This is a genomic window from Streptomyces sodiiphilus, assembly GCF_039529215.1.
In the GTDB taxonomy this organism is placed as follows: domain Bacteria; phylum Actinomycetota; class Actinomycetes; order Streptomycetales; family Streptomycetaceae; genus Streptomyces; species Streptomyces sodiiphilus.
In genome coordinates this window covers 1-57,077 of the sequence record NZ_BAAAMJ010000024.1, presented here as the reverse complement: position 1 = coordinate 57,077, position 57,077 = coordinate 1, and the positions used below count along the sequence as shown (strand labels likewise).

Below are 57,077 nucleotides of genomic sequence, written 5' to 3'. Positions count from 1 at the left end.
GTAGGTGAGGTCCGCGCCGATCGACTGGCTGTCCATCACGATGTACGCGCCGCCGTACGCCTTGCGCAGCACCACCGAGATCCGCGGCACCGTGGCGTTGCAGTAGGCGTACAGCAGCTTCGCTCCGTGCCGGATGATGCCGCCGTGCTCCTGGTCGACGCCCGGCAGGAAGCCCGGGACGTCGAGCAGAGTGAGGATCGGGATGTTGAAGGCGTCACACATCTGGACGAAGCGGGCGCCCTTCTCCGACGCCTCGATGTCCAGCACCCCGGCCATCGACTGCGGCTGGTTGGCGACGATGCCCACCACGTCGCCGTCCATCCGGGTCAGCGCACAGATGAGGTTGGTCGCCCAGCGCTCATGGACCTCAAGGTACTCGCCGTCGTCGACGATTTCCTCGATCACCTTGCGCATGTCGTAGGGACGGTTGCCATCGGCGGGAACGAGGTCGAGCAGCGCCTCCGAGCGCCGGCCGGCCGGGTCCTCCGTGGCGTGCCTGGGCGGGTTCTCCCGGTTGTTCTGCGGGAGCATCGACAGCAGGAAGCGGACCTCCTCCAGGCAGCTCTCCTCGTCGTCGTAGGCGAAGTGCGCCACGCCCGACGTCTGCGCGTGGACGTCCGCGCCTCCGAGCCCGTTCTGGGAGACCTCGGCCCCGGTGACCGCCTGGACCACGTCCGGGCCGGTGATGAACATCTGCGAGGTCTCTCGGACCATGAAGACGAAGTCGGTCAGTGCGGGGCTGTACGCGGCGCCCCCGGCGCACGGACCGAGCATCACCGAGATCTGCGGGATCACCCCCGAGGCCCTGGTGTTCCGCTGGAAGATCCCGCCGTACCCGGCGAGGGCGGAGACCCCCTCCTGGATGCGCGCGCCGGCACCGTCGTTGAGCGACACCAGCGGGGCACCTGCCGAGATGGCCATGTCCATGATCTTGTGGATCTTGGTGGCGTGAGCCTCTCCGAGCGCGCCGCCGAAGATCCGGAAGTCGTGCGCGTAGACGAACACCGTGCGCCCGTGCACCGTGCCCCAGCCCGTCACCACGCCGTCGGTGTAGGGCTTCTTCGCCTCCAGCCCGAACCCGGTCGCCCGGTGCCGCCGCAGCGGCTCCACCTCGGTGAACGAGTCCTCGTCCAGCAGCAGCGCGATCCGCTCCCGGGCCGTCAGCTTCCCCTTGGCGTGCTGTGCCTGCGTCGCACGCTCACCCGGGCCGCGCCGCGCCTCCTCGCGGATGGCGCGCAGCTCGGCGACCCGGCTCCGGGTGTCGGGCACCGGGGAGGACACCGCCGCGGAGGGCTCCTCCACGGACACCCCCGCAGTCGAAGGCACCGCCGGGGAGGAAGTCAGGGACTTATCGGCCATGTACAGACCCTACGAAACGCCACGGCGCCACGCCGTCGTCAGATTCGCACAGTCTCCGCCGCAATTTCATGGCCGCGCTGCACAGAACCCCTGTGCCTGATGCAGAGAGTACAGCGATCTCACACAGTGGACACGCGGGGCGCTGTGGATTTCCTACAGCGCCCCGCGCCTCCCGTCACCCGGCCCCGTGCTCGCCCGCCCGGGCGGCACCGGACCGCGGCATCAGTCGTCCGGCTGCAGCCCGGCCCGCAGCAGTCCGTAGGTGTAGGCGTCGCAGAGGGCCTGCCACGAAGCGGCGATGACGTTGTCCGCCACCCCGACCGTGGACCACTCCGCACTGCCGTCGCTGGTGGTGACGAGGACCCGGGTCGTGGACTGGGACCCCTGTGTGCCCTCCAGAATGCGGACCTTGTAGTCGACGAGCTGAAGCCTGGCCAGCTCCGGGAAAGTGCTCTCCAGGCCGTGGCGCAGCGCCCGGTCCAGGGCGTTCACCGGGCCGTTCCCCTCGCCGGTGGCGATGATCCGCTCGCCCTTGGTCCAGAGCTTCACCGTGGCCTCGTTCTCCAGCGAGCCGTCGGCCGGCTGGGCGGTGATCGTCCGCCACGACTCCGCCCGGAAGAAGCGCCTGGCCCGGCCCTCCACCTCGTCCCGCAGCAGGAGCTCGAAGGAGGCGTCGGCGGCCTCGTAGGTGTATCCCTCCAACTCCCTCTCCTTGATCCGCCGGACGACGCGGCCGACCAGTTCGCGGTCGCCCGCCAGGTCGTAGCCCAGCTCCTTTCCCTTGAGCTCCACCGAGGCGCGGCCGGCCATGTCGGAGACCAGCATCCGCATGGAGTTGCCGACCAGCTCGGGATCGGTGTGCTGGTACAGGTCGGGATCAACCTTGATCGCCGATGCGTGCAGGCCGGCCTTGTGGGCGAACGCCGAGACCCCCACATAGGGCTGGTGGGTGGAGGGCGTGAGATTGACGACCTCGGCGATGGCGTGCGAGATGCGGGTCATCTCGCGCAGCGCGCCGGCGGGCAGTACCCGTCTGTCGTACTTGAGCTCCAGCGCCGCGACCACCGGGAACAGGTTGGCGTTGCCCACACGTTCGCCGTACCCGTTGGCGGTGCACTGCACATGGGTGGCGCCCGCGTCCACCGCCGCAAGGGTGTTGGCCACCGCGCACCCGGTGTCGTCCTGGGCGTGGATGCCCAGGCGCGCGCCGGTGGTGGCCAGCACCTCGGCCACCACGGTCTGCACCCGGGCGGGCAGCATGCCTCCGTTGGTGTCGCAGAGCACCACCACGTCGGCCCCCGCCAGATGCGCCGTGCGGACCACCTCCCGGGCGTACCCGGGGTTGGCGGCGTAGCCGTCGAAGAAGTGCTCGCAGTCGACGAAGACCCGTCGGCCGTGCTCCCGCAGATACTCCACGGTCTCGCGCACCATCGCCAGGTTCTCCTCCAGGCTGGTGCGCAGCGCGAGCTCGACGTGCCGGTCGTGCGCCTTGGCCACCAGGGTGACCACCGGGGCACCGGAGTCCAGCAGCGCCTGCACCTGGGGGTCGGCGGCCGCCTCGGTACCGGCCTTGCGGGTGGCCCCGAACGCGACCAGCTGCGCGTGCCGGAAGCCGATCTCCTGGCGCGCACGCCGGAAGAACTCGGTGTCCCGGGGATTCGCGCCCGGCCAGCCGCCCTCGATGAATCCGACACCGAAGTCGTCCAGGTGGCGTGCGATGGCCAGCTTGTCGGCGACGGTGAGACTGATCCCCTCGCGCTGGGCGCCGTCGCGCAGCGTGGTGTCGAAGACGTGGAAACTGTCGCTCGGTGGGTGCGTGTCGGGGGCGTCCGTCGTCATGGCGGTGAGACTCCTGTCGGGTGGATGCGTCGTTGAGGCTTCGCTCCACTGCCTCGGGAACCCCGGGCGCCGCCGTTCCCCGGCGAGGTGGGCCGGGAAACGAAAAGACCCCTCGCGGATGCGAGAGGTCTGCGCGCGGGTCTGAGGCACGGTGGCCGCTGCCGCTCGGTTGGGCGGTCGTGCGGTCACTGCGGACCGGCGCGCTGGTCACCAATAATCATGGCGATCGAGAGCACGGGGCAATTCTGGCACACCGGCCACTCGCTCCCCGCCCTGTCTCACCATCCGGACCACAGCGGGTGCCCGGGCATCCACGCCGGGTCGCGATCGCCATGCGCGCTCCGGTCCCCGCGCGCCGGGCGGAGACCGGAGGCGCGGGCTCAGGCCAGTCGGTGCAGCCAGCCGTGGCGGTCCTCGGCCCGGCCCGTCTGCACGGCCAGCAGTGCTTCGCGGAGCCGCATGGTGACCTCGCCCGGCTCGCCGTCGCCGACCGTCCACCGGGAACGGGCGGACTTCACGGAGCCGACCGGGGTGATGACCGCCGCCGTGCCGCAGGCGAAGACCTCGGTGATCGTGCCGTCGGCGTTCCCCCGCTCCCAGTCCTCGGTGGAGATGCGCACCTCGGCCGTGCGGTAGCCCAGATCCTCGGCGATCCTGAGCAGCGAGTCGCGGGTGATGCCGGGCAACAGGGTGCCGGTGAGCTCCGGCGTGACAATGCGCGCGCCCGGGCCCGAGCCCTCCACGAAGTAGAGGTTCATGCCGCCCATCTCCTCGATCCAGCGGCGCTCGATGGCGTCCAGCCAGACCACCTGGTCGCAGCCGTGCTCGGCGGCCTCGGCCTGCGCCACCAGCGAGGCGGCGTAGTTGCCGCCCGCCTTGGCCTCCCCGGTGCCGCCGGGGGCGGCCCGCACGTACTCCTCGGAGAGCCAGACGGACACCGGCTTGATACCGCCGGGGAAGTAGGCGCCGGCCGGGGAGGCGATCACCATGAACAGGTACTCGTCGGCCGGCCGGACACCGAGTCCCACCTCGGTGGCGAACATGAAGGGCCGCAGGTAGAGCGACTCCTCCCCCACTCCCGGCACCCACGCCTCGTCCTGCCGGACCAGCAGGGTGATGGCCTCGATGAAGGTCTCCACCGGCAGCTCCGGCATGGCCAGCCGGCGGGCCGAGCGCTGGAAGCGCCGGGCGTTCTCCTCGGGCCGGAAGGTGGCCACCGAGCCGTCCGTCTGGCGGTAGGCCTTGAGCCCTTCGAAGATGGTCTGCGCGTAGTGCAGCGTCATGTTCGCCGGGTCGATCTGCAGGGGCGCGTAGGGTTCCAGCTGGGCGTCGTGCCAGCCTCGGCCCTCGGTCCACTTGATGGTGACCATGTGGTCGGTGAAGCGACGGCCGAAGCCGGGATTGGCGAGCACGGCCTCGCGCTCGGCGGCGGGCAGCGGCCGGGTGGAGGGCTTCAGGTCGAACGTGATGCGAGGCGTCGTCATCGTGAGCGCGTCCTTCACTGGGTGTCATGGCGGACCGCGCCCCGTCGCCCCCGCTGAGGGTGCTAGGACGTCCGAGCATCCGAAGGTGCAACGGCCCCGCATCCGATTATCGCGCGGGGGACCCCGGAGCGTGCACCCGGGTGGCGGCCCTGGGAGAACCTGGGAGGTGATGGTGGCACCCGGCGGCGGACTTTGCCCAGCCGCCGGAACCACGCCCGGCGGCTGGTGTGCGCCGGGTCAGCCCGATACTCGGGCTGCCAGCGCGGCACCGATCGTGTCGGTGCTCCGCTCGGTGCCGTCCCGCTCGGCGAGGTCGGCGGTGACGGCCTGCTCGATACGGCCGGCCTCGGCTTCGTATCCGAGGTGCCGCAGCAGCAGGGCGGTGGACAGCACGGTGGCGGTGGGGTCGGCCTTGCCGGTGCCCGCGATGTCCGGGGCCGAGCCGTGCACCGGCTCGAACATGGAGGGGAAGGCACCCGTGGGGTTGATGTTCCCGGATGCGGCCAGGCCGATACCACCGGTGATGGCGGCCGCCAGGTCCGTGAGGATGTCACCGAAGAGGTTGTCGGTGACGATGACGTCGAACCGCTGGGGCTGGGTCACGAAGAAGATCGTGGCCGCGTCGACGTGCAGGTAGTCCGTGCTGACCTCGGGATACTCCCGGGCGACGCGGTCCACGGTGTTCTTCCACAGGTGGCCGGCGTGGACCAGGACGTTGTTCTTGTGCACCAGCGTGAGCTTCTTCGCGGGCCGGGCGGCGGCCCGGGCGAAGGCGTCGCGCACCACGCGCTCGACGCCGAAAGCCGTGTTGAGACTGACCTCGGTGGCCACCTCGGCGGGCGTGCCGGTCCGCATCGATCCGCCGTTGCCCACGTAGGGCCCCTCGGTGCCCTCCCGCACGACCACGAAGTCGATCTCCGGGTTGCCGGCCAGCGGACCGGTGGTGTTGGGGAACAGTTTGCTGGGCCGCAGATTGACATAGTGGTCGAAGGCGAAACGGAGCTTCAGCAGCAGACCGCGCTCCAGCACACCGGAAGGGACGGACGGGTCACCGATGGCACCCAGCAGGATGGCGTCGTGCCCCTTGAGCCGCTCGAGCTCCGCGTCGGGCAGGGTCTCCCCGGTGGCGTGCCAGCGCCGGGCACCGAGGTCGTACTCGGTGGTCTCCAGCTTCACGCCGGCGGGAAGAGCGGCGGCCAGGACCCTGAGCCCCTGCTCCACCACCTCCGGGCCGATTCCGTCACCGGGGATCACTGCGAGATCGATACTGCGAGCCATGCGAGGACCCTACGCTCCGTCCCATTAGCCGACATGGTACGTCCGCGATGTGGACACCGCTCCGCCGGGCGATGCGGACGGACATCACCCGGCGGCGGGCACGGCACGCCCGGTGATCAGTGACCGGTTGCCCCGCCGTTGTCCCGGCGGTCCAGGGCGCGCTGCAGCGCCTCGGCGGCGTGCTTGCGGGCGGCGGACCCGTTCCGGGTGGTGTGACGGATCCGGCCGGAGGCGGAGACGGGGTGGGGGGAAGGCATGGCGGCCATGAGAGATCAGCTCCTGAGGGGGATCCCTGCGCCGAGCAGGGCAGCGTTCCGGTGGCAGGGCCGACAGAGGGCGGGGGCGGGGTGCGGCGGGGGTCACCCGCGAGGAGCACCGAGCCTCGTCCGCCGATCGCTGGATGGAGCGTGACGTTCGGCTTCTTACAAAGTTAGCCCCGGACAGCCGTGATGTCTCGCCAAATACTCGACCGTCCTACTATGTGGACGCGTGAGCCCGGCCACACGCCGGGGGCACACGCCGGGGAGCCCGGCCCCTCCCTCGGGAGAGACCGGGCTCCGGGTCCGCCGGCAGGCGTTGTCAGCCCATGTGCGGGTAGCGGTAGTCCGTCGGCGGGACCAGCGTCTCCTTGATCGCGCGCGGCGAGGTCCAGCGCAACAGGTTGAACTTCGAGCCGGCCTTGTCGTTGGTGCCCGAGGCCCGGGCACCCCCGAAGGGCTGCTGGCCGACGATCGAGCCGGTGGGCTTGTCGTTGATGTAGAAGTTGCCCGCGGCGAAGCGGAGCTTCTCGCACACCTCGCCGGCGACCGTGCGGTCCCGGGCGATGACACAGCCGGTCAGCGCGTAGGCCGCCGCCGACTCCATCTGTTCCAGCATCGCGTCGAACCGCTCGTCCTCGTAGACGTGCACGGCGATGACCGGCCCGAAGTACTCGGTCTTGAACAGCTCGTGCTCGGGGTCCGTGCAGGCCAGCACGGTCGGCCGGACGAACCAGCCCACCGAGTCGTCGTACGTGCCGCCCGCGACCACCTCGCAGGTGGGGTCCGACTTCGCACGGTCGATGGCGTCCTTGTTCTTGGCGAACGCACGCTCGTCGATCACCGCCGCCATGAAGTGGGACAGGTCGGTGGGGTCGCCCATGCCGAGCCCGTCGACCTCGGCGGCCAGCGCCTCCTTCAGGCCGCCCTCCCACAGGGACCGCGGCAGGTAGGCCCGGGAGGCCGCCGAGCACTTCTGGCCCTGGTACTCGAAGGCGCCCCGGGTGATCGCGGTCTTCACCACGGCCGGGTCCGCGGTGGGGTGGGCCACGATGAAGTCCTTGCCCCCGGTCTCCCCCACCACCCGCGGGTAGGAGCGGTAGTTGGCGATGTTCTCGCCGACCCGCTGCCACAGGTACTGGAAGGTCCGCGTGGAGCCGGTGAAGTGGATACCGGCCAGCTCCGGGTGCGGCAGGGCGACCTCGGAGACCTCGATGCCGTCACCGGTCACCAGGTTGATGACGCCCTTGGGAAGCCCGGCCTCCTCCAGCAGCTCCATCAGCAGCACGGCCGCGTGCGTCTGAGTGGGCGACGGCTTCCACACCACCACGTTGCCCATCAGGGCGGGAGCGGTGGGCAGGTTGCCCGCGATCGCGGTGAAATTGAACGGGGTGATCGCGTAGACGAAGCCCTCCAGCGGGCGGTGGTCCATGCGGTTCCACACACCCTTGGGCTGGATGATCGGCTGCTCGTCGAGGATCTGGCGGGCGAAGTGCACATTGAAGCGCCAGAAGTCGATCAGCTCGCAGGGCGCGTCGATCTCCGCCTGCTGCACCGTCTTGGACTGGCCCAGCATCGTGGAGGCCGCGATCGTCTCCCGCCACGGGCCGGACAGCAGCTCGGCCGCCTTCAGCAGGATCGCCGCGCGGTCGTCGAAGGGCACCTCCCGCCAGGCCGGGGCCGCCGCGAGCGCGGCGTCGATGGCGTCCTGGGCGTCCCGCGCCGTGGCGTTGCCGTAGGTGCCCAGCCGCGCGCGGTGGTTGTGCGGCTGGACGACATCGACGCGCTCGCCTCCGCCCATCCGCTTCACACCCCCGATGGTCATCGGCAGATCGACAGGGTTCTCCGCCAGTTCCCGGAGCTTCCGCTCCAGGCGGGCGCGCTCGGGGCTGCCGGGTGCGTAGGTGTGCACCGGCTCGTTCACCGGCGCGGGGACCTGGGTCACAGCGTCCATGGCCAGGATCTCCTTCGAGAGTTGAGGGCGTCCAGTGTGCGGTTGTCGCGGACGGGACCGTCCGCGGAGGACTAGCGACGGCCGGCCAGCGACCGGAGGAAGAAGGCGAGGTTGGCGGGCCGCTCGGCGAGGCGCCGCATGAAGTAGCCGTACCAGTCGGTGCCGTAGGGCACGTACACCCGCATCCGGTGGCCGGCGGCGGCCAGCCGCCGCTGCTCGGCCTCGCGGATGCCGTACAGCATCTGGAATTCGTAGCTGCCGGGCTTGCGCCCGGTCTGCCGGGCGAGCTCCTCGGTGATGGCCACCAGCCGCGGATCGTGCGAGCCGATCATCGGGTAGCCCTGCCCGGCCATCAGGATCTTCAGACAGCGGACGAACGCCAAGTCGACGTCACGCTTGTCCTGGAAGGCGACCGAAGCCGGTTCCCGGTACGCCCCCTTCACCAAGCGTACCCGCGAGCCCTCCCCGGCGAGGGAACGGCAGTCGTCCTCGGTCCGGTAGAGGTAGGACTGAAGCACCGCCCCGGTCGCGGGGAACCGTGCGCGCAGTTCTCCGAGGATCGCCAGGGTGGAGTCGACCGTGGTGTGGTCCTCCATGTCCAGGGTGACCGTGGTCCCCGCTTGCGCGGCTGCTTCCACCACCGGAAGCGCGTTGCGCAGAGCGATGTCCTCGCCCCCGGGCAGCGCCTGCCCGAAGGCCGACAGCTTCACCGACATCTCCACCCGGTCCCCCAGCGCCTCCTGGCGCAGCACCTCGGCCAGCGCCAGATAGGCATCCCGGGCACGCAGCGCCTCGGTGCGGTCGGTGACGTCCTCGCCCAGATGGTCGAGGGTCACCAGCAGACCCCGGTCGGTGAGCGACCGGACGGCGGCCAGCGACTCGTCCAGTCGCTCACCGGCCACGAAACGGTCCACCACCGGGCGCGTCAGCGGCATCCCCGCCACCAGGCGGCGGATGTGCTCGCTGCGCGCGGCGGCGAGAAGCACGGGACCCAGCACGGGCACCTCCACAGACGGTCTTCGGCCAAGGGGACACCCGAGAATCTAAGGATCACGTGCCCCGGGCACCATCGACACCTGTCACGCTTCCGTGTCCCCGATCTCAGACAGATGTATGACAATGACCGGGAGGCCGGAGGCACGGACATGCGTGAGAACTACCAGGAGCTCATCGACGAGGTGTCCGCACTGCTCGGCACCCCGGCGACGCTGGAGGGCAGGGACTTCGGCCTGATCGCCTTCGGCGCCCACCGCAACGAGGACGAGCGGATGGTCATGGACCCGGTGCGGACCCGCTCGATCCTGCAGCGCGGCTCCCCCGCCGCCGTGCGGGAGTGGTTCGAGAGCTTCGGCATCACCCGCGCCCGCGGCCCGGTCCGTATCCCGCCCGAACCCGCCGCCGGAGTGGTGATGGGCCGCATCTGCCTGCCGGCCCGGCACGGCGGAGTGGTCTACGGATACATCTGGCTGCTCGACGACGGCGCGGTGGATCTGCACGACCCCCGGCTGGCGGCGGCGATGGGCACCGCGGACCGCGTCGGCGCGCTGCTCGCCGGCGAGACCCGGTCCGCCGCACGGGCCGGTGAACTGCTCGGTGCCGTGCTGCGCGCCGCCCCCGTGCGCCGTGCGGCGGCCGTGGAGGAGCTGGCCGACGCGCTGGGGCCGGCCGGCGCCGGCCCGGTGGTGATGATGGCGGTGAGTCCGTGGTCCCCCGCGGGCCCGGGGGACGCCGCCGACCGCCCCGGCCCGCCGGCCGTCGCCGCGTCCTGCCCGCAGTCGCCCGGCCTGGCCGCACTGGTCAGACTGCGTTCACCCGAGGTGCTGGACCCGGCCCGGGCCGCGGCCGGGGATCTGCTGCGCTCCTCCCGGGCCACAGCCGGGCTCAGCGCCCCGCGGCCGGATCTGGAGGACCTTCCCGGTGCCTGGCAGGAGGCGGTGGGGGCGGCCCGCGCGGCCGCGGCGGAGCACTCGCTCGGCCCGGTCGCCCGGTGGGAGGAGCTGGGGCCGTACCGGCTGCTGACCGGGCTCCCGGCCGGGCCGGCGGATCCCGCCGTACGGCCTCTGCTGCGGCCGGCCCACCGGGAGCTGGCGCGTACCGCGGAGAGCTTCCTGGACCACGCGGGGCAGGCCGGCCGCACCGCCACCGCCCTGGGTATCCACCGGCAGACCCTCTACTACAGGCTGTCCCGGGTGGAGCAGCTCACCGGTCTGGATCTGGCCTCCGGCACCGATCGTCTGCTCCTGCACATGGCCCTGAAGACCGCGCGGCTGTGAGCCCGGCGGCGGGCCATGGGACAAGCTTCCGGGTGAGCTGGACGGCTGCGACGGCCCGGCCGGGCAGTTCTCCCCCGACAAGGCCCACGAGCCGGCCGACGGCTGACACACGCGCACAGCCCGCTGACCGTGCACGGGAACCGGAGTCCGGCCGGGGGGGGACCTCCCGGCCGGACTCCGGCACGCTCACCCCTCCAGGTTGACCCCGCGGGCCGAGGTGGCCCCGATCTCCTCGGCGATCTCGTTGAGCACGGCCGGCGGGATGGTGTCGTCCACCGTCAGCGCGACCAGGGCCTCGCCGCCCTCATGAGAACGGGCCACCTGCATGCCCGCGATGTTGATACCGGCCTCGCCCAGGATCCGGCCGAGCGCGCCCACGATGCCCGGACGGTCGGTGTAGCGCAGGAAGGCCATGTGGTCGGCGAGCGACAGGTCGACGGTGTGCTCGTCGATACCGACGATCTTCTGCTGGTGCTTGGGACCGGCCAGGGTTCCGGAGACCGCGATCTCGCGGCCACCGGTCAGCGTGCCGCGCACCGTGATCAGATTGCGGTGGTCGGGCGACTCGGAGCTCGTGGTCAGGCGGACCTCGACCCCGCGCTCCTGGGCGAACAGCGGGGCGTTGACGTAGGAGACGGTCGTCTCCGCGACGACGTCCTCGAACACGCCCTTGAGTGCCGACAGCTCGAGCACCTTCACGTCGTGCTGGGTGATCTCGCCGTAGACCTCGACGTCGAGCCGCTGGGCGACCTCCCCGGCCAGCGCCGTGAAGATCCGGCCGAGCTTCTCGGCCAGCGGCAGACCGGGCCGCACGTCCTCGGCGATGACGCCGCCCTGGACGTTGACGGCGTCCGGTACGAGCTCCCCGGCCAGCGCCAGGCGGACCGAGCGGGCCACCGACACCCCGGCCTTCTCCTGCGCCTCACCGGTGGAGGCTCCCAGGTGCGGGGTGCACACCACCGAGTCGAACTCGAAGAGCGGGGAGTCGGTGCACGGCTCGGTGGCGTAGACGTCAAGACCGGCCCCGGCGACCCGTCCCTCCTTGAGGGCACTGGCCAGCGCCGCCTCGTCCACGATGCCGCCGCGCGCCGCGTTGACGATGCGCACCGAGGGCTTGACCTTGCGCAGCGCATCGTCGCCGATCAGACCCAGCGTCTCCGGGGTCTTGGGCAGGTGCACCGTGATGAAGTCGGCGTTCTCCAGCAGCTCGTCGAGGGAGAGCAGCTTGACACCCATCTGAGCGGCCCGGGCCGGCTGCACGTAGGGGTCGTAGGCGATGACCTTCATCCCGAAGGCGGCCATGCGCTGGGCTACCAGCACACCGATACGGCCCAGGCCCACGACGCCGAGGGTCTTCTCGGCCAGCTCGACACCGGTGTACTTGCTGCGCTTCCACTCGCCGTTCTTCAGGGCGGTGCTGGCCTGCGGAATGTTGCGGGCGGTGGCCAGCAGCAGACCACAGGCGAGCTCGGCGGCGGTCACGATGTTGGAGGTGGGGGCGTTCACCACCATCACGCCGGCCTTGGTCGCCGCCGCGACGTCCACGTTGTCCAGGCCGACGCCCGCGCGCGCCACGACCCGAAGCCGCCCCGCGGCTGCGATGGCCTCGGCGTCGACCTTGGTCGCGCTGCGGATCAGGATGGCGTCGGCATCGGCGATGGCGCCGAGGAGCTCCGCGCGGTTCGCGCCGTCGCAGTGCCGGATCTCGAAATCCGGCCCGAGAGCGTCGACGGTGGCGGGGGAAAGCTCTTCAGCGATGAGTACTACCGGCTTGCTCACTTGGTCTCAGTCCTCACTAGTCCTCAGCGGATGGCCGCGTCCCGACGGCCGAAGGCGGTGGAGGGTAGGCAGCCGCGTGGAGACGCACGACACTGTGAGCCTGACGCGCTTGCGGTGCAGTCTATCGGCGTGCGGCGGCCCCGGCGCACAGGCGCCGGGACCACCGCTCGAACGAGTCAACGGCTGCGGGGAGTGTGTCCCACCGCGACCCGGAAGGAGGCTCAGGCCTCCTCGTCCACCCAGCTCATCAGCTTGCGGAGCTCCTTGCCCGTGGTCTCCAGGAGGTGGTCCGCGTCGGACTTCTTGTACTCGTTGTACTTCGGCAGTCCGGCGTTGTACTCGGCCATCCAGTTCTTCGCGAAGCTGCCGTCCTGGATCTCCGCGAGGACCTTCTTCATCTCGGCCTTGGTGCCGTCGTTGATGATGCGCGGGCCGGTGACGTAGTCGCCCCACTCGGCCGTCTCGGAGATGGACCAGCGCATCTTCTCCAGGCCGCCCTCGTACATCAGGTCGACAATGAGCTTGAGCTCGTGGAGGCACTCGAAGTACGCGATCTCCGGCTGGTAGCCCGCCTCGACCAGCGTCTCGAAGCCGGCCTTCACCAGCGCCGAGGCACCGCCGCACAGCACCGCCTGCTCACCGAAGAGGTCGGTCTCGGTCTCCTCGGTGAAGGTGGTCTTGATGACGCCCGCCCGGGTGCCGCCGATCGCCTTGGCGTAGGACAGGGCCAGCGCGAAACCGCTGCCGGTCGCGTCCTGCTCGACGGCCACGATGCACGGAACCCCGCGGCCCTCCTCGTACTGGCGGCGCACCAGGTGGCCGGGCCCCTTGGGGGCGACCATGCAGACGTCCACACCGGCCGGCGGCTTGATGAAACCGAAGCGGATGTTGAAGCCGTGGCCGAAGAACAGCGCGTCGCCGTCCTTGAGGTTGTCCCGCACGGACTCCTCGTAGACCTTCGCCTGGACCGGGTCCGGCACCAGGATCATGATCACGTCGGCCTCGGCGGCGGCCTCGGCGGGCGTGGTGACCCGCAGGCCCTGCTCCTCGGCCCTCGCCCGGGAGGCGGAGCCCTCGTGCAGGCCGACCCGGACGTCGACGCCCGAGTCGCGCAGCGACAGCGCGTGGGCATGACCCTGGCTGCCGTAGCCGAGAACCGCGACCTTGCGGCCCTGGATGATGGACAGGTCGGCGTCGTCGTCGTAGAACAGCTCGGCCACTTGGGTTTTCTCCTTGTTCGTGACTGCGGGGCGGTGGTGTCTGCCAAGGCGGCCCGCCGCGTGCGGACCACCGTATGCCCGATGTGCGGGGGGTGAGCGGCGGTCTCGCTATGCGGTCCGCTCCAGGGCCCGCAGCGAGCGGTCGGTGATGGAGCGGGCGCCGCGGCCGATGGCGATGGTGCCGGACTGGACCAGCTCCTTGATGCCGAAGGGCTCGAGCATCCGCAGCATCGCCTCCAGCTTGTCGCTGCTGCCGGTGGCCTCGATGGTGACCGCCTCGGGCGAGACGTCCACCGTTTTGGCGCGGAAGAGCTGAACGATCTCCACGATCTTGGAGCGGGTGTCGTTGTCGGCCCGGACCTTCACCAGGACCAGCTCGCGCTGGACCGCCGCGGACGGTTCCAGCTCGACGATCTTCAGCACGTTGACGAGCTTGTTGAGCTGCTTGGTCACCTGCTCCAGGGGCAGGCCCTCGACGTTCACCACGATGGTGATCCGCGAGACCTCGGGGTGCTCGGTGGTGCCCACCGCGAGGGAGTCGATGTTGAAGCCCCGGCGGGAGAACAGCGCGGTGATCCGGGCCAGGACACCGGGCTTGTTCTCGACCAGGACGGAGAGCGTGTGCTTGGACATGGGGGTCAGCTTCCTCGGCTTGAGTGGTTCCGTGGCGTCCTGGTCGTCAGTCGTCGCCGTCGCCGAAGTCGGGGCGGACGCCGCGGGCGGCCATGACCTCGTCGTTGGAGGTGCCGGCCGCGACCATCGGCCAGACCATGGCGTCCTCGTGGACGATGAAGTCCACGACCACCGGGCGGTCGTTGATCGCATTGGCCCGGGCGATGACCTCGTCGAGCTGTCCGGGGTGCTCGCACCGCAGGCCGACACAGCCCATGGCCTCCGCCAGCCTGACGAAATCGGGCACCCGGGTTCCGGTGTTGCACGCCTGGCCGTCCGCGTCCGGGCCGTCGCGCAGCACGGTGTTGGAGTACCGCTGGTTGTAGAACAGGGTCTGCCACTGGCGCACCATGCCCAGAGCGCCGTTGTTGATGATGGCGACCTTGACCGGCAGGTTGTTCAGAGCCGCGGTGACCAGCTCCTGATTGGTCATCTGGAAGCAGCCGTCGCCGTCGATGGCCCAGACGGTCGCGTCGGGACGGCCGGCCTTGGCCCCCACCGCGGCCGGGACGGCGTACCCCATCGTCCCCAGACCGCCGGAGTTGAGCCAGGTGCCGGGGCGCTCGAAGGTGAGGTAGTGGGCGGCCCACATCTGGTGCTGGCCCACACCGGCGGTGTAGACGGTGTTCTCCGGGGCGAGCTGCCCGATGCGCTCGATGACCTGCTGCGGGGACAGACTGCCGTCCTGCGGCAGGTCGTATCCCAGCGGATAGGTCTTCCGCCAGCGCTCCAGCAGCTGCCACCAGGCCGAGTAGTCACCACTGCGGCCATCGGCCCGCTCCGCCCGCAGGACCGCGGCCAGGTCGGTCATGACCTCCTTGACGTCGCCGACGATCGGGACGTCCGCGACACGGTTCTTGCCGATCTCGGCGGGGTCGATGTCGGCGTGCACGACCTTCGCGTGCGGGGCGAAGGACTCCAGCTTGCCGGTGACCCGGTCGTCGAAGCGGGCCCCGAGCGCGACGATCAGATCGGCCTTCTGCAGAGCCGTCACCGCCGCGACGGTGCCGTGCATGCCGGGCATGCCCAGATGCTGCGGATGACTGTCGGGGAAGGCCCCCAGCCCCATCAGCGTGGTGGTCACCGGTGCGCCGGTCAGCTCCGCCAGAGCGAGCAGCTCCGCCGCGCCGCCCGCCTTGAGCACGCCGCCGCCGGCATAGAGCACCGGCCGGCTCGACTCGTCCAGCAGCCGGGCGGCCTCGCGGATCTGCTTGGCGTGCGGCCGGCTGACCGGCCGGTAACCGGGCAGGTCGTGGGAGGGCGGCCAGGAGAAGGTGGTCTGCGCCTGGAGGGCGTCCTTGGCGATGTCGACCAGCACCGGGCCCGGGCGCCCGGTGGCGGCGATGTGGAACGCCTCCGCGATCGTCCGGGGGATGTCCGCGGGGTCGGTCACCAGGAAGTTGTGCTTGGTGACCGGCATGGTGATGCCGCAGATATCGGCTTCCTGGAAGGCGTCGGTGCCGATGGCCTTGCTGGAGACCTGGCCGGTGATGGCGACCAGCGGGACGGAGTCCATGTGGGCGTCGGCGATGGGGGTGACGAGGTTGGTGGCGCCGGGACCGGACGTGGCCATGCACACCCCGACCTTCCCGGTGGCCTGCGCGTACCCGGTGGCCGCGTGCCCGGCGCCCTGCTCGTGGCGGACCAGGATGTGACGCACCGCGGTGGAGTCCATCATCGGGTCGTAGGCGGGCAGGATCGCGCCGCCGGGGATGCCGAACACGGTGTCGGCGCCGACCGCCTCGAGGGAGCGGATGAGGGACTGGGCACCGGTGAGGTGCTCGACGGGGGCGGGCTGTGCGCCGCCTCGTGGTGCCCGGGGCTGGGGTTTGGGTGCCCCGGTGGCCTGCTCGGTCATCGGCGTTTCTCTTCTCGAGGAGTGAGGGTGGTGACGCTGGTGCGGGTGGGGAAGGACGCTGAGCGGTACGGATGCAACAAAAAACCCCTCGTGCCGCGAGGCAGGCGAGGGGGAGGCGCGTCGCTGGGGCCGCGGGTTCCGCGGTTCAGCCGACGCGCCGTCCGAGTACGAGAATTCGGGTGCGCATGGCTCAGCACCTTCCTCTTCCCTCCCTCCGGATGTCAAGCTCATGGGACGTGAGTCTCATTATGCGGGCGCCGTGGGCTCCTCCCTGGGTGCGGCGGGAGACGCGCCGCCGTCCCCTCCCACCTGCTGGCGCCTCAGCGGCAGATGGGTGCTCGGGGCCCACACCCGCGGCTCCGCGGCCGGCTGCCCGCCGAAGGCGTGACGCGTCAGCAGCGCGGAACGGCCGCCGCTCAGGGCGCTGGAGTCCGCGGCGGGAACGGGGCACCGGCCCCGGTCGAGGACGGCCGAGAGCCGCCGCGAGTCCAGCGGCTCGCACAGGGCCAGCCCCTGGCCGCGCGCACAGCCCATCGCCCGCAGTATCGACGCCTGCTCCGGCCGGTCCACCCCGTCCGCCCAGGAGACGACCCCCAGCTCGGCCGCCAGCCGTACCAGTCCGGCGGTGATCCGGCCGATCCGGGGCGATTCCAGGAGCCCGTCCACCAGGCGGCGGTCCAGGCGGACCAGGTCCACCGGAAGCCGGTCGAGCTCGGCCACTCCGGTGCCGTTGCCGCCGAATCCGTCGAGAGCGATGACCACCCCCAGTCTGCCCAGCTCGGCCACCCCCCGCCGCACCTCCTCGGAGGCGAGGCAGACGGCGGCGTCCGGCAGCTCGATCACCAGGGCCTGGGGCGGCAGTCCGTGCCGGGCCAGCAGGTCCTCGACACAGGCCGCGCTGAGGGAGTACTCGGCCGGCCGGGCGGCGGGGACCCGGACCGCCACCGGCACCGGCTGCCCCGCCCGGTGCCGTCGCCCCGCCTGCGCCACGGCTTCCGCCAGCAGACCGTGCCCGAAGGGCCGTCGGCCCTGGACGGACACGGCGGCGATGGTGCCGTCGGCCAGCTCCACGACCGGCTGGTGGAGCAGCGGCCCCGGCCCCCCGGCGCGTCCGGCACCGGCGGGCGCGCCGTCCCCCGGGGAGGTCGGCTGCGGCAGCCGGCCCGATGCCGTCCGGGGCGGCCGGCCGGGCAGCAGGCCGATCTCGATCCGCGCCTTGCCGGCCTGCTTGGCGCGGTACATCGCCTGGTCGGCACTGCGCAGCAGCTCGGCCGGGGTGACGCCGGGCCCGGAGAAGGCGATCCCGATGCTGGCGTCGACCCGCACCTGGGCGCCGTCCACCATGACCGGCCTGCCGAGTTCGGCGCGGACACGTTCGGCGATCTCCAGGGCCTGCTTCTCCCGGCCCCGGTAGCCGTCCGCGGCATCCGCGACGATCAGGGCGGCGAACTCGTCTCCCCCGAGCCTGGCGGTGGTGTCCCCGGCCCGGACCGCGTCCCGCAGTCGCTGGGCCACCTGCACCAGCAGCTCGTCGCCGGCCTGGTGCCCGACCGTGTCGTTGACCTCCTTGAAGCCGTCGAGGTCGATGTAGAAGACGGCCACGCCGCCGTCCGCCGCGCGCCGGCCGCGCAGGGCCAGCCGGACCCGCTCGGTGAACAGCGCGCGGTTGGGCAGGTCGGTGAGGGTGTCGTGGGAGGCGTTGTGCTGCAGCTGGGCCTGCAGCCGGACCCGCTCGGTGACGTCCCGGCTGTTCAGGATGAGCCCGTCGCGGTGGCGGTTCACCGAGAACTCGATGTTCAGCCAGTGACCCGCGCCGTGCCGCACCCGGCACTCGATGCGGGTCTCGGAGCTCCGCACCGGGGAAGCGGCCAGGAAGCGCCGCAGTTCGTCCAGGACGGCTCCCAGGTCCTCCGGGTGGATCAGGGAGGAGAGCCTGGCCCCGATCAGGGCATCGGCCGGCCGGCCGTAGACACCGGCGGCGGCCGGACTGACGTACCGGAGCACCTCGTCCGGCGCGGCGATCATGATCACGTCGCTGGAGCCCTGGACCAGCGAACGGAAGTGGTTCTCCTGCTCGGCCAGCTCCCGGGTGAGGGCGATGTTGTCCCGCAGCATGACACCCTGGCGCAGCAGCAGGGCCAGGACGACGGTGCAGGCGAGCAGGACGACCACCGGGTCGGGCTGCTGCCCTCCGACCGTGGTGATGAGGATGCTGAGGGTGCACACGCCCGCGGCGAGATAGGGGGTCAGTGCCGCCAGCGAACCGCCCAGCGGCGCGCGGCCGAGGCGGCCGATGTGTCCCTCGATACCGGCGGTGGGCACCCGGGCATGGCGTGGCTCCCTCCTGCCCGGCCGGCCGGGAACCCAGGGGGCGCAGGCGAGCAGCACCGAGCCGGCGAACCAGCCCGCGTCCAGCAGCTGCCCGGAGCTGTACTGCTCGCGCAGCATCGGGGAGGTGAACAGCGCGTCGCACAGGACGGTCAGCGCCAGCGCCCCGACCGCGGTGTTGATCGCCGAGCGCTGGGCGGAGCTGCGGCGGTAGTGCAGTACGAGCACCATGCTGACCAGCACGATGTCCAGCAGCGGGTAGGCCAGGGCGAGCGCCGCCCGGATCACCGTCTCGCCCTGCCACTGCGCGGTGTGGGTCAGCGCGACACTCCAGGAGAGAGTCATCAGGGATCCGGCGATCAGCCAGGCGTCAAGGCCCAGGCAGGCCCATCCGGCCCGGCCGGCCGGCCGTTTGGCGATCATGAGAAGGCCGAGGATGGCCAGCGGCGCGAACAGCAGGAAGCAGAAGTCGGCGACGGAGGTGCGCGGGACCGGCTGCCCCAGCACCACCTCGTACCAGCCCCACACCGCGTTTCCGAGACCGATCATCAGCGAGGAGAGACCGAACATCGTCCAGGCGGGGCGGAATTCCCCGGCCCGGGTGCGGGCGTACCACAGGCAGGAGCCGGCCGCCGTGAGCGCGGCGGCGCTCAGACCGAAGTCACCCATGATCAAGGCCAGTTGCGGAGACCCCCAGCCGAGCGCGGCACCCACGGCGTATCCGGCGCACAGCAGGGCCAGCCCGAGTTGCACGGGAGTGCCGGTGAGTGAGGAGCAGTCCGTCCGCGATCGCTGCATGTGCCAGTGCCCCCTGCTTCCGTTCCGGGCTCGCCCGCGACGGACGATACACCAGGAAAGTCACTCAGCGACATAAACTTTCTACACAGAGTGACACACGATCGGCTGACGGAACGTACGGGAGCTGACGATAGTGTGACAACTCAGGCGGCCTGCCGCGGAAAAGCGCCGTGGCTCCGGTGGCTCAGCCCGCGTCCGCCACCACGTGACGCAGCGGCTCACCGGCCGCGAACCGGCCCAGCTGCCCGCGCAGCAGCCGTTCCGCCCGCGGCCGGAAGGCGGACGAGGCGCCTCCCACGTGCGGGGTGATGAGGACCCCGGGGGCCCGCCACAGCGGGTGCCCGGCCGGCAGCGGTTCCGGGTCCGTGACGTCCAGGGCGGCCCGCAGCCGGCCCGAGGTGACCTCGGCGAGCAGCGCTTCGGTGTCCACCACCGCCCCGCGTGCCACATTGACCAGCAGCGCGCCGTCCCGCATCCGGGCCAGGAACTCCGCGTCCACCATCCCGCGGGTGGCCTCGGTCAGCGGGGTGCAGAGGATCACCACCTCCGCCCGCGGAAGCAGCCCGGGCAGCGACTCGGGGCCGTGCACCACCGTGTCGCCGGTCCGCCGGGCACGGCCGGCGGACCGTTCGACGGCGGCCGGCTCGAAGGGCCGCAGCCGGGCCTCCACCGCGCGGCCGATACCGCCGTACCCCACGATGAGCACCCGCCGGTCGGCCAGGGACGGGCACACGGCCGGATCCCACCGTCCCTCGTCCTGCGCCCGGACCGCGCCGGGGATGTCCCGCAGTGCGGCCAGCGTCAGTGCCAGCGCCAGCTCCGCGGTGCTGGTGCTGTGCAGATCCCCCGCGTTGCACAGCACCGCGCCGGCCGGCAGCGTGCCCAGGGCGGGCAGCATGTGGTCCACACCGGCGGTGAGCGTGTGCACCACCCGCAGCCGGGGCATGTCCGGCAGCGGCCGCACCGCCGTCCGCTGTCCCTTCATGTACGGCACCACGTAGAACACGCAGCGCGCCGGGTCGGCCGGATACTCCTCCTCCCCGTTCCAGTAGTGGTAGGTCAGCTCCGGGGGCAGCGGGCCCAGCTCCTCCGGGGGCAGGGGCAGCCACACGTCTTCGGCGGTCGTCATGCTCGCCAGGCTAAGGGCTGTTCCCCGGCCGTTCCCCGGCAGCGGGCACCGGACACTCAGGGGCACCCCGTGGAACCGGGGCCCCGGGGCGAACGGATACGTTGGGCTGCCGCGGGCAGCGGGAGTCCGGGGAAGGAACGCGTCAGGTGCAGTACAGGACGATAGGGGCCGGTGCCCTGCGCGTCGGGGCGATCGGGCTCGGCTGCATGCCGATGAGCTGGGGCTACACCACCTCCGAACAGGACGGCGAGGCCTCCGTCCGGGCCGTGCACGCCGCGCTGGATGCCGGCGTCACGCTGCTGGACACAGCCGACATGTACGGACCCTTCACCAACGAACTGCTCATCGGGCGGGTGCTGAGGACACGCCGCCCGGAGGCCGTCCTGGCCACCAAGTGCGGACTGCTGGTCGGTGACCAGCACATCGTGGCCAACGGCCGCCCCTCCTACGTGCGGCGGGCCTGCGACGCCTCGCTGCGCCGGCTGCAGACCGACGTGATCGACCTCTACCAGCTGCACCGGCCCGATCCGGAGGTTCCCGTGGAGGAGACCTGGGGGGCCATGGCCGAGCTGGTGGCGGCGGGCAAGGTACGCGCCCTGGGGGTGTGCGCGATGGACGTGCGCGGCCGACGCCGGCCGGCGGACCCCCGGGACGTGTACGGGCCCACCCTGCGTCAACTGGCGCGCATCCAGCAGGTCTTTCCCGTCAGCAGCGTCCAGGCCGAGCTGTCGGTGTGGTCACCGGGCGCCCTCGCCGAGCTGCTGCCCTGGTGCGAGGCGCGCGGGGTGGGTCTGCTGGCCGCGATGCCGCTGGGCAACGGCTTCCTCACCGGCACCCTCACCCCGGGCAGCGGATTCGAACCCGACGACCTGCGGGCCCGCCACCCGCGCTTCACGGCGGAGATGATGGCCGCCAACCAGCCGGTGGTGGCCGGGCTGCGCAGGGTCGCCGCCCGCCATCCGGGATCCACCCCCGCGCAGGTCGCCCTGGCCTGGCTGCTGGCGCAGGGCGCACACGTGGTGCCGGTGCCGGGCACCAAGAAGGCGCACTGGGCGCAGGAGAACGCGGCGGCGGCCGGGCTGATCCTGACCTCCGGGGATCTGGCCGAGATAGCCGGGCTGCCGCCGGCCCGGGAGTCCTGGGAGTGAACGGCGGCATCACGCAACACCGGCTCCGCGTCCCGGTGATGCCCCACCGGATGTGATGTCCTGAGGTGTCCGGACCGCGCGGTCCCACAGCGGACTCACGGACACCTCAGGAGCGATGCGTCATGCGAACCCGCACTTTGGCCGCGCTGGCGGCCCTCACCGTCCTCGCCGCGGGCTGCACGGGCACCGGCGACGACGGCCCCGCGGACGGCGGAGGCACCGCCGCCCCCACGGAGAACGAGGAGCGTCAGGACGGCGGGGACCCCCCGGGCGCCGAGGGCTCGGCCGAGGTGACCGGCACCGTCGCGGAAGGGCTCGACTCGCCCTGGGGCCTCGTCGCCCTTCCCGACGGTGACCTGCTGGTGACCTCGCGGGACGAAGGCATCGTGTGGCGCGTCGACGCGGGCTCCGGGGACGCCGAGGAGGCCGGCCCGGTGCCGGGGGTCTCGCACGGCGGTGAGGGCGGACTGCTCGGGCTGGCCGCGGAGCCGGAGTTCGAGGACGGCGGGTGGCTCTACGCCTACCTCACCGCCGCCGACGACAACCGCATCGTGCGCATGGAGTACGCGCGGGACACCGGCCTGGGCGAGCCGGAGGTCGTGCTGGAGGGCATTCCCCGGGGCGACGCGGTGCATCAGGGCGGCCGGCTGGCATTCGGCCCCGACGGGATGCTCTACGCAGCCACCGGCGACGCCGGGGAGCCCGCCCTGGCTCAGGACGAGGACTCGCTCGCCGGGAAGATCCTGCGGATGACCCCGGAGGGCGAGGTCCCCGAGGACGGCAACCCGGACCCCGGCTCGGTGGTGTACTCGCTGGGCCACCGCAACGTGCAGGGCCTGGCCTGGGACGACCGGGACCGCCTGTGGGCCACGGAGTTCGGCGCGGACGCGTGGGACGAGCTGAACGAGATCGAGCCGGGCGGCAACTACGGCTGGCCCGAACACGAGGGCAGCGGCGGCGAGGCGGACGGTTACCTCGACCCCGCCGTGGAGTGGCCGCCCTCCGAGGCGTCACCCAGCGGACTGACCTTCACGCAGGGCTCGTTGTGGATGGCCACGCTGCGCGGCGAGCGGCTGTGGCGCATCCCGCTGGACGGGACCGGCCCGATGGCGGACCCGCAGGCCTTCTTCGAGGGGGAGTACGGAAGGCTCCGCTCGGTTCTGGCCGTCGGCCCCGACGAACTGCTGCTCCTGACCAACGAGACCGACACCCGGGGCGCGCCCGGGGAGGGCGACGACCGCATCCTGCGGCTGACGGTCTCCTGACCGGCACGGATGCCGCCCCCGCTCTCCCTTCTCGCTACCCGCGTGCCACGGTAGCCTGGAGGGTTCACGAGGTGAGGGGAGAGACCGATGGCTGAAGCATCGGAGGACGGCTTCGTCCCGTCCGTGCTGTTCCATCCGGACTACACCGAGGCGACGGCGCACCAGCTCTTCGTCGAGGAGCCCGACGAGAAGCGGGGGGCGCTCAACCTGGAGAGCGGCGTCGCGGTGATCGGGGTTCCCGGAGAGGCAGTGCTGCCGCCCCGCGTCCGGGTCGAGGAAACCGAAGCGGGCGAGGGCGAGCCCGGCAGCCCCCGGCTCTAGCGGTACCCGGTCCCGGTGCCGGACAGGGCCGGCACCGGGCACGCTCAGGTCCGGCCGGTGCCCGTCCGGTCCGCCCCGGGGCCCACGGCGACACGCGGCGGGCCCGTCCGGGCCGCCAGACCCAGACGGTGGGCCACGGCCGCGGCTTCGCCCCGGGCGGAGACCTCCAGCTTGGCCAGGATGCGCGAGACGTGCACGCTGGCGGTCTTCGGCGAGATGAACAGCTCCTCGGCGATCTGCCGGTTGCTCCGCCCCTCGGCCACCAGGGCCAGCACATCGCGTTCCCTGCGGGTCAGGCCGAAGCCGCCGGTCGCGCCGCGGACGGGCGCCGGTGCCTGCCCGGACAGGGCGAGGCCGAGGCCGGCACGCCTCGCCAGCCGTTCCACCTCCTCCCGCAGCGGCCGGGCACCGACCCGCGCGGCGACCGACCTCGCCTGCCGCAGCAGCCCTGCGGCCTCCTCCCGCGTCCTCCCCCCGGCCCCGCCCCCCTCGGCCAGCAGTGCCTCCGCCCGGCGGAGCCTTGCCTCCGCCAGCGGCACGGGCACCGGCAGCGGCCGCAGCAGGTCGATGGCGCGCGCCCAGTGCGCGGCGGTGTCCCGGTCCTCGGCCCGCAGCAGTTCGGCGGAGACCAGAGCCTCGAACGCCTCCCACAGTGGCATGGAGCGCGGGACCGGACTCATGGCCTCCCGGATGCCGCGCACCGCGGCGGCACGTCCCACCGCCGCCTCCGGCAGGTCGCGCAGTTCCGCCTCGGCGGTGGCCGCCGTCAGCAGGAGGGGCCAGACGTGCCCGGAGGTGAAAGGCGGGTAGTCACCGGTCAGAGCTGTACGGAGGACGTCCCGTGCCTCCTCGATCCGGCCGTCCGCCACCGCGATCCGCACCCGCAGCCGGGCCAGCGGCAGGGCGACCTGTGCGGTGACCCGCTGGCCGGACGACTCCCGCAGGGCCACGACCAGCTCCGCTCGTGCCGTGTCGATGTCACCCCGGTCCAGGGCCAGCTGTCCCGCGGCAACGACGGCGGCGGCGCGGGGGCGGCTCGTCCGTGCCTGCCGCCGGGCGGCTGCGAGCGCGGCGGCCGACTCGTCCCACCGGCCGAGGCCGGCCATCACACGGGCGTAGATCGCCGAGAGCCATGCCTCGGTGTCCTCCAGGCCGTAGCGATGGGCGAGCTCCATGCCCTCCTGGGACATGGCGGCGGCAGCCTCCACCTCGCCGACATCGGCCAAGGTGGCGGGGAGATTGATCAGGCAGCGCCCCATCAGGCTCACCTCCCGCCGCTCCAGGACCCGGTTACGGACCGCGGTCATCCCCGCCACACCTCCGGCCACGTCGCCGGCATCCGCCTTCAGTCCTGCCAGGGTGAATCGCGCGTGCAATTCGGTGCTTTCGTCCCCGACGAGCCTGGCCAGGTCCACCGCCCGCTCGACGGTGCGGTAGCTCTCGGGACTGCGGCGGCGCCCTGCCTGCTGGGCGGCCAGATGCGCCAGCACCTGGGCGTGCACGGCGGATGGAGGCAGACCACGCAGCAGCTCCTGGGCCCGGCGCAGATCCTCCAGGCCCGCGTCCGGCATCAGGACGTCGGCGATCCGGGAACGCTGGAGCCAGAACCAGGCGGCCAGCAGCGGCTCGCTCTCTCCTTCGAGCAGCCGGAGCGCCTGCTTGGCGATCGCCCGGGCCCGGTCCCGCTGGGCCGACAGCTGGGCGGCCGTCAGGGCCTCGGCAAGCAGGTCGAGGAGCCGCAGCGGGCCCTTTCCCGCGCCGCAGGCCGGATACGCCTCGGGGCGTTCCACCGGCCGGACGGCCTCCCGGACCTCGGCCGGTGTGCCGTCCCACAGCTCCAGGGCACGCTCCAGCAGCCGAAGCTGCTCGGCGTAGGCGTAGCGCCGACGGGCATCGACCGACGCGTCGAGCACCGCCGGCAGAGCCCGGGCGGGATCGCCCGCCTGGTACCAGTAGCTGGCCAGCCGGGCCGCCCGCTGGTCCCGGGCCACGAGCTGGGGATGCGCAGCCAGAGCCTCGGCGTAGCGGCGGTTGAGCCGGGTGCGCTCACCCGGCAGCAGGTCGTCGAGGACCGCCTCGCGCATCAGGGAATGCCGGAAGCGGTACCCCTCCCCGTCCGCGGTCAGCAGGTTGGCCCCGACGGCGGTGCGCAGCGCGGCCAGCAGCTGGCCCTCCGGGCATCCCGCGACCTCGGTCAGCAACCCGTGCTCGACGGCCGAGCCGCCCACCGCGATGAGCCGCACGATCTCCTGGGTGCCGTCGTCCAGCGCTTCCAGCCGCACCAGCAGGAGATCCCGCAGCGACTCGCTCATGCCGTGATCACTGCGGCTGGCGATCAGCTCCTCGACGAAGAATGCATTGCCCTCCGAGCGTTCGAAGACGGTGCACACCAGTTCTTCCGGGGGCTCGTCCCCGCCCCGGATTCCGGTGATCTGGGCGGCCACTTCGGGCCGGGTGAACGGGCACAGTTCGACGCGCAGCACGGAGCGGGTGCGCTCGGTCTCGGCGAGGAAGGGACGCAACGGGTGGCGGCGGTGGATGTCGTCGGTGCGGTAGGTGGCGAGCAGCACCAGCCTCGCCCGGTGCAGCGAGCGGAAGAGGTAGCCCAGCAGCTCTCTGGTCGAGCGGTCAGCCCAGTGCAGGTCCTCGACCGCGATGACCAGGGTGCGCTCGGCGGCCAGCTTCTCCATGAGCCGCGTGGTCAGTTCGAAGAGGCGGGCGCGGTCCAGCTCGTCACCCGCCGACTGCCGGGCCTCGCCCAGTTCGGGCAGCAGCCGGGCCAGTTCGTCCTCCTGCCCGGCGGCCGCTGCGGCCAGTTCGGGGCCCAGTTGCCGGTGGAGGGAACGGAGGACGGCGGCGAAGGGCGCGAACGGCAGCCCGTCGGCGCCCAGTTCCACGCAGCCGCCGACCGTGGTGACCGCGCCGGCGGCCCGGGCCGCGGCCAGGTACTCCTCCAGGAGTCTGGTCTTGCCCACGCCCGCCTCGCCCCCCACCACGAAGGCCTGTGGCTCTCCGGCCGTCGCGCGGGCGAGTCCTTCGGTGAGGGCGGCGAGTTCGGTGCTGCGGCCGACGAAGACAGGGCTGACGCTTCGGCTCTCCACATCCGGGAGCATCGCACGGACCGCTGACGTCGTGGTACCGGATTTGTCCGGTCCCGGACCCGTTTTCGCTCTGGGCGTGGGCGCGCTCCCGCTCCGCGCGCCGGCGTGCGCGGCCGGCGGCGGGAGCGCCCCTACGCGGCGGTGGTCCATACCCGCGCGGTGCCGCGGGAGGCCCCGCCGCCGCCCTTCTCCGAGGACCCCTTCCCCTTCTCCGCCGCCCCGGACCCGCCGCCGTTCCCCCGTCCCCGCAGGGACCTGGCCCGGCGTTCCTCGGCCGCCTGTCGCTGGAGCTCCTCGGCGCGCTGACGGTGCAGTTCGTACTCCTGCATGTGCTGACTCCCTCTCCCCGGTGTTGTCCCACCACTTTCCGCCGTGAGGTACCGGGGCCGCATCGGGCAACCGCCTCCGTTCCGCGCGGGCGGGGTCCTTACCCCGGCGGGCAGCGCCGGCCCGGGAAGGCCTCAGGGGCGGTGCTGCCGGTCCGGCAGCACCGCCCCTGAGCGGTAAGACCCGTGAGACGACGGGTAAGGCCCCTCAGCCCTGGACGCCGAGCCTCTCCAGGATCAGCTCGCGGGCGCGGGCCGCGTCGGCCTGCCCGTGGGTGGCCTTCATCACGGCGCCGACCAGGGCTCCGGCCGCGGCGACCTTGCCGCCCCGGATCTTGTCGGCGACGGCCGGGTTGCCGGCGATCGCCTCGTCCACCGCCGCGCCGAGCGCGCCCTCGTCGGAGACGATCTTCAGTCCGCGCCGTTCGACGACCTCGTCCGGGCCGCCCTCGCCCGCCAGCACGCCCTCGATCACCTGGCGTGCCAGCTTGTCGTTGAGGGAGCCGTCGGCGACCAGCGCGGCGACCCGGGCCACCTGCTCGGCCGTGATGGGCAGGTCACCGAGTTCCACGCCGCGCTCGTTGGCGGTGCGGGCCAGGGTGCCCATCCACCACTTGCGGGCGGCGGCCTGGCCGGCGCCGGCGTCGATGGTGGCGATGATCGGGCCGAGCGCCCCGGCGTTGAGCACCGACTCCATCTCGTGCGCCGAGATGCCCCACTCCTCGCGCAGCCTGTTGCGGCGCACCCGCGGCAGCTCGGGCAGCCCCGCCCGCAGTTCCTCGACCCACTCCCGGGAGGGGGCGACCGGAACCAGGTCGGGCTCGGGGAAGTAGCGGTAGTCCTCCGCCTCCTCCTTGACCCGCCCCGGTGTGGTGGTGCCGTCGTCCTCGTGGAAGTGCCGGGTCTCCTGCACGATGGTGCCGCCGCCCCCGAGCACCGCGGCGTGCCGCTGGATCTCGAAGCGGCAGGCCCGCTCGACGCTGCGCAGTGAGTTGACGTTCTTCGTCTCGCTGCGGGTGCCGAAGGTCTCCCGGCCGTGCGGGCGCAGCGAGAGGTTCACGTCGCAGCGCATCTGGCCCATCTCCATGCGGGCCTCGGAGACGCCCAGGGCCCTGATGAGCTCGCGCAGTTCGGCGACGTACGCCTTGGCGACCTCGGGAGCGCGGGACCCGGCACCGGTGATCGGCTTGGTGACGATCTCGATGAGCGGGATACCGGCCCGGTTGTAGTCCAGCAGGGAGTGCGAGGCGCCGTGGATGCGGCCGGTGGCTCCCCCGATGTGGGTGGACTTGCCGGTGTCCTCCTCCATGTGGGCGCGCTCGATCTCCACGCGGAAGACCTCGCCGTCCTCCAGCTGGACGTCCAGGTATCCGTTGAAGGCGATCGGCTCGTCGTACTGCGAGGTCTGGAAGTTCTTCGGCATGTCCGGATAGAAGTAGTTCTTCCGGGCGAACCGGCACCAGGTGGCGATCTCGCAGTGCAGCGCCAGTCCGATCCGGATGGCGGACTCCACCCCGGTGGCGTTCATCACCGGGAGGGCTCCGGGCATGCCGAGGCAGGTGGGGCAGGTCTGGCTGTTCGGCTCGGCGCCCAGAGTGGTGGAGCAGCCGCAGAACATCTTGGTCTTGGTGCCGAGTTCGACATGGACCTCCAGGCCCATGACGGGGTCCCAGGACGCGAGCGCGTCCTCGTACGACACCAGGTCGATGACGGTCACGGGTAGTACCTCTCAGAAGCTCTGGCGCGCCTCAGCCGGCGAGGGTGTCGGAGTCGTCGGTCTTGCGGCGCAGTTCGCGGGCGAGCAGGGCCAGGCCGGTCGCGATGGAGGCGGCGGAGACCAGCGCGTCCACGAATTCGAGGTTGTCGTGCTCCCGGCGGGCGCTCTTCAACTGCTTCACGACGCCGAACACCGCGAACAGTGAGGTCCCGATGGACAGGTACGTACCGGTCTTGGACTTCTTCTTGGCGATCACAGTGACGGAGCCTCCTGAAGAATCGGGTGCCCCCAGCGTGCCTCGAAGGCGGCCTCGACGGCTGCTCCCACGCGGTAGAGCCGGTCGTCGGCCATGGCGGGGGCGATGATCTGGAGGCCGACCGGCAGGCCGTCCTCCGGTGCCAGGCCGCACGGCAGGGACATGGCGGAGTTGCCCGCCAGGTTGGACGGGATGGTGCACAGGTCGGCCAGGTACATCGCCATCGGGTCGTCGGCGCGCTCGCCGATCGGGAAGGCGGTGGTCGGGGTGGTCGGCGAGACGAGCACGTCCACCTGTCCGAAGGCCCGCTCGAAGTCCTGGGTGATGAGCGTGCGGACCTTCTGCGCGCTGCCGTAGTAGGCGTCGTAGTACCCGGAGGACAGCGCGTAGGTGCCGAGCATGATGCGGCGCTTGACCTCGTCGCCGAAGCCCGCCGCGCGGGTCAGCGAGGTGACCTCCTCCGCCGAGCGGGTGCCGTCGTCACCGACCCGCAGGCCGTAGCGCATGGCGTCGAAGCGGGCCAGGTTGGAGGAGCACTCGGAGGGCGCGATGAGGTAGTAGGCGGCCAGCGCCCGGTCGAAGGACGGGCAGGACACCTCGACGACCTCGGCGCCCAGTTCCCGCAGCAGGTCGACGGCCTCGGTGAACCGCTGCATCACCCCGGCCTGGTAGCCCTCGCCGGCGAACTCCTTGACGACACCGATCCGCAGGCCGGCGACCGAGCCGGCCCGGGCCGCCTCGACGACCGGCGGCACCGGGGCGTCGATGGAGGTCGAGTCGAGCGGGTCGTGGCCGGCGATGACCTCGTGCAGCAGCGCGGCGTCCAGCACCGTGCGGGCGCAGGGGCCGCCCTGGTCCAGGGAGGAGGAGAAGGCGACCATGCCGTACCGCGAGACGCCGCCGTAGGTGGGCTTGACGCCGACGGTGCCGGTGACGGCGGCGGGCTGCCGGATGGAGCCGCCGGTGTCGGTGCCGATGGCCAGCGGTGCCTGGTAGGAGGCCAGGGCGGCCGAGGAGCCGCCGCCGGAGCCGCCGGGGATCCTGGTGAGGTCCCAGGGATTGCCGGTGGGGCCGTAGGCGCTGTTCTCTGTGGAGGAGCCCATGGCGAACTCGTCCATGTTGGTCTTGCCGAGAATGACGACGCCCGCGTCCTTGAGCCGCCGGGTGAGCGTGGCGTCGTAGGGCGGCACCCACCCTTCGAGGATCCGGGAGCCGACGGTGGTGGGGATGCCGCGGGTGGTGAAGATGTCCTTCAGCGCCAGCGGGACCCCGGCCAGCGGGCCCAGCTTCTCGCCCGCCGCGCGCCTTTCGTCCACGGCGCGCGCCTGGGCGCGGGCACCCTCGTGGTCGACGTGCAGGAAGGCGTGCACCTTCTCGTCGACGGCCTCGATGCGGGCCAGGTGGGCCTCGGTGACCTCGGCGGCCGTGACCTCCCCGGAGGCGATCCGGGCCGCGGTCCCGGCCGCGGTGAGGCGGATCAGATCGGTCTGCCCTGTCATCGCGGTCACTCCTCCCCCAGGATCTGCGGCACCTTGAAACGCTGCTGCTCCTGGGCGGGCGCGCCGGAGAGCGCCTGCTCCGGTGTCAGACCGGGACGGACGACGTCCGGGCGCATGACATTGGTGAGCGGCAGCGGGTGGGAGGTCGGCGGGACGTCCTCGTCGGCGACATCGGAGACGCGGGCGACCGCGCCGATGATGTCGTCCAGCTGACCGGCGAAGTGCTCGAGCTCCTCGTCGGTCAGCTCCAGACGCGCCAGCCGGGCGAGGTGGGCGACCTCCTCGCGCGTGATGCCGGGCATGTGGCGATCCTCTTGCTCGTCTAAGGGCTGGGTTCCGGGGCCAATCCTATGGCTCCCGGGCGGCCGGGCGCGCCCGGCCGCGGCGCAGGGGGCCGCTGCCCGGCGCGGCGGACCGGTTCGGCGCCCGCCACGGGCTCCGGCGCGTCGTCCCGAGCCCGCAGCCAGGCGGTCGCCTCGTGGGCGGGCATCGCCGCGGAGACCAGCCAGCCCTGGACCGCGTCGCAGCCCATGTCGCGCAGCCGGCCCCAGGTCGCGTCGTCCTCCACGCCCTCGGCCACCACCACCAGCCCCAGCGAGTGCGCCAGGTCGATGGTGCAGCGCACGATCTCGGCGTCCTCGGCGTCCACCACCAGGCGGGCGACGAAGGAACGGTCGATCTTCAGCTCGCTGACCGGCAGCTTGCGCAGGTGCACCAGGGAGGAGTACCCGGTGCCGAAGTCGTCCAGCGACATCCGCACGCCGTGCCCCGTCAGGCCGGCCAGCGTGTCGGCGGCCTTCTGCGGGTCCTCCAGCATGGCGTGCTCGGTGATCTCCAGTTGCAGGGAGCCCGGCGGGACACCGTGCCGGGCCAGCCGGGCGGCCACCGCCCCGGCGAAACCGGGGGTGTGGACGTCCCGTGAGGAGACGTTCACCGCGACCGGCACGGTGAGCCCGGCGTCCCGCCAGCGGGCGACCTGCGCGAGTGCCGTCTCCAGCACGTACTCGGTGAGCCTGGGCATCAGCCCCGAACTCTCGGCCGTCGCGATGAACTCGTCCGGGGGGACCCGGCCCCGCTCGGGATGGGTCCAGCGCACCAGCGCCTCCAGCCCCACGACGCCGCCGTCGAAGCCGACCTTCGGCTGGTAGTGGAGCTCCACGTCGCCCTGGTCGAGTGCGCCGCGCAGGTCCCCGAGCAGACCGAGCCGGGCGGGGCTGTTGCCGTCCCGGCTGGCCTCGTACACCTCGACGCCGCTGCGCTCCCGCTTGGCCCCGTACATCGCGACATCGGCCCGGCGCAGCAGCCCCTCCGCCTCCCCCGCGTGATCGGGGAAGACCGCCACGCCGGCGCTGGCCTCGACCACCAGGGGCAGGCCGTCCAGGTCCAGGGGGGCACCGAGGTGGCCGACCAGAGTCCTGGCGACGTGCTGGGCGCTGGTCTGCGACCCGACGCAGGGCAGCAGCACGGCGAACTCGTCCCCGCCCAGCCGCGCGGTCTCCGCTCCTCGCGGCAGCGCGCTGCGAATCCGGTCGGCGATCTTCAGCAGCAGTTCGTCGCCCGCCGGATGACCGAGCGTGTCGTTGACGCTCCGGAAGCGGTCGAGATCGATCAGGATGAGTGCGCACCGCACCCCGGTGCGCTCGGCCTCGTCCAGTTCGGAGCGGGTGCGCTCCAGCAGCCACTGCCTGTTCGGCAGCCCGGTCAGCGGATCGAGCAGTTGCTCCTCGGCCCGGACCCGGGCGATCCGCAGCGCCGAGTCCAGCGCGATCAGCGGAACGGCGAACAGCGGGAGCGCCTGCGGCACGTGAGTGGCGACCACCATGATGAGCGGGGCGATGCCCAGGAGCGCGGCGGCCACCAGCCCCTGCCGGAGCAGGGCGGTGCGGGCCAGGGTGCGCAGCCCGCCGGGCGGGGCGACGCACAGCCACAGCAGAAGCCGGGACACCACCAGGTAGGCGACGGCGGCCAGCAGGCACTCGGCCAAAGTGGACAGCTGCCAGTCCTCCGGCCCCCTGGGGTGGCCGACGGTGGGATGGCTGCCGCAGGCGGCGAGCACCAGGGCGGCGGCGCCGACACCCAGGATGTCCGCGGCGCCCTGAACTAAGATCAGCTGCCGCCGATAGCGGCGCGCGGCCGCCACCAGAGTGACCACGGCGAGGCTCACCAGGACGGCGGGCACCCAGCCGTACAGCAGCAGCATGGCCAGCACCAGCGCCGAGCCCGAGCCGCTGCTCCCCCACCAGCGGTCCTGCTCCATGGCCACCAGGTGGGCCACCACGATCCCGGTGAGCACGGCGAAGGCCCAGCCGGCCGTGGAGCCGGGAAAGAGCATGTGATCGCCGGCCACCACCCGGGCCGCACCGACAGCCAGGGCGACCGTCGCGCCGGCCAGGACGGCCGGCTGGATGTATTTCGACAGCCAGGCGCTCTCTCCCCGGGGAGCAGGCGTACTCCGGGCTGCTGACTGCATGCGTGTCCCTCCGGGCCTAGGCCGCCTGACGTTCGCAGGCAGGCGCAGGACCCCACATTAGGGCGCGGACGGCTACCGGGGGTCCAGTTGTCCAACGTCCTTGCGCCCGGACGGGCGATCCGTCAAACTCCCCTGGAATATGCCTCGTTGGCGCGCACGCGCGACGCCGTGCCCGGTGACGGGCCGTCAGCTGCCGGGGGCGGGGGCCTCCTCCTGGCCGAGCGCCGCCTCGCGGGCCGCGTCCGGGCCCTGCTCCAGCAGCACCGCGAATCCCTCTTCGTCCAGTACCGGCACCTTCAGCTGCACCGCCTTGTCGTACTTGGAGCCGGGGCTGTCCCCCACCACGACGAAGCCGGTCTTCTTCGACACCGAGCCGGTCACCTTCGCCCCGCGGCTCTGCAGCGCCTCCTTGGCCGCGTCCCGGGTGTACGAGCCGAGCGTGCCGGTGACGACCACCGTGATCCCCTCCAGAGGGCGCGGACCGGCATCCCCTCCCGCGTCGTCCTCGGCCATCCTGACCCCCGCGGCCCGCCACCGCTCGACGATCTCCCGGTGCCACTCCTCCGCGAACCAGTCCTTCAGCGAGGCGGCGATGGTCGGCCCCACCCCCTCGGTGGCCGCCAGCTCCTCCTCGCTCGCCTCGGCGATCCGGTCCAGCGAGCGGAACTCACGGGCCAGCGCCTCGGCCGCCACCGGCCCGACATGCCGGATCGACAGACCGGTGATGATCCTCGCCAGCGGGCGGCTCTTCGCCTCCCGCAGGCTCTCCAGCATGCCCAGGGTGTTCTTCTTCGGTTCGCCGAGCTGGTTGGCGAAGAAGGTGACGACCTTCGGCTCCCCGGTCTGCGGGTCGCGTTTGGGCAGCCCCGAGTCCTGGTCGAGCACGTAGGACTTGATCGGCAGCAGCTCCTCGACGGTGAGGTCGAACAGACCGCCCTCGTCCCTCAGCGGTGGCTCGGCCGGCTCCAAGGGCTGGGTCAGGGCGGTGGCAGCGACATACCCGAAGTGGTCGATGTCCAGGCACTTGCGCCCGGCCAGGTAGAACAGCCGCTCCCGCAGCTGCGCGGGACAGGACCGGGCATTGGGACAGCGCAGATCGATGTCTCCCTCCTTCATCGGGCGCAGCGGCGTGCCGCACTCCGGGCAGGACGCGGGCATGACGAACTCCCGCTCGCTGCCGTCGCGCAGGTCCGCCACCGGGCCCAGGATCTCCGGGATGACGTCACCGGCCTTGCGCAGCGCGACGGTGTCGCCGATCAGCACGCCCTTGGCCTTGACCACCTCCTGGTTGTGCAGGGTGGCGAACTCCACTTCGGAGCCGGCCACGGTCACCGGCTCCACCACCGCGTAGGGGGTGACGCGGCCGGTGCGCCCCACCCCGACCCGGATGTCGAGCAGCCGGGTGTTGACCTCCTCCGGCGGGTACTTCCAGGCGATCGCCCACCGCGGCGCGCGCGAGGTGCTGCCCAGCCGCCCCTGCAGAGGGATCTCGTCGAGCTTGACCACCACGCCGTCGATCTCGTGCTCCACCGCGTGCCGGTGCTCGCCGTAGTAGGCGATGAACTCACGCACCTCCGCCATGGAGCCGGCCACCTTGGAGGCCCGCGCGGTGGGCAGACCCCATCCGGCCAGCAGGTCGTAGGCCTGGGAGAGCCGGTCGATGCCGAAGCCGGAGCGCGCCCCGATGCCGTGCACCACCATCCGCAGCGGCCGCCCGGCGGTGACCTTGGGGTCCTTCTGCCGCAGCGAGCCGGCCGCCGCGTTGCGCGGGTTGGCGAACGGCTTGTCGCCCGCCGCCACCAGGGAGGCGTTGAGCTCCTGGAAGCTGTCCATCGGGAAGAACACCTCGCCGCGGATCTCCACCAGCTCCGGGACGCCCTCGCCCCGCAGCCGGTCCGGGATCTCCTCGATGGTGCGCACGTTGGGCGTGATGTCCTCGCCGGTGCGGCCGTCGCCCCGGGTCGCCGCCCTGGTCAGCCGGCCGTTCTCGTAGGTCAGGTTGACCGCGAGGCCGTCCACTTTCAGCTCGCACAGGAAGTGGTACGGCAGCCCGGCCAGCTCCTCGGCGACGCGGTCCGCCCAGGCGTCCAGCTCGGCGTCGTCGAAGGCGTTGTCCAGCGAGAGCATGCGCTCGCGGTGGTCCACCGCGGTGAACTCGGTCCGGTAGGCACCGGCCACCTTCTGGGTCGGTGAATCCGGCGTGCGCAGCGACGGGTGCCGCTCCTCCAGCTCCTCCAGCTCGCGCAGCAGCCGGTCGAAGTCCGCATCGCTGATGACGGGCGTCTTCACGTAGTAACGGAAGCGGTGCTCCTCCACCTGCTCGGCCAGGAGCGTGTGCCGCTCGCGCGCCTCGGCCGGAACGTCCGTTCCCTGCTGTTCGCCGGTCACCGTCTGCTCTCCCGTCACTCTGGGTTGTCCGCGAGGGATGTCGCCGCCCGGACGCACGAGGCCAGCGCGGCACGCGCGTACGCCGGGGAGGCGCCCGCGAGGCCGCACGCCGGGGTGACCACCACGGACTTCGCGAGAAGCTCCGGTGACAGCCCCAGCCTGCGCCACAACGACCTGACCCCGCTGACGCTACCGGCCGGGTCCGACAGCACCGCCGGATCGTCGCCGGAGGCGGGCACGACTCCGGCGAACAGCGCGGTGCCGCCCTCCACCGCCTCGCCGAGCGCCTCGTCCTCACCCGGGGTGAGCAGCGCCGCGTCGAAGGAGATGCCGGTGACCTGAGCCCGGCGCAGCAGCCCGAAGGGGACCCCGGGAGCGCAGGAGTGCACCACGACCGGGTCAGGGCCGGCCACCGCGACCAGCTCGCGCAGCGTCCCCTCCACCACGGCACGGTCCACGGCACGGTGGGTGCGGTAACCGCTGGCCGTGGGCACCCGGCCGGTCAGCACGGCGGTCAGCGACGGCTCGTCGAGCTGCAGGACCACGCGCGCCCCCGGCACCCTGCGGCGGACCTCCGCCAGGTGCGCGCGCAGTCCCTCGGCCAGCGAGGCGGCCAGGTCCCGGCAGGCCCCCGGGTCTCCCAGCATCGCCTCGCCGTTGCGCCGTTCCACGGCCGCGGCCAGGGTCCAGGGCCCCACGGCCGACACCTTCAGCGCACCCCGGTGGCCCTGGGTGAACTCCTCCAGCGCGTCCAGGTCCTCGCGCAGCCAGGCGCGGGCCCGGCGGGTGTCCGCGCCCGGCCGGTCACCGATCCGCCAGCCACTGGGCTCCAGACGGACGTACAGTTCGGCCAGCAGGCCGGCGGTGCGCCCGGTCATGTCCGCTCCGGGCCCGCGGGCGGGCAGCTCCGGCAGATACGGCAGGGCCTCCAGCGAACCGGTGACGGTCCGGACGGCCTCCCGGACGTCCGTGCCGGGCATCGACCCGATCCCGGTGGCGGCGGCCGGGCCCCAGGGGAAGGTTTGCTTCGCAGTCACCTGCGCAGGGTAAGGCCGCCGGGGCGCGGCGGCGGGCACCGGGTCCCGGGGCCCTCGCGCCGCGCCTCAGGGCCCCGGCCGGACGCTCAGGTCGGTGATCTCGGTGCCGCGCGGCAGGTCCAGGGCGGTCAGCACGGTGGTGGCCACGGAGTCCGCGGTCATCCAGCGGCCGGCATCGTACGCCTTGCCCTCCTGCCGGTGCACCTTCTCCTGCATCGGGGTGGCGGTGCGGCCCGGGTAGATGCTGGTGACACGGACCCCGTTGTCGCGTTCCTCGCCGCGCAGGGCGTCGGCCAGGGCCTTCAGACCGTGCTTGCTCGCCGCGTACGCCGCCCACTGCGGGTTGGCGTTCAGACCCGCCCCGGAGTTGACGAAGACCACGTGTCCGCCCGACTGCCGCAGCTGCGGCAACAGCAGCCGGGTCAGCTCGGCGGGCGCCATGAGGTTGGCCGCCAGGGTGGCCTGCCAGATTCTGGGGGTGAGCTCCCCCACCGTCCCGAGGTCGACCACGCCGGCGATGTGCAGCAGCGAGTCGATCCTCTCCGGCGGCGCCTGGTGGCCCAGCGCCCAGGACAGCCGCCCGGGCTCGGCGAGGTCGCCGACCAGTGTGCGGGCCCCGGGGAAGCGCTCCTGGAGCGCCTTCGCCCGGCCCACGTCGCGCGCCCACAGCCACAGCTCGTCGCCGCGCGCGGCCAGCCGCTCGGCCACCGCCGTACCGATGCCGGATCCTGCCCCGGTGATCACATGCGTCGCCATGGGCCCATCCTGCCTCACCCTCCCGGGCATCCCGCCCCCGGCTTCCCGCACACCCATCGCAGACACGGCGGCCCCGGACCCGGCATACTCCGGCGGTGAGGGAGGTCCCATGCGCATCGCCTTGAGCCAGATGCTGTCCACCGGCTCGCCGGAACGGAACCTGGCCGCCGTCACCGGACAGACCGAACGGGCGGCGGCCGAGGGAGCCGAGGTGGTGGTGTTCCCCGAGGCGGCCATGGCCCGCTTCGGCATTCCGCTCGGCCCGGTCGCCGAACCGCTGGACGGCCCGTGGGCCGACAGCGTGCGGGCGGCGGCCGAGGCCGCCGGTGTCCTTGTCGTCGCCGGCATGTTCACCCCGGCGGAGGACGGCCGGGTGCGCAACACCTTGCTGATCACCGGACAGGGGGTGGACACCCACTATGACAAGATCCACCTCTTCGACGCCTTCGGCTTCGCCGAATCCGCCACCGTGGCCCCCGGCGACCGGGTGGTCACCGCCGAGGTCTCCGGAATCACCTGCGGGTTCGCCACCTGCTACGACGTCCGTTTCCCGGAACTCTTCCAGCGGCTGGCCCGGGAGGGAGCCGGACTGATCCTGCTGCCCGCCTCCTGGGGCGCGGGTGAGGGCAAGACAGCGCAGTGGGAGGTGCTCGTGCGGGCCCGCGCCCTGGACAGCACCTGCTGGGTGGCTGCCTGCGGCCAGGCCGATCCGGCGTCGGCCGGCGAGGCACCGGCGACCAGGGCGCCGACCGGCATCGGCCACAGCATGGTGGTCTCCCCGCTCGGCGAGATCCGCGCCCGGCTCGGCGCCGCTCCCGGTCTGCTGCTGGCCGACATCGATCCCGGCGAGACGGCCGGCGCCCGCGCGGCCGTCCCGGTGCTGGAGAACCGCCGCCCCGACGTGGTGTGAGGCGCCCCGGCAGCCGGAAGGGCGGCCGGGCCGCCCGGGGGCGGCGCGCTCAGGTGGCGGCGCGCGAGCGGCGCCGGGTCCGCGCGATGGTCGCCGAGCCGACCACCCGCGGGCCGTCGTAGAGCACGACGGCCTGGCCGGGGGCGACCCCGCGGACCGGCTCGTCGAAGGTGACCAGCAGTTCGGCCTCGGGGCCCGAGCCGGTGAGCTCGGCGGTCACCGGTGTCTCGTCGCCGTGCGCGCGCAGCTGCGCGGTGTAGGTGCCGAGGCCTTGCGGGGCCGTGCCGCACCAGCGGGGCCGCACCGCGGTGAGGGCCGTGACCTCCAGCGAACCGGCCGGACCGACCGTGACCGTGTTGTCCACCGGCGAGATGTCCAGCACGTACCGGGGCTTGCCGTCCGGTGCCGGGTGACCGATCCGCAGCCCCTTGCGCTGGCCGACGGTGAAGCCGTGCGCCCCGGAGTGCCGGCCCACCCTGTGCCCCTCCTCGTCGAGGATGTCGCCCTCGGCCGACCCCAGATGACGGGCCAGGAAGCCCTGGGTGTCCCCGTCGGCGATGAAGCAGATGTCGTGGCTGTCCGGCTTCCTGGCCACCGACAGGCCGCGGCGGGCCGCCTCGGCGCGGATCTCCTCCTTGGTGGTGGAGGTGTCGCCGAGGGGGAACATCGCGTGCGCGAGCTGCCGTCCGTCCAGGACGCCGAGCACGTAGGACTGGTCCTTGGCGAGGTCGGAGGCGCGGTGCAGCTCGCGGGTGCCGTCCTCGTTGACCACCACCGTGGCGTAGTGGCCGGTGCAGACCGCGTCGAAGCCCAGGGCGAGCGCCTTGTCCAGCAGTGCCGCGAACTTGATCTTCTCGTTGCAGCGCAGGCACGGGTTGGGCGTCCGGCCCGCCCGGTACTCGGCGAGGAAGTCCTCCACGACGTCCTGGCGGAAGCGTTCGGCCAGATCCCAGACGTAGAAGGGGATGCCGATGACGTCGGCCGCGCGACGGGCATCGCGTGAGTCCTCCACGGTGCAGCAGCCGCGGGCACCGGTCCGGAAGGACTGCGGATTGGCCGAGAGGGCCAGGTGGACGCCCGTCACGTCGTGGCCGGCCTCGGCCGCGCGCGCGGCCGCGACGGCCGAATCGACCCCGCCGGACATCGCGGCCAGCACCCGCAGGCGGCGGCCGTCACGGGCGGTCGGCGGGCTGGCGGCATCGCGGGGTGCACCGGGGTAGTCAGTCATAACGCACCCAGCGTACGGGGTCCGGGCGCCCGGGGGCCGGTCAGCTCAGGCCGGCCGTACGGGCCCGGTCCACCGCCGGGCCGATCGCCTCGGTCAGCAGCCGGACGTCCTCCGCGGTGCTGGTGTGTCCCAGCGAGAACCGCAGGGTGCCCCGGGCCAGTTCGCGGTCGGAGCCGGTGGCCAGGAGCACATGGCTGGGCTGGGCCACCCCGGCGGTGCAGGCCGAGCCGGTCGAGCACTGGATGTCCTGGGCGTCCAGGAGCAGCAGGAGCGAGTCGCCCTCACAGCCGGGGAAGGCGAAGTGGGCGTTGGCCGGGAGCCGCCCCGCGGGATCGGGGTCGCCGCCCAGGACCGCGTCGGGCACCGCCTTCCGGACGCCCTCGATCAGCTCGTCGCGCAGGGCGCCGATCTCCCGGGCGAACTCCTCGCGGCGGGCCGCCGCGAGTTCCGCGGCCACCGCGAACCCCGCGACCGCGGGCACGTCCAGGGTTCCGGAGCGCACGTCCCGTTCCTGGCCGCCGCCGTGCAGCAGCGGGGTCGGGGTCCAGGTGCGGCCCAGCAGCAGGGCGCCGATGCCGTAGGGGCCGCCGATCTTGTGGCCGGAGACGCTGAGCGCCGCCAGCCCGGAGGCGCCGAAGTCCACAGGCAGCTGGCCGACGGCCTGCACGGCGTCGGCGTGCATGGGGATGCCGTGCGCGGCGGCGATCCCGGCCAGCTCTGCGACCGGCTGGACCGTGCCGATCTCGTTGTTCGCCCACATCACGGTGACCAGGGCGACGTCGTCCGGATCGCGCTCGATCGCGGCGCGCAGGGACGCCGGGCCGACCCTGCCGAACCGGTCCACCGGCAGCCAGTCCACGCGTGCGCCCTCGTGGTCCGCCAGCCAGTTCACGACGTCCAGCACGGCGTGGTGCTCGACCGGGCTGGCCAGGATCCGCGTCCGCCGGGGGTCCTCGGCCCGCCGGGCCCAGTACAGGCCCTTGACGGCGAGATTGTCGGCCTCCGTCCCGCCGGCGGTGAGGACGACCTCGCTGGGCCGGGCACCGAGCGAGGCGGCGAGCTGCTCCCGTCCCTCCTCGACCACGCGCCGGGCCCGGCGGCCCGCCGAGTGCAGGGCGGAGGCGTTGCCGGTGACGGCCAGCAGGTCGGTCACCGCCTCCATGGCCTCGGGGAGCATGGGCGTGGTGGCGGCGTGGTCGAAGTAGGGCATGGTTCCCCGATTCTACGAGCCGGGAGGGAACAGCGGCGGGGCGCACGGCGTTCTTCGAGCCGGAGGACACCACGACATGAGTGACCGTTCCGCTCCCCCGCAGCCGTCCGAAGAACCCCCGGTGCACCGGGGGCCGAGCCGGCGTGCGCTGATCCTGGGCGGAACGGCGGTGGCCCTGGGTGCGGGAGCGGTCGCCCGCCGCGAGGAGCTGGCCCGCTGGTGGTGGCGGTACTCGGCGATGGAGGAGCCGCGGGTCGAGGGCGAGGTCGACCACCCGGGCGCCGAGTGGATACCCGCGGCCCGGGCGAACCTGCGGCGGGCCGGCAGACCCCGGGACTATCCGATCGACCGGGTCGTCATCCACATGCCGGAGGCGACGTACCCGATCACCCTGCGGGTCTTCCAGGACCCGTCGCACGGCGCCGCCACCCACTACGTGCTGCGGGCCGAGGACGGGCACGTCGCGCAGCTGGCCAGGGAGCTGGACGTCGCGTACCACGCCGGCAACCGGGCGTTCAACGAGCGCAGCATCGGCATCGAGCACGAGGGCTGGGCGCACGATCCCTCGACCCTGACCGACGCGATGTACGAGTCCTCCGCGCGTCTGGTCGCCGGGATCTGCGACCGGTACGGCATCCCGGTGGACCGGGAGCACATCGTCGGCCACAACGAGGTGCCCGATGTCGTCCGGATCTGCCCGGGTCCGCACTGGGACTGGGACCGCTATCTGGAGCTGGTCCGCCGCGAGGCCGCCTGACCCCCGGTCGCGGGCCGCCGGACACGGACCGGTCCGCTCCACCCGGATGCGCGGCAGCGGAGGCGCTCGGCCGCACATCACCCCCGCCACGCCGGGTACCCCGCCCCCAGGCACGACCAGAGAGGCAGGGATGACCCATGACCGACATCACCGACTGGCTCGACCGGACCTCCCGGGAAGTGGGGCGCAGGCCGACGCCCGAGGGCCAGGCACGGGTGCTGCTGCTGCGCCGCCACTGCCCCGCCCCGGTCCCCGAGGTCTGGGACGCCTGCACCGAACCCGATCACCTCAAGCGGTGGTTCCGGCCGGTGACCGGGGATCTGCGCCTGGGCGGGTCGTTCCACTTCGACGACCGCACGGGGGGCGAGATCCTGCGCTGCGAGCCGCCGAATCTGCTGGGTGTGACATGGGGGTACGGGAAGGAGGCCTCGAGTGAGGTGATCCTGCGCCTGGCCCCCGGCGAGGGGGACACCACCGCCCTGGAACTGGAGCACGGCCCGCTGCCCGACGAGGTCTCGGTGAACGGGAGCACCGTCGACCCGGTCGTCCAGGACGCCCCGGCCGGCGCGTTCGGGCTGGGGGCGCGCTGGGAGATGGTGCTGCACTTCCTGGAGCGCTATCTGCGCGGCGAGCCGACCGAGGATCCCGCCCAGTGGGAGGCGAGCGCGGCGGGCCAGGAGTTCGGCCGCCGGGGCGCGGACGCCTGGCGGTCGGTCGTCGCCGGCGCCTGAGGCCGGGGAAGGGCCTCGCTACCAGTGGTCGGGCCCCCCGCCGCGCCACTCGATGAGCCCGGGATCGTCCAGCCGCACCGCGTCCGGGTCGAGACCGGCCCGGCGCAGGAACTCCAGGAGCTCGCCGGGCCCGCGGGCCAGGCCGAGGATCTCGTCCCCGGCGCGCACGCGCCTGCCGCCTCCGGGGGCGGGTGGATGGACAACGATGCGCGGACGGGTCATGCGACCCAGCCTGCGCCCGCCGGACGAGAAACGCATCCGGTGTTCCGTCGCCGTGTCGCGGACGGCAGGTCCGAGGGGTGGGAACGACGGGCGGGAGGCCGGCGAGGAGGGCCGGTGCGGCGCCTTGAGAGTGCGCCGGGCGGAGCGGGCGCGTCAGGCAGCGGCGCGCACGTCGCGGCGGACGGCCTTGATCCAGCTGCTGCGGAGCCTGTCGAGCTCGGCGCGCTCCCGGGCACCCCACGGCCGGCCGCCGTGCTTGCGGACGTACCGGCGGATCGCCTCGTTGGCGGCCTCGGGGTCCGGCCGCGCCGGGGTCGGATCGGTCGACTGGGACATGCGTACGAGCATACGAGGAGCCACCCAGGGTCACCAACCGGATCACCCGTGTGGCGGCGTTTCGTGAGCGAAATCACTCGTACCGGAGGTTTCCGCCCACTTCCGCGCACCCCGCCCCGGACGTCACCGGACCCCGGGCCCGCTCCTGGGAGCGGACCCGGGGCCCGGTGCGGGTCCTTGCGGTGCTCCCCTTGGGAGCGAGCGGGCCCGTCAGCCGCGGTTCTCGGCCTGGAACATCCAGTGGTGCTTCTCCAGCTCCTGGGTCACCTGGATGAAGATGTCCTCCGTGACCGGGTCCACCTCGCCGGCCGACCGCATGCGCTCCCGCATCCGGGCAATGACCGCGCCCAGGGCGTCGACCAGGGACTGAACGGCTTCGGTGTCCTTCTGCCAGCCTTCGGGGAAGGCACCGATGCCCGTGCCGGAGGCCACCGTCGCGGCCCGGCCGTCGGGAGAGACGCCCAGCGCGGACGCGCGCTCGGCGACGATGTCCGTATGCGTCCGGGCGGTCTCCACGACCTCATCGAGTTGCAGGTGCACGGACCGGAAGCGGGGGCCGACGACGTTCCAGTGGGTCTGCTTGGCCACCAGGGAGAGGTCGATGAGATCCACCAGCGCACCCTGCAGCGCCTCACCCACGACCTTGAGCGTCGAGTCCGGGAGTGTGCTCTTCACCGAGTACATGTGTCGCCCACTTTCGTCCACGTTTGTGCGTTCATATGTCAGCGTACCCACGCCCTGCGTCCTGATGCCGGACGAGAATGTGACGCATGACATCGAGCACCGGCCACGGCCCGGACCGCGCTCCTGGCCTCGTCCGCCCCGCTGAGCAGGGCGACATGCCCGGGGTCTGCGCACTGGTGAACCACTACATCGAGCACGCGGTCGCGAACTTCCGCACCGAGCCGCAGCGGCCGAAGGAGTGGGAGGAGCTGTGGCACGCGCACCACGGCCGCTATCCCTGGCTGGTCGCGGAACAGGACGGCGAGATCGCCGGCTTCTGCTGCGCCGGGCCCTGGAAGACCCGCGGCGCCTACGCCTGGACGGCGGAGTCGACCGTGTACGTGGGGCCGGACCGCCTCGGGCAGGGACTGGGCTCCCGCCTGTACCGCCCGCTCCTGGCGACCCTCGCCGCGCAGGGATTCCGCAGCGTGGTCGCCGGCATCACGCTGCCCAACCCCGGCAGCGTCGCGCTGCACACGTCGATGGGCTTCGAGCCGGCCGGCCTGATCCGGGCCGCCGGTTTCAAGTTCGGGGCCTGGCACGACGTGGGCTACTGGCAGCTGCGGCTGGCCGGCGACGGTCCCCCCGGCGAGGTCCTTCCGGTTCCGCCGGGGGCGGGGTGACCCGGCCCCCGGACGGCGTCCCCCTCACGCATCCTCACAGTCAGGCCAGCAGGGCCCTGGCGAGCTGGCGGGACTGAGCGACCATACGGTCGGCGCTGTCCCAGATCTCCACGTCCTCCTCCAGGAAGCCGCCGGCCAGGTTGCGCGTCCCGATCGCCACCCGCAGCGGGCCGGGCGCGGGCCGGGCGCGGACATGGGTGGTGAGCTCGACGGTCGGCACCCATCCGGACAGGCCCAGATCGAAGGCGGTCGGCGGCATCGCGTCGCCGATGAGGAGCAGGGCCAGCGGGTCGGCGTCCCGGCCGTCGGCGAAAGCGAACCAGCCGCGGATCTCGCCGCGCCCGGAGGGCTTGCCCAGCGCCCAGCCCACGGTCGCGGGGTCGAGCCGGGAGGCCAGGCGGTGAAGCATCTCGACCTGTCCGGCCGGCCTCGGGTCCGCGGGGGCCTGGTCCACGCCCACGCAGTGCTCGTAGGGCGGCATCTGCGGAGGTTTGACGGCCGTCCGGACATCGGCGGGCAGCGCGTCGAGATCGCCGTAGGTGCCCAGCAGCCGGATCCGCTCGACCTCCCTGCCGTCCTCTCCGGTCTGGAACAGCGAGGCGCTGCCGGTGGAGAGGGTGTTCCCGGTGCGGGCCACCGACGTCCGGATCACCGCGGGGCCGGGACGGGTCGCCGTGAGGTAGTGCGCGGTGACGGTGAAGGGGTCCGGGTGCGGCAGGGTCCGGCCCAGAGCGCGGCCCAGCATGGCCTTCAGATAGCCGCCGTTGATGGCGGCGCTGATGGACCAGCCCGCCGAGATGTCCGCGTCGAACACGCCCGGCTCCCGCGGACGCACCGCGGTGTCCCGGTCGAATTCGCTGCCCCCGATGTGTCCGTCAGTCATGGGGCCACCGTATCGCGAATATGTTACTAAGCGGTAGATCAGCTTGCCTCGTCCTCGGCCGCCGTGCTCCGGCGGTGCCAGGCCCTCGGCGCCCGCCAGCCGTACACCGCGATGCCGGCCAGGTCGAGCCAGTAGGCGAAGGACGGGATCAGTTCCCTCACCGGTGCGGCCGTCCGGCCACCGGTCAGGACGGCCTCGGGTAGCCGTAGCCGCGCTGCCGGAGCGCCTGCACGCCCTGCTCGCGGCCGTCCGCGCGGCTGTAGAACGGCGCCGACCGCGTCCGCAGCCACATCGCCACCGGATCGTGGACATCGGACAGCGGAACGGTCGCCACCGGCAGGCCGTCGGGGACGACGGCGACGGCGCCGCGCATCATCTCCCGCACCGCCCCGGCGGTCCGCGCGCCCGGCTCGTCCGTCTCCACCCCGATGGCCAGGTAGGGCGCGCCCACCGCGGGCTCCACCCAGGCCCGGCGCAGGCTGCGCAGTTGCGGGGTGTTCCGGGCCCGCTCGGCCAGGCGCTCGTAGAACCGCGGCGCGCGGACGGCTGGCTCGCTGATCCGCAGCGGGCCCGCCGGCAGCCGGTCGAGCCCGAGGGCGATCCGGCGCAGGTCCGGCCAGGGCACGCCGAGCCCGCCGCCGGGCGCGTGCGGATTGAGCCACAGGCCCCAGCGGGCGGGGAAGAGCTCCGCGGCCAGCTCCCGGCCGCCGGCGATCTCGTGCGCGCGCGGCCAGGCGCTGGCCGCCAGTTCCTGCTCCGAGGTGACGCAGGGCACGTAGTCGTGGCCCAGGACCTCCATGGCGCCGAACCGCGCCCGCGGGTCCCCCGCCTCGCCGCTGTGCAGAAAGGCCCACACGCGGCTCTCGCCGAGAGAGGCCAGCAGCGCCTCGTAGGTGTCGAGCCGGTCGGCGGTCACCTCGGGCAGCAGCTCCTCGACGCTTCTCCCCTGGCTCACCGGCCCGGCCCTCCTCGCGCATGGTGCCGCCCGTCAGGACAGCAGCTCAACAGCCTCCTGACGACAGGATGCCCGATGTCAGGCGTCCCTCAGATAGAAGGGCTGCACACACTCCCGCAGCCAGTCGACCACCGGGTCCCGGGCCGCGTCGAGCAGCACCAGCTGCACCGGCCATCCGAGCGGGCAGCGGGCCAGGGCCCGGCCCAGTGCCTCCTGCACCGCCGCACCGGTCTCCGGGTCCACCAGATCGAGCTCCACCCCGACGAACAGGGCGGGCGGATCCCCCTCGGCACTGGCCAGCCCCCGGCGGGCGGAGAGCACCTGCCGCAGCTGCGACAGCTCACCCGCCGCCGCGGCCAGGAAGTCCACCGGCTCCTCCTGCCAGTCGGGCTCGAACAGCCGCATCCGGGCTCCGGAGGGCCGGCCGGGCTCGCGCCGGCCCGGGGTCAGCCGGCACAGCTCGGCCACCGCCTCGGGGGGCACCGGGAGCCCGACGGTGCCGCCGGGGTTCACGGCCATCCCGGCCTGGGGCGGCAGCCCGCGGGCGAACTCGCGCACCGGTGCCACGGTGAACGGCAGATGGGCGCCCTGGGACATCCCGAACTGCTCGGCCGAGCTGAACACCGGCACGAACACCCCACCGGCCAGTTCGATCGTCGGCAGGTCGAGACCGGCGCTGTCCGGGCCGCCGCCCTCCGGCAGCGGCACCCACAGCAGGCTGCGCGCCAGCACTTCCAGCAGCCGCGGGGCCGCGTCCGGCACCCCCACCGACGCCGCCAGTGTCTCCTCCAGCTCGTTGCACGGCCAGCCGCCGTGTCCCGACCCCTGCCGCGGAATGCTCATCGCGCCCAACCACCATCTCGTTCCCGGTCTGCACCGCACCCTAATGGCTGTCTCCGTCACCCGGCTGCCCGTCGTGTCGCGGCCCCTCGAATCCCCAGGTCATGGCAGTGACGGCGCAGGAGCGGACATCACCGGCAGCAGCGGAACGGTTGCGGTGGGTAGCCTCGGCCCGCACGGTGGACGAGAAGGCACCAACCGACACACGAAGGGACATTCTCCCCATGCGTATCACCCGCAAGACTGGCGTCCTTCTCGCTTCCGCCACCGCCGGAGCCCTCGTCCTCAGCAGCGGTGCGATGGCGGTCGGCGCCGTCGCGGACGACGACACGCCCGTGGCCGAGGCCCCGGCCGAGGCCGGACAGCCCACCGGCATCGAGCAGCTGCAGGACCTGCGTGAGGCCATCGCCCCGGTCACCGCCGCACTCCAGGCCGCCTCGGCCCGCGAGGGCCGGCTCTCCCAGGCCGAGGCCGAGCGGCACACCGAGGCGATCAGGGAAGCACTGCGCCCGCTGCTGGAGGGTGCCGGGCAGGCTCCGGCGGAGGGGCAGATCCTCCCGGCCGACGACATCGCACCGGCTGACGCCGCGGAGGCGGACGGCGCGCGCTCCCAGGTCGATGTCATCGCCGAGGCGGCCACCGCCGGCGATGTCGAGCGCGCCTCGGAAACCCTGCGCGAGGCACTCGAAGCCGCCTCCGCGCTGATGCCCGGACTCGGCGCCCTGCTCCCGGACCTCGGTGACGTTCCCGGGGAGGCGGACGCCGCCGAGGACGCGGACGCATCGCAGGAGGCCGGCCTCGCCGGTCAGTGGGAGCTCGTCGAGGGCAGCGGCTACCCCCAGGAGGCCGAGATCGAGGCCGGCTTCGAGGAGGACGCCGACGTGACCGAGGAGTGGGACGTCGCCGGGGAGTCGCAGGCGGAGATCCTGCCCGCCGCACCCGACAGCGCCGCCGAGGCCCTGGAGCGGATGCCCGAGCAGCAGGACATCGGCTGACCTCACCGGCTCCGCTCTCCGCGGCCCGTCGCCTCACCCCGGCGGGCCGCGCCCCGCGGTGCGGGCTATCCTCCGGCGCCGCCCCCGGTCCGGTCCTCCCGCGGCGGCCCGGGCCGTGCGATGATGTCGGCGTCAACTGCATACCGGCCGTTCGAACCCGCGCGGGAGAGTCCCCAGTTCTCTGGGGCGCCGAAGGAGCAAGTCCTCCCTTGAATCTCTCAGGCCCCTATACCGCGCAGGCGAGGCAGATCTGAAAAGCGGGCCGCCCCCGGGGCGGCCCCACCCACGGTGCAAGCCACCGGCCCGCGGGCCGCGGCGAACCTCTCAGGTGCAGATGACAGATGGGGAGAGCGCCAGTAACGCTGCGCCAGCGCGCACAGCCACGCCGCCCGCCCGCACCCCTGGGAGCACAGACATGACTTCGACCCCCCGGACGACGGCCCTCGACGCCGTGCACCGCGCCCTCGGGGCGACCATGACCGATTTCGCCGGCTGGGACATGCCGCTGCGCTACGGCAGCGAGCGCGCCGAGCACGAGGCGGTACGGTCCGGGGCCGGCCTGTTCGACCTGTCCCACATGGGGGAGATCACCGTCACCGGCCCGCAGGCCGGGGCCCTGCTCGACCACGCCCTGGTCGGGCATCTGTCCGCCGTGACCCCCGGGCGGGCCCGGTACACGATGATCTGCCGGGCGGACGGCGGCATCCTCGACGACCTGATCGTCTACCGGCTCGCCGACCAGGAGTACCTGGTCGTCGCCAACGCCGCGAACGCCCAGGTGGTGCTCGACGCGCTCACCGAGCGGCAGCCCGGCTTCGACGCCGTGGTCCGCGACGACCGGGACGCCTGGGCGCTGCTCGCCGTCCAGGGACCCCGGTCCGCGGAGATCCTCGGCGCCCTCACCGACACCGACCCCGGCGGGCTGAAGTACTACGCCGGGTCCCCCGGCACGGTTGCCGGCGTCCCCGCGCTGATCGCGCGCACCGGCTACACCGGGGAGGACGGCTTCGAGCTCTTCACCGCCCCCGGTGACGCCGAGCGGCTGTGGCACGCCCTGATGGAAGCCGGAAAGCCCGCGGACATGGTTCCGTGCGGGCTCGCCTGCCGTGACACGCTGCGCCTGGAGGCGGGCATGCCGCTGTACGGGCACGAGCTCACCACCTCCACCACACCGTTCGACGCCGGTCTGGGCCGGGTCGTCAAGTTCGACAAGCCCGGCGGCTTCGTGGGCCGCGCCGCGCTGGAGGCCGCGGCCGAGCGGGCCGCCGCGTCACCGCCGCGGGTGCTCACCGGCCTGGCGGCCGAGGGACGGCGGGTTCCGCGCGCCGGGTACCCCGTGACGGACCGGACGGGCGCGGTGATCGGCGAGGTCACCTCCGGCGCCCCCTCCCCCACGCTGGGCCGGCCCATCGCCCTGGCCTACGTGGACGCCGCGCACGCCGCACCCGGCACCGAGGGCGTGCACGTGGACATCCGCGGCAGGCTGGAGCCGTTCGAGGTGGTCGCCCTGCCGTTCTACAAGCGGCAGCGGTGAGCCGTCCGCCTGCCGCGCCCCCTGCCCCACCGATCCGACACATCCAGGAGAATTCCGCCATGAGCAACCCCGAGCAGCTGCGCTACAGCAAGGAACACGAGTGGCTGGCGACCGCCGACGACGGCCTCGCCACGGTCGGCATCACCGCGCACGCGGCCAACGCCCTGGGCGATGTGGTGTTCGTCCAGCTTCCGGAGCCCGGTGACACGGTCTCGGCCGGCGAGCCGTGCGGCGAACTGGAGTCGACCAAGTCCGTCAGTGACCTCTACTCCCCGGTCTCCGGCGAGATCACCGAGGTCAACCAGAACGTCGTGGACGACCCCGCGCTGGTGAACTCCTCACCCTTCGAGGCCGGCTGGCTGTTCAAGGTCCGGGTCGAGGGCGAGCAGGAGAACCTGCTGACCGCCGACGAGTACACCGCCTTCACCGGCGAGTGAGCCCCGCCGGACACGCGTCCGGCCTGTCCGTCCGGCCCCTTCCTTCCCGCAGCCAAGGAAATACATGTCCCTTCTGAACAGTCCGCTCCACGAGGTGGACCCGGACGTCGCCGCAGCGGTCGACGCCGAACTCCATCGTCAGCAGTCCACGCTGGAGATGATCGCCTCGGAGAACTTCGCCCCGGTGGCCGCCCTCCAGGCCCAGGGGTCCGTCCTCACGAACAAGTACGCCGAGGGCTACCCCGGCCGCCGCTACTACGGCGGCTGCGAGCACGTCGACGTCATCGAGGACCTCGCCCGGAGCCGTGTCAAGGAGCTGTTCGGCGCCGAGGCCGCCAACGTCCAGCCGCACTCGGGCGCCTCCGCGAACGCCGCGGCGATGGCCGCGCTGCTGGAGCCCGGTGACACGATCATGGGCCTGGACCTGGCTCACGGCGGTCACCTGACCCACGGTATGAAGATCAACTTCTCCGGCAGGCTCTACCGGGTCGTCCCCTACCACGTGGACGCGGCCACCGGTCTGGTGGACATGGCCGAGGTGGAGCGGCTCGCGCTGGAGCACCGGCCGAAGCTGATCGTCGCCGGATGGTCCGCCTACCCGCGGCAGCTGGACTTCGCGGCCTTCCGCCGCATCGCCGACGCGGCCGGCTCGCTGCTCATGGTGGACATGGCGCACTTCGCCGGTCTGGTCGCGGCCGGCCTGCACCCCAACCCGGTGCCGTTCGCCGACGTCGTCACCACCACCACCCACAAGACCCTGGGCGGCCCGCGCGGCGGAGTGATCCTCTCCCGCAAGGAGCACGCCAAGAAGATCAACAGCTCGGTCTTCCCCGGACAGCAGGGCGGGCCGCTGGAGCATGTCATCGCGGCCAAGGCGGTGGCCTTCAAGATCGCCGCCTCCGGCGAGTTCGCCGACCGCCAGCGGCGCACGCTGGAGGGCGCGCGCCTGCTGGCCGAGCGGCTGACCCGTCCGGACGCGGCGGCCGCCGGCGTCTCGGTCCTGACCGGCGGCACCGACGTGCACCTGGTCCTGGTCGACCTGCGCGAGTCGGAGCTGGACGGGCAGCAGGCCGAGGACCGGCTGCACGGCATCGGCATCACCGTGAACCGCAACGCCGTGCCGAACGACCCGCGGCCCCCGATGGTGACCTCCGGTCTGCGCATCGGCACCCCCGCGCTGGCCACCCGCGGCTTCACCGCCGAGGACTTCCGCGAGGTGGCCGATGTCATCGCCGAGGCGCTGCTGCCCGGCCCCGACGAGGGCGCGCTCAAGGCCAGGGTCTCCGCCCTGGCCGGCAAGCACCCGCTGTACCCCGGCCTGAACGCGTAGCACCCCGGGCGGGGCGCGGCCGGCGATCCCGGAGCGCCCCGCCCGTCCGACAGCCCGACCACGAGCAGACAAGGGAGTCCGCACCGTGGCCCTCTCCGCCTTCGACCTGTTCTCCGTCGGTATCGGCCCGTCCAGTTCGCACACCGTCGGCCCGATGCGCGCGGCGCTGATGTTCGCGCGCCGCCTCAAGGACGAGGGGGCGCTGGCGCGGACCGCCTCCGTGCGGGCGGAGCTCTTCGGCTCCCTGGGCGCCACCGGCCACGGCCACGGCACCCCCAAGGCCGTGCTGCTCGGCCTTGAGGGTCATGCCCCGGACACCGTGGACGTGGACACGGCCGACGACCGGGTGGACCAGATCCGCTCGGCCCGGCGCCTGCGGCTGCTGGACACCGAGATCGGTGACAGCCAGGAGATCGCCTTCGACCCCGATGCCGACCTCGTGCTGCACCGCCGCCGGTCGCTGCCCTACCACCCCAACGGCATGACACTGTCCGCCCGGGACGCCGGGGGCGTGCCGCTGCTGGCGAAGACCTACTACTCGGTGGGCGGCGGCTTCGTGGTCGACGAGGAGGCGGCCGGAGCGGACCGCGTCCGGCTCGACGACACCACCGTGCGGTACCCGTTCCGCTCCGGCGACGAACTGCTCCGCCTGACCAGGGAGACCGGGCTGTCGGTCTCCGCGCTGATGATGGAGAACGAGAAGGCCTGGCGGACGGAGGCCGAGATCCGGGCGGGTCTGCTGGAGATCTGGCGGGTCATGCGGGAGTGCGTGCGTCGCGGGCTCACCCGGGAGGGCATCCTGCCCGGCGGGCTCAGGGTCCGCCGGAGGGCCGCCACCTGCGCACGGCAGCTGAGGGCCGAGGGCGGCCGGGAAGGGCTGGCCATGGAGTGGGTCACCCTCTACGCCATGGCGGTCAACGAGGAGAACGCGGCCGGCGGGCGGGTGGTGACCGCCCCCACCAACGGCGCCGCGGGCATCATCCCGGCGGTCCTCATGTACTACTCCGACTTCGTGCCGTCCGCCGACGAGGACTCCGTGGTCCGCTTCCTGCTGGCCGCGAGCGCGATCGGCATGCTCTTCAAGGAGAACGCCTCGATCTCCGGCGCCGAGGTGGGCTGCCAGGGCGAGGTGGGCTCGGCCTGCTCGATGGCGGCCGGCGGGCTGGCCGAGGTGCTCGGCGGCTCCCCGCGGCAGGTGGAGAACGCCGCGGAGATCGGCATCGAGCACAACCTCGGTCTCACCTGCGATCCGGTGGGCGGTCTGGTGCAGATCCCCTGCATCGAGCGCAACGGCATGGCCGCGGTCAAGGCGATCACCGCGGCCCGCATGGCGCTGCGCGGCGACGGCCTGCACCACGTCTCGCTGGACAAGGCCATCAAGACCATGAAGGAAACCGGCGCGGACATGAGCGTGAAGTACAAGGAGACCGCCCGCGGCGGCCTCGCGGTCAACATCATCGAGTGCTAGGGGAACAGGCCCTGACCAGCGCTTTCGTACCTTTCAGCGCTGTCAGGGCCTTCCCTGCTTACGCGGCGGAAAGTCCCTGAAACCTCCCTGGGACAGACGTGAAAGTCCCTGAAAAGTCCCTGGGATTCCAGGGCGATGGTGCGGATCAGCAGGTGGGACAGCGTGTGGAGGGCGATGTAGCGCAGGCCCGGCCAGCCGGCCATGAGGTCGAAGTCGTCGCGCTTGATGCGGTCCGAATAGCGCCGGTGGCGGAAGTACTTGTAGGCGGTCTGGTGTGCCAAGGCAGGTTCCGAGTTCGCGACGTGCTCGTGCCAGTCGGCGAGGAGGGGTTCGGAGACCCGCAGGAAGATGCCTTCGCCTCGCACTTCGCTGGCCGGAACCCAGGTGGGCGTGTCGCGGGCGAGCTCCACGAGGCTGACCAGGTCCGGCTCATCGGGGTCGGGGGCGTCCAGGCGCGTGAAGCCGGTGAGCGCGCGCACCTCGCGCAGCCGCTCGACCTGGGCGATGTCAGAGAAGATGCCGGACAGTGTCTCCGGCACGCCCTTCGCGTCCCGGCGGAGCGTGAAGTCGGCGGTGGGGTCAGGGGGATTCGGCGTGGTGAAGATCTCCCACTCCGGGGTCAGCAGGTCGATCGCGGTTGGCTGTTGCGGGCTGTCTCCGTTGTCGGTTGCTTCCAGCTCGGCGCGGTGGGCCGCGATCGCTTCGTAGACCTCGGCCTGCTCCCACTGGTGCAGGGTGATGTAGGCCGACTCGTCCCAGAGTAGGTCCAGGTGGTCGGGGTTCTTGATCTTTTGGAGCTTGTCCCAGAGCTGCTCCACCTTGGCTGCCAGCGCGCTCTGGCCGGTCGCTGGGACGGCGAGGGCGGTGAGTGTCCGGGCGAACCACTGGTTGGACGCGCCGGCGACGACCAGCCGTGGCTGCTCCTTGCAGCCCGTGGCGGCGAAGGTGCCCAGGTGCGGGTGCCGGCCCCGGCAGCGCGGGAGTTCGGCGAGTCCCCGTTCACCCGTGGCTTGGTTCATGTTCCGGGTCGCGTGGCAGTTGGTGCACTGGATGCTGACGTTGGCGCCCTGGTTACCTCCGTGGTCCTCCATCCGCAGTGTCGGGTGCGTCGTCTCAGCGCAGGGTGCGCCTTGGTGAACGAACCACTGGTAGGGGAACTCGTCGAGGTGCCCGTCGGTGCACGCCAGCAGGAAGCGGGCGGTGACGGCGAGCGGCTTCTTGCGCTTCGACGGGCAGGAGGTGTGGAAGAAGCGGGCCAGGTCCGGCCGCCGGGGCTGGGCGTTCTCGAACGTCCACCAGGTGGTGTCGAGAGCGGCCAGTGTGTTGCAGGCCGTGCAGCGCAGCCACGCCGGGAAGGGCACCGTCGGTACGCCGACGCGGGCGGCCGGCCCGTTCGGGTCGGTGTCCAGGCCGTCCAGCCACGGTGCGGGCCGGAGTTGCGTGACGTTGGGGTTGCGGGTGGTGCGGCGGACGGCTTCGAGGAGCCGGGGCTCGGCGAGGGGTTCCCACTCGATGTTGTCGTAAGACCAGTCGTCCAGCCCCCGTACCAGGACGGCGAAGTTCGGCAGGTCCACGAGAGAGCCGACGCCGGCGGTGAACATCAGGTGGCTGGGCCGCACGGAGCCGACGCGGCGGCGGTGGCTCGGGGAGGTCGGCGCGGTCACTCGGTACCTCCGTGTTCGTCGCCGTTGTCGTCGCTGGTCTCGGTATCGCTGTCGGGTGGTGACTCCTGTGCCCCTGCGGTCCATGGGGGGCGCCGTAGGGTGCCTGGGTCAGGGTGCTGATGCTGCCGGGCACCAGGAGGTTGATCTCGTTCTCCGTCTCGCGCATCGACATGGGGACGGTGAGGTCGGTCCAGGCTCCGTTGCCCGCGGACTGGAGCAGCCCTGCCATCTGCTGCTTGTTCTCGCTGCGGGCCTGGTAACCCAGCCGGGCGGAGGTGCCCTTCGCCTGTTCCCAACGCTCCTTGACCACGGCGAGGCGTTCGGCCAGGTAGCCCTGGCCGCGTTCGCCACCGCCACCGTGGAAGGCCCGCTGGAGGAAGCGCTCGGTGATCCGCTCTGCTGCGGGCGAGTCCATGCCGACGTCGTAGGCCGCCCGGTTGGCGGAGTGAGCCTCCTCGGCGTTGCGCAGCGCGGCGATGAACGCGGCGGCGGTACCGCGGTCGAGTGACCTGCGGGAGCAGGGCGTGACCGAGAGCGCCTCGACCTGCCGGTAGAACGTCGCGTGGTAGTGCTCGAAGTCCTCGTAGTGCGCGAGGTCGCGCGGCCGGGTCCAGTTGTAGAGGGTGACCACGAGACCAGGGCGCGCGGCGTCACGGCCCACGTGGGACGACGCCTGGATGTACTCCGCGGTGTTCTTCGGCTGCCCGGTGACCATCATCAGGCCGAAGCGGGAGACATCCACACCGACCTGCAGCATCGAGGTGGCCAGTACGACGTCGACCGGCTGGCGCTCGAAGTCCAGCTCGGGAACGACCGGCGCCCGCTTCTCATTCTTCGCCGCCCTCAGCTCAGCGGCGATCGCGGCCCGGCGCGCGGAGGTGCGCAGCTCCGGGTCGAAGGAGTTCTCCAGCTGCTTGAGGACCTCGGTGATGTCCGCCGAGGAGATCCGGGAGGTCAGCTCCTGGGTGGTGAGCATTCCTGTGCTCGCCAGTCGGTCGGACAGCGCCCCGGCGTCCCGCACTCGGCGATGCCCGTTACGGCGCACCCTGGTCGTCACATCGTCGTCCAGGAAGCGCCGCATACCGGCGAGTTCACGGGTGGCGTTGAAGTAGCCGACCAGCGTCATATACGGGTCCGCGTCGCGGCCGTGCTCGTCGAAGAGGGTCCGCCCGGCCAGCAGCAGGATCTCCGCGATCCGAATCTCCGCGGACTTCATACGGACGCCGTGCGCACACACACCGAAGTAACGGCGGCCCGGTGTCTTCTCGGTCACCGGCACCTGCCGGGAGAAGAACGTGTCCCCGACCTCCAACACCTGCGGCGGGAAGATCGCCAGACCGCGGCCGAACACACCACGCACCTGCTGCGCCGCGCGCTTCGTCGTCGCCGTGGACGCCACGATCTTCGGCCCAGTGACCACCACGGTCCCGTCCTCCTGGACGGTCTCCCAGGTGCACAGCTCATCCACGGCCGACTCGAACAGGCCGACCGTGGTCCCCAGTGCCCCGGAGATCAGGTGCAGTTCATCCTGGATGATCAGGTCCGGCGGCCGAAACCGCGAGACCGGCTCAAGCTCCTTGGTACCGGGCAGGGCGCCCTTCTTCGGGTGCTTGCCAGTGCACTCGATCCGCCGGCCCAGATCCGGATGCCAGTAACCATGCCGTGCGCAGCGGCGCCTCACCCGTCCGAACAGCATCCCGGCATAACCCTGCCAGGGGAGCTGCGCCATCTTGTCGACCGTGGCGATCACCAGAGCGGGCAGCAGCCGGTAGATCTCCTCATCCACCATGAGGATCGGCAGCCTCACCCTTCGCCTTCACATACGAGAAGCGGCACGCCTACGCGCCCTCGCTGTTCGCGCAGTACAGCAGGATGCGCCGCCGCTCGCCGTCCGTGGTCTTGGCCGACACCTCGATCCGGGAACCGCACCACGGACACAGCTTGGTCTGCAGCACACTCGCCCGCTTGGTCGTGGCGCCCAAGGCGTCCATGGACAGCACGAGCCCGGCCAGCTGCTCCGAATCCTGCAGCGCGATGGTGGCCGGCACGTCGCAGTACGGCAGCCACCGCGTCTCCAGCCGGTGGGCATGCCGCTCCCCGTCATGCACCTCCGCGTGTACCGCGACGTTGCGACCGTTCGCGTGCCGCAGCTCGTTGCGGTACAGGAGCCGAAGGTGCTGCTCTTCGGGGTCCTCGCTGTGCGCCGCGATGTCGTCCAGCGGATCGTCAACCGGCGCGAACACGGCCTGCGCACCGTCCAGCGCCACCACGGTCAGCTGCGCCTGAAACAGCCACACGGTGTCCTTGTTGTTCTGCGGCTCCTCCTGCGCATTGACCAGCGCCAGCTCCACCACACGCAGACCACCGGCCTGCTGCCGCACCTCGACAGCGAGAAACACGTCTGGCTGGGTGCCGTCCCCCTGCAACGGCACCCTGTAGGAGGCGGCGCCGTCGAGGGCGACCTCCTTCTCCAAGGACACCGGCTCCCGCGACCACACGCGACGGGAGACACCCGCCTCGTCCAGCGCCTCTGACTTTGTGTACCGCCCCCACGACGCGGTGACGCTGAGCTTGTCGATGCCGGCAATCACGGCGAAGGACAGCCCCATGGACGAAGCCCACATCCGGCCCGCGTTCTGCGGCGTGAGCAGATCAGGCAGCTCCCCGTCGTCACCGTTCACATCGCCGCCGAGCTCGCTGTCCAGCCCTCCCAGCGAGGCGTCCGCCGCCGACTTGGCCACCTCCCGCGGCCCCAGCTTCCCCACCAGATACCGGTCCCCCGGACCGCTGGCCTTCGGTGCGAAGGACTCCAGCGACCCGTTCCACGGACCGAGCAGGTCATCCTCGATGATCTGCTGAAGCGCGTCCCGCACCTGGTAGGAGGACGCCTCAGTGAACTCCTGCGGCACCTGCCACGCCGGGACGTCACCCGTGGCCTTCACCGGCTCATTCGACATCGAACAGCCCCTCCCCCTGCGGAGCGGGCTTGGCCACCCGCTTCTTCGCCTTCTTCCCGGCGCCCTTCTCATGCAGCCCGGCCGCCTTCTCGGCGGCATAGCGCTGATGGTTCTCCTCCAGCAGCCGGTCGAGAACCCTAGTACTCCAGCCGTAGATGTGGATCTTGCTGGTGGGGCCGGCTGCGGAGACAGGTGCGGCCACCGGTGATCATCAGTGTGTGAAGACAGAAGATCAGGCGGTGGCCGCAGGCCACAGCGTAGACCCTGCCCGTTGGGACGACGACTTCGAGGGGCTGATGCAGCGCATAGCCGGACGGGTTGCCCGTTCCGAGCCCCGCACTCGTGTGGGCAAGTTCATCCGTGGCTTGCTGGCCCCGCTGCCGCGGAAGAACTGCTGGACGATCGCGGTGCGACACGAAGCCGCTTGAGTTGAGTGGGACTCATCGGAGGAGGTTCGACCGATGTCGAAGGTGTAGTGCCCGGTCCCGTGCGTAAGGACCGTCCCCGCCTCGGCGTGCGCTGCGGGTAACTGCTGCGTGCGAAGCCCGGGGAACAGGCCCAAGGATCCGCGTTCCATCCGTGGATTACAGGCTGGGGAAGACCGGACGGGTGAAGAACATGAACCCTCGTTGATGCCTCGTCATCCAGACTTCCGCCGATGGGATGCGGCAGCGGGAGAACAGGGGCCGGCCGCTGCGAGGCGGCGGGTGCCGGCTGGGGAAGCTAAGGGCTGTCCCGTAACTGCTGGTCACGGGTGAGATG

General features: G+C 72.3%; 48 protein-coding genes, 1 pseudogene and 1 riboswitch (1 of these 50 running past the window's edge). Of the genes and pseudogenes, 14 read left to right on the top strand and 35 right to left on the bottom strand.

Annotated features, from left to right (window positions below):
• The 7 genes from ABD299_RS12055 to ABD299_RS12025 all read right to left on the bottom strand — a co-directional run.
• On the bottom strand, positions 1-1,359 hold the 5' portion of the coding sequence (locus ABD299_RS12055; protein WP_344261394.1) for an acyl-CoA carboxylase subunit beta. The gene continues 285 nt to the left of window position 1, outside the view; 1,359 of the gene's 1,644 nt are visible here — the first part of the coding sequence; it begins with the start codon at positions 1,357-1,359; its stop codon lies beyond the left edge, outside the window.
• A gap of 222 nt (positions 1,360-1,581) precedes the next feature.
• A complete protein-coding gene (cimA, locus tag ABD299_RS12050; protein WP_344261392.1) occupies positions 1,582-3,198 on the bottom strand; it encodes a citramalate synthase in 1,617 nt (538 codons plus the stop codon).
• A 380-nt stretch (positions 3,199-3,578) separates the two neighbouring features.
• Positions 3,579-4,682: a branched-chain amino acid aminotransferase gene (locus ABD299_RS12045; RefSeq protein WP_344261390.1), complete on the bottom strand. Its 1,104-nt coding sequence runs from the start codon at positions 4,680-4,682 to the stop codon at positions 3,579-3,581.
• Positions 4,683-4,919: 237 nt separating this feature from the next.
• Entirely contained in the window at positions 4,920-5,960 is a 1,041-nt protein-coding gene (locus tag ABD299_RS12040; RefSeq protein WP_344261388.1) for a 3-isopropylmalate dehydrogenase, read from the bottom strand.
• Positions 5,961-6,076: 116 nt separating this feature from the next.
• Positions 6,077-6,226, bottom strand: a complete 150-nt coding sequence (locus ABD299_RS12035; protein ID WP_344261402.1) for a hypothetical protein — start codon at positions 6,224-6,226, stop codon at positions 6,077-6,079.
• Positions 6,227-6,539: 313 nt separating this feature from the next.
• The gene (pruA, locus tag ABD299_RS12030) at positions 6,540-8,171 is read right to left on the bottom strand and encodes an L-glutamate gamma-semialdehyde dehydrogenase (protein WP_344261386.1); all 1,632 of its coding nucleotides are present in this window, start codon (positions 8,169-8,171) and stop codon (positions 6,540-6,542) included.
• A gap of 71 nt (positions 8,172-8,242) precedes the next feature.
• Entirely contained in the window at positions 8,243-9,169 is a 927-nt protein-coding gene (locus ABD299_RS12025) for a proline dehydrogenase family protein (protein WP_344261384.1), read from the bottom strand.
• Between the two features lie 147 nt (positions 9,170-9,316).
• Between ABD299_RS12025 and ABD299_RS12020 the strand changes: the two genes are divergently transcribed.
• Entirely contained in the window at positions 9,317-10,444 is a 1,128-nt protein-coding gene (locus ABD299_RS12020; protein ID WP_344261382.1) for a PucR family transcriptional regulator, read from the top strand.
• 186 nt (positions 10,445-10,630) lie between these two features.
• Here ABD299_RS12020 and serA read toward each other — a convergent pair whose 3' ends face one another.
• From serA to ABD299_RS11990, 6 genes are all read right to left on the bottom strand, one after another.
• Positions 10,631-12,223 carry a phosphoglycerate dehydrogenase gene (gene serA, locus ABD299_RS12015; protein ID WP_344261380.1) on the bottom strand — a complete coding sequence of 531 codons (1,593 nt, stop codon included), beginning with the start codon at positions 12,221-12,223 and terminating at the stop codon, positions 10,631-10,633.
• Between the two features lie 221 nt (positions 12,224-12,444).
• Positions 12,445-13,443 (bottom strand): ketol-acid reductoisomerase, encoded by a 999-nt coding sequence (ilvC, locus tag ABD299_RS12010; protein ID WP_344261378.1) that lies wholly within the window; start codon positions 13,441-13,443, stop codon positions 12,445-12,447.
• A gap of 108 nt (positions 13,444-13,551) precedes the next feature.
• Positions 13,552-14,076: an acetolactate synthase small subunit gene (gene ilvN, locus ABD299_RS12005; RefSeq protein WP_344261376.1), complete on the bottom strand. Its 525-nt coding sequence runs from the start codon at positions 14,074-14,076 to the stop codon at positions 13,552-13,554.
• A gap of 46 nt (positions 14,077-14,122) precedes the next feature.
• Positions 14,123-15,973 carry an acetolactate synthase large subunit gene (locus tag ABD299_RS12000; protein ID WP_344261374.1) on the bottom strand — a complete coding sequence of 617 codons (1,851 nt, stop codon included), beginning with the start codon at positions 15,971-15,973 and terminating at the stop codon, positions 14,123-14,125.
• Positions 15,974-16,219: 246 nt separating this feature from the next.
• A complete protein-coding gene (locus tag ABD299_RS11995) occupies positions 16,220-19,099 on the bottom strand; it encodes a putative bifunctional diguanylate cyclase/phosphodiesterase (protein ID WP_344261372.1) in 2,880 nt (959 codons plus the stop codon).
• Positions 19,100-19,283: 184 nt separating this feature from the next.
• Positions 19,284-20,228 carry a 2-hydroxyacid dehydrogenase gene (locus ABD299_RS11990; RefSeq protein WP_344261370.1) on the bottom strand — a complete coding sequence of 315 codons (945 nt, stop codon included), beginning with the start codon at positions 20,226-20,228 and terminating at the stop codon, positions 19,284-19,286.
• Positions 20,229-20,374: 146 nt separating this feature from the next.
• Here ABD299_RS11990 and ABD299_RS11985 point away from each other — a divergent pair, with 146 nt between their 5' ends.
• From ABD299_RS11985 to ABD299_RS11975, 3 genes are all read left to right on the top strand, one after another.
• Positions 20,375-21,376 (top strand): aldo/keto reductase, encoded by a 1,002-nt coding sequence (locus ABD299_RS11985; RefSeq protein WP_344261368.1) that lies wholly within the window; start codon positions 20,375-20,377, stop codon positions 21,374-21,376.
• Positions 21,377-21,498: 122 nt separating this feature from the next.
• Positions 21,499-22,641, top strand: a complete 1,143-nt coding sequence (locus ABD299_RS11980) for a PQQ-dependent sugar dehydrogenase (RefSeq protein WP_344261366.1) — start codon at positions 21,499-21,501, stop codon at positions 22,639-22,641.
• An 87-nt stretch (positions 22,642-22,728) separates the two neighbouring features.
• Complete coding sequence (locus tag ABD299_RS11975; protein ID WP_344261365.1) at positions 22,729-22,962, top strand: hypothetical protein; 234 nt, start codon at positions 22,729-22,731, stop codon at positions 22,960-22,962.
• Between the two features lie 44 nt (positions 22,963-23,006).
• Here ABD299_RS11975 and ABD299_RS11970 read toward each other — a convergent pair whose 3' ends face one another.
• From ABD299_RS11970 to ABD299_RS11925, 10 genes are all read right to left on the bottom strand, one after another.
• The gene (locus ABD299_RS11970; protein WP_425581318.1) at positions 23,007-26,075 is read right to left on the bottom strand and encodes a helix-turn-helix transcriptional regulator; all 3,069 of its coding nucleotides are present in this window, start codon (positions 26,073-26,075) and stop codon (positions 23,007-23,009) included.
• A 119-nt stretch (positions 26,076-26,194) separates the two neighbouring features.
• A complete protein-coding gene (locus ABD299_RS11965; protein ID WP_344261361.1) occupies positions 26,195-26,392 on the bottom strand; it encodes a hypothetical protein in 198 nt (65 codons plus the stop codon).
• Between the two features lie 205 nt (positions 26,393-26,597).
• Positions 26,598-28,106 carry an Asp-tRNA(Asn)/Glu-tRNA(Gln) amidotransferase subunit GatB gene (gatB, locus tag ABD299_RS11960; RefSeq protein WP_344261359.1) on the bottom strand — a complete coding sequence of 503 codons (1,509 nt, stop codon included), beginning with the start codon at positions 28,104-28,106 and terminating at the stop codon, positions 26,598-26,600.
• A 31-nt stretch (positions 28,107-28,137) separates the two neighbouring features.
• Positions 28,138-28,362 carry a hypothetical protein gene (locus ABD299_RS11955; protein ID WP_344261357.1) on the bottom strand — a complete coding sequence of 75 codons (225 nt, stop codon included), beginning with the start codon at positions 28,360-28,362 and terminating at the stop codon, positions 28,138-28,140.
• The gene (gene gatA / locus ABD299_RS11950; RefSeq protein WP_344261355.1) at positions 28,359-29,861 is read right to left on the bottom strand and encodes an Asp-tRNA(Asn)/Glu-tRNA(Gln) amidotransferase subunit GatA; all 1,503 of its coding nucleotides are present in this window, start codon (positions 29,859-29,861) and stop codon (positions 28,359-28,361) included. The genes ABD299_RS11955 and gatA overlap by 4 nt, the downstream gene beginning before the upstream one ends.
• A gap of 5 nt (positions 29,862-29,866) precedes the next feature.
• Positions 29,867-30,163 (bottom strand): Asp-tRNA(Asn)/Glu-tRNA(Gln) amidotransferase subunit GatC, encoded by a 297-nt coding sequence (gene gatC, locus ABD299_RS11945; RefSeq protein WP_344261353.1) that lies wholly within the window; start codon positions 30,161-30,163, stop codon positions 29,867-29,869.
• A gap of 20 nt (positions 30,164-30,183) precedes the next feature.
• A complete protein-coding gene (locus ABD299_RS11940) occupies positions 30,184-32,331 on the bottom strand; it encodes a putative bifunctional diguanylate cyclase/phosphodiesterase (RefSeq protein WP_344261351.1) in 2,148 nt (715 codons plus the stop codon).
• A gap of 186 nt (positions 32,332-32,517) precedes the next feature.
• Positions 32,518-34,719: an NAD-dependent DNA ligase LigA gene (gene ligA / locus ABD299_RS11935; protein WP_344261349.1), complete on the bottom strand. Its 2,202-nt coding sequence runs from the start codon at positions 34,717-34,719 to the stop codon at positions 32,518-32,520.
• A gap of 14 nt (positions 34,720-34,733) precedes the next feature.
• A complete protein-coding gene (locus tag ABD299_RS11930) occupies positions 34,734-35,756 on the bottom strand; it encodes a methionine synthase (RefSeq protein WP_344261347.1) in 1,023 nt (340 codons plus the stop codon).
• A 66-nt stretch (positions 35,757-35,822) separates the two neighbouring features.
• The gene (locus ABD299_RS11925; protein ID WP_344261345.1) at positions 35,823-36,512 is read right to left on the bottom strand and encodes an SDR family oxidoreductase; all 690 of its coding nucleotides are present in this window, start codon (positions 36,510-36,512) and stop codon (positions 35,823-35,825) included.
• A 109-nt stretch (positions 36,513-36,621) separates the two neighbouring features.
• On the opposite strand from ABD299_RS11925, the gene ABD299_RS11920 reads away from it, so the two are divergent.
• Positions 36,622-37,422 (top strand): carbon-nitrogen hydrolase family protein, encoded by an 801-nt coding sequence (locus ABD299_RS11920; protein WP_344261343.1) that lies wholly within the window; start codon positions 36,622-36,624, stop codon positions 37,420-37,422.
• Between the two features lie 49 nt (positions 37,423-37,471).
• On the opposite strand, the gene mnmA is transcribed toward ABD299_RS11920, so the two are convergent.
• Entirely contained in the window at positions 37,472-38,650 is a 1,179-nt protein-coding gene (gene mnmA / locus ABD299_RS11915) for a tRNA 2-thiouridine(34) synthase MnmA (protein ID WP_344261341.1), read from the bottom strand.
• 40 nt (positions 38,651-38,690) lie between these two features.
• A complete protein-coding gene (locus tag ABD299_RS11910) occupies positions 38,691-39,860 on the bottom strand; it encodes a cysteine desulfurase family protein (RefSeq protein WP_344261339.1) in 1,170 nt (389 codons plus the stop codon).
• A gap of 76 nt (positions 39,861-39,936) precedes the next feature.
• On the opposite strand from ABD299_RS11910, the gene ABD299_RS11905 reads away from it, so the two are divergent.
• Complete coding sequence (locus ABD299_RS11905; RefSeq protein WP_344261337.1) at positions 39,937-40,617, top strand: N-acetylmuramoyl-L-alanine amidase; 681 nt, start codon at positions 39,937-39,939, stop codon at positions 40,615-40,617.
• Between the two features lie 137 nt (positions 40,618-40,754).
• Positions 40,755-41,348 carry an SRPBCC domain-containing protein gene (locus tag ABD299_RS11900; RefSeq protein WP_344261335.1) on the top strand — a complete coding sequence of 198 codons (594 nt, stop codon included), beginning with the start codon at positions 40,755-40,757 and terminating at the stop codon, positions 41,346-41,348.
• An 18-nt stretch (positions 41,349-41,366) separates the two neighbouring features.
• Here the strand turns inward: ABD299_RS11900 and ABD299_RS11895 are convergent, their stop codons facing one another.
• From ABD299_RS11895 to ABD299_RS11885, 3 genes are all read right to left on the bottom strand, one after another.
• Positions 41,367-41,570, bottom strand: coding sequence for a hypothetical protein (locus ABD299_RS11895; RefSeq protein ID WP_344261333.1), 204 nt, complete (start codon positions 41,568-41,570; stop codon positions 41,367-41,369).
• Positions 41,571-41,723: 153 nt separating this feature from the next.
• A complete protein-coding gene (locus ABD299_RS11890) occupies positions 41,724-41,906 on the bottom strand; it encodes a hypothetical protein (protein WP_344261331.1) in 183 nt (60 codons plus the stop codon).
• Between the two features lie 210 nt (positions 41,907-42,116).
• The gene (locus ABD299_RS11885; RefSeq protein ID WP_344261330.1) at positions 42,117-42,590 is read right to left on the bottom strand and encodes a Dps family protein; all 474 of its coding nucleotides are present in this window, start codon (positions 42,588-42,590) and stop codon (positions 42,117-42,119) included.
• An 86-nt stretch (positions 42,591-42,676) separates the two neighbouring features.
• Here ABD299_RS11885 and ABD299_RS11880 point away from each other — a divergent pair, with 86 nt between their 5' ends.
• Positions 42,677-43,252: a GNAT family N-acetyltransferase gene (locus tag ABD299_RS11880; protein WP_344261328.1), complete on the top strand. Its 576-nt coding sequence runs from the start codon at positions 42,677-42,679 to the stop codon at positions 43,250-43,252.
• 40 nt (positions 43,253-43,292) lie between these two features.
• Here ABD299_RS11880 and ABD299_RS11875 read toward each other — a convergent pair whose 3' ends face one another.
• The 4 genes from ABD299_RS11875 to ABD299_RS11860 all read right to left on the bottom strand — a co-directional run bounded on the left by ABD299_RS11875 (position 43,293) and on the right by ABD299_RS11860 (position 45,933).
• A complete protein-coding gene (locus tag ABD299_RS11875) occupies positions 43,293-44,135 on the bottom strand; it encodes a thioesterase family protein (RefSeq protein ID WP_344261326.1) in 843 nt (280 codons plus the stop codon).
• Positions 44,136-44,173: 38 nt separating this feature from the next.
• Positions 44,174-44,296 carry a hypothetical protein gene (locus tag ABD299_RS11870; RefSeq protein WP_344261324.1) on the bottom strand — a complete coding sequence of 41 codons (123 nt, stop codon included), beginning with the start codon at positions 44,294-44,296 and terminating at the stop codon, positions 44,174-44,176.
• Positions 44,297-44,319: 23 nt separating this feature from the next.
• Entirely contained in the window at positions 44,320-45,090 is a 771-nt protein-coding gene (locus ABD299_RS11865; protein ID WP_344261322.1) for an enhanced serine sensitivity protein SseB C-terminal domain-containing protein, read from the bottom strand.
• A 78-nt stretch (positions 45,091-45,168) separates the two neighbouring features.
• Entirely contained in the window at positions 45,169-45,933 is a 765-nt protein-coding gene (locus ABD299_RS11860) for an enhanced serine sensitivity protein SseB (protein WP_344261320.1), read from the bottom strand.
• 221 nt (positions 45,934-46,154) lie between these two features.
• On the opposite strand from ABD299_RS11860, the gene ABD299_RS11855 reads away from it, so the two are divergent.
• From ABD299_RS11855 to ABD299_RS11835, 5 genes are all read left to right on the top strand, one after another.
• Positions 46,155-46,925 (top strand): hypothetical protein, encoded by a 771-nt coding sequence (locus ABD299_RS11855; RefSeq protein ID WP_344261318.1) that lies wholly within the window; start codon positions 46,155-46,157, stop codon positions 46,923-46,925.
• A gap of 152 nt (positions 46,926-47,077) precedes the next feature.
• Positions 47,078-47,169: riboswitch (glycine riboswitch) on the top strand.
• A 171-nt stretch (positions 47,170-47,340) separates the two neighbouring features.
• The gene (gene gcvT / locus ABD299_RS11850) at positions 47,341-48,459 is read left to right on the top strand and encodes a glycine cleavage system aminomethyltransferase GcvT (protein WP_344261316.1); all 1,119 of its coding nucleotides are present in this window, start codon (positions 47,341-47,343) and stop codon (positions 48,457-48,459) included.
• 59 nt (positions 48,460-48,518) lie between these two features.
• Positions 48,519-48,896, top strand: a complete 378-nt coding sequence (gcvH, locus tag ABD299_RS11845) for a glycine cleavage system protein GcvH (protein WP_344261314.1) — start codon at positions 48,519-48,521, stop codon at positions 48,894-48,896.
• A gap of 64 nt (positions 48,897-48,960) precedes the next feature.
• Positions 48,961-50,226: a serine hydroxymethyltransferase gene (gene glyA, locus ABD299_RS11840; protein WP_344261312.1), complete on the top strand. Its 1,266-nt coding sequence runs from the start codon at positions 48,961-48,963 to the stop codon at positions 50,224-50,226.
• Between the two features lie 85 nt (positions 50,227-50,311).
• The gene (locus ABD299_RS11835) at positions 50,312-51,694 is read left to right on the top strand and encodes an L-serine ammonia-lyase (protein ID WP_344261310.1); all 1,383 of its coding nucleotides are present in this window, start codon (positions 50,312-50,314) and stop codon (positions 51,692-51,694) included.
• Here ABD299_RS11835 and drmB read toward each other — a convergent pair.
• The 3 genes from drmB to ABD299_RS11820 form a co-directional block, all read right to left on the bottom strand.
• Positions 51,691-53,295 carry a DrmB family protein gene (gene drmB, locus ABD299_RS11830; RefSeq protein ID WP_344261308.1) on the bottom strand — a complete coding sequence of 535 codons (1,605 nt, stop codon included), beginning with the start codon at positions 53,293-53,295 and terminating at the stop codon, positions 51,691-51,693. The two genes, ABD299_RS11835 and drmB, sit on opposite strands and share 4 nt — an antisense overlap.
• A gap of 1,901 nt (positions 53,296-55,196) precedes the next feature.
• A complete protein-coding gene (locus ABD299_RS11825) occupies positions 55,197-56,315 on the bottom strand; it encodes a hypothetical protein (protein ID WP_344261306.1) in 1,119 nt (372 codons plus the stop codon).
• Positions 56,305-56,517, bottom strand: coding sequence for a hypothetical protein (locus ABD299_RS11820; protein ID WP_344261304.1), 213 nt, complete (start codon positions 56,515-56,517; stop codon positions 56,305-56,307). Before ABD299_RS11820 ends, ABD299_RS11825 begins: the two co-directional genes overlap by 11 nt.
• A 94-nt stretch (positions 56,518-56,611) precedes the next feature.
• Between ABD299_RS11820 and ABD299_RS11815 the strand changes: the two are divergent.
• A pseudogene (locus ABD299_RS11815) lies at positions 56,612-56,728 on the top strand (IS701 family transposase); the annotation flags it as partial.
• Positions 56,729-57,077 lie beyond the last annotated feature (349 nt).

Excerpts from the sequence above, each read along its gene's own strand:
- cimA (WP_344261392.1), bottom strand. The coding sequence starts at position 3,198 with ATGACGACGGACGCCCCCGACACGCACCCACCGAGCGACAGTTTCCAC.
- ABD299_RS12045 (WP_344261390.1), bottom strand. The coding sequence starts at position 4,682 with ATGACGACGCCTCGCATCACGTTCGACCTGAAGCCCTCCACCCGGCCG.
- ABD299_RS12040 (WP_344261388.1), bottom strand. The coding sequence starts at position 5,960 with ATGGCTCGCAGTATCGATCTCGCAGTGATCCCCGGTGACGGAATCGGC.
- ABD299_RS12035 (WP_344261402.1), bottom strand. The coding sequence starts at position 6,226 with ATGGCCGCCATGCCTTCCCCCCACCCCGTCTCCGCCTCCGGCCGGATC.
- pruA (WP_344261386.1), bottom strand. The coding sequence starts at position 8,171 with ATGGACGCTGTGACCCAGGTCCCCGCGCCGGTGAACGAGCCGGTGCAC.
- ABD299_RS12020 (WP_344261382.1), top strand. The coding sequence starts at position 9,317 with ATGCGTGAGAACTACCAGGAGCTCATCGACGAGGTGTCCGCACTGCTC.
- ilvN (WP_344261376.1), bottom strand. The coding sequence starts at position 14,076 with ATGTCCAAGCACACGCTCTCCGTCCTGGTCGAGAACAAGCCCGGTGTC.
- ABD299_RS12000 (WP_344261374.1), bottom strand. The coding sequence starts at position 15,973 with ATGACCGAGCAGGCCACCGGGGCACCCAAACCCCAGCCCCGGGCACCA.
- ABD299_RS11995 (WP_344261372.1), bottom strand. The coding sequence starts at position 19,099 with ATGCAGCGATCGCGGACGGACTGCTCCTCACTCACCGGCACTCCCGTG.
- ABD299_RS11990 (WP_344261370.1), bottom strand. The coding sequence starts at position 20,228 with ATGACGACCGCCGAAGACGTGTGGCTGCCCCTGCCCCCGGAGGAGCTG.
- ABD299_RS11980 (WP_344261366.1), top strand. The coding sequence starts at position 21,499 with ATGCGAACCCGCACTTTGGCCGCGCTGGCGGCCCTCACCGTCCTCGCC.
- ABD299_RS11975 (WP_344261365.1), top strand. The coding sequence starts at position 22,729 with ATGGCTGAAGCATCGGAGGACGGCTTCGTCCCGTCCGTGCTGTTCCAT.
- ABD299_RS11970 (WP_425581318.1), bottom strand. The coding sequence starts at position 26,075 with ATGCTCCCGGATGTGGAGAGCCGAAGCGTCAGCCCTGTCTTCGTCGGC.
- ABD299_RS11965 (WP_344261361.1), bottom strand. The coding sequence starts at position 26,392 with ATGCAGGAGTACGAACTGCACCGTCAGCGCGCCGAGGAGCTCCAGCGA.
- gatA (WP_344261355.1), bottom strand. The coding sequence starts at position 29,861 with ATGACAGGGCAGACCGATCTGATCCGCCTCACCGCGGCCGGGACCGCG.
- gatC (WP_344261353.1), bottom strand. The coding sequence starts at position 30,163 with ATGCCCGGCATCACGCGCGAGGAGGTCGCCCACCTCGCCCGGCTGGCG.
- ABD299_RS11940 (WP_344261351.1), bottom strand. The coding sequence starts at position 32,331 with ATGCAGTCAGCAGCCCGGAGTACGCCTGCTCCCCGGGGAGAGAGCGCC.
- ABD299_RS11925 (WP_344261345.1), bottom strand. The coding sequence starts at position 36,512 with ATGGCGACGCATGTGATCACCGGGGCAGGATCCGGCATCGGTACGGCG.
- ABD299_RS11920 (WP_344261343.1), top strand. The coding sequence starts at position 36,622 with ATGCGCATCGCCTTGAGCCAGATGCTGTCCACCGGCTCGCCGGAACGG.
- mnmA (WP_344261341.1), bottom strand. The coding sequence starts at position 38,650 with ATGACTGACTACCCCGGTGCACCCCGCGATGCCGCCAGCCCGCCGACC.
- ABD299_RS11910 (WP_344261339.1), bottom strand. The coding sequence starts at position 39,860 with ATGCCCTACTTCGACCACGCCGCCACCACGCCCATGCTCCCCGAGGCC.
- ABD299_RS11905 (WP_344261337.1), top strand. The coding sequence starts at position 39,937 with ATGAGTGACCGTTCCGCTCCCCCGCAGCCGTCCGAAGAACCCCCGGTG.
- ABD299_RS11900 (WP_344261335.1), top strand. The coding sequence starts at position 40,755 with ATGACCGACATCACCGACTGGCTCGACCGGACCTCCCGGGAAGTGGGG.
- ABD299_RS11895 (WP_344261333.1), bottom strand. The coding sequence starts at position 41,570 with ATGACCCGTCCGCGCATCGTTGTCCATCCACCCGCCCCCGGAGGCGGC.
- ABD299_RS11890 (WP_344261331.1), bottom strand. The coding sequence starts at position 41,906 with ATGTCCCAGTCGACCGATCCGACCCCGGCGCGGCCGGACCCCGAGGCC.
- ABD299_RS11885 (WP_344261330.1), bottom strand. The coding sequence starts at position 42,590 with ATGTACTCGGTGAAGAGCACACTCCCGGACTCGACGCTCAAGGTCGTG.
- ABD299_RS11880 (WP_344261328.1), top strand. The coding sequence starts at position 42,677 with ATGACATCGAGCACCGGCCACGGCCCGGACCGCGCTCCTGGCCTCGTC.
- ABD299_RS11875 (WP_344261326.1), bottom strand. The coding sequence starts at position 44,135 with ATGACTGACGGACACATCGGGGGCAGCGAATTCGACCGGGACACCGCG.
- ABD299_RS11860 (WP_344261320.1), bottom strand. The coding sequence starts at position 45,933 with ATGAGCATTCCGCGGCAGGGGTCGGGACACGGCGGCTGGCCGTGCAAC.
- ABD299_RS11855 (WP_344261318.1), top strand. The coding sequence starts at position 46,155 with ATGCGTATCACCCGCAAGACTGGCGTCCTTCTCGCTTCCGCCACCGCC.
- gcvT (WP_344261316.1), top strand. The coding sequence starts at position 47,341 with ATGACTTCGACCCCCCGGACGACGGCCCTCGACGCCGTGCACCGCGCC.
- gcvH (WP_344261314.1), top strand. The coding sequence starts at position 48,519 with ATGAGCAACCCCGAGCAGCTGCGCTACAGCAAGGAACACGAGTGGCTG.
- glyA (WP_344261312.1), top strand. The coding sequence starts at position 48,961 with ATGTCCCTTCTGAACAGTCCGCTCCACGAGGTGGACCCGGACGTCGCC.
- drmB (WP_344261308.1), bottom strand. The coding sequence starts at position 53,295 with ATGTTCACCGCCGGCGTCGGCTCTCTCGTGGACCTGCCGAACTTCGCC.
- ABD299_RS11825 (WP_344261306.1), bottom strand. The coding sequence starts at position 56,315 with ATGTCGAATGAGCCGGTGAAGGCCACGGGTGACGTCCCGGCGTGGCAG.